The organism is Bradyrhizobium sp. IAR9, from assembly GCF_013408065.1.
GTDB lineage: Bacteria > Pseudomonadota > Alphaproteobacteria > Rhizobiales > Xanthobacteraceae > Bradyrhizobium.
The window spans coordinates 224776-279530 of record NZ_JACBZW010000009.1 but is presented as its reverse complement, the minus strand read 5'-3'; the positions used below and the strand labels follow the sequence as shown (position 1 = coordinate 279530).

The 54755-nt window shown below is 64.5% G+C and carries 55 protein-coding genes and 1 pseudogene (2 of these 56 only partly in view); 30 read left to right on the top strand and 26 right to left on the bottom strand.

Annotated elements, in window-relative coordinates; translation table 11 throughout:
- Both GGD67_RS24205 and GGD67_RS24200 read left to right on the top strand, forming a co-directional pair.
- Window positions 1–298, top strand: partial view of an ABC transporter substrate-binding protein gene (locus tag GGD67_RS24205; RefSeq protein ID WP_179736324.1) — the end only. The gene continues 494 nt to the left of window position 1, outside the view; only the last 298 of its 792 coding nucleotides appear in the window; its start codon lies beyond the left edge, outside the window; the stop codon is at window positions 296–298.
- A gap of 13 nt (window positions 299–311) precedes the next feature.
- Window positions 312–830 carry a GNAT family N-acetyltransferase gene (locus GGD67_RS24200; protein ID WP_018318562.1) on the top strand — a complete coding sequence of 173 codons (519 nt, stop codon included), beginning with the start codon at window positions 312–314 and terminating at the stop codon, window positions 828–830.
- A 39-nt stretch (window positions 831–869) separates the two neighbouring features.
- Here the strand turns inward: GGD67_RS24200 and GGD67_RS24195 are convergent, their stop codons facing one another.
- From GGD67_RS24195 to GGD67_RS24180, 4 genes are all read right to left on the bottom strand, one after another.
- Entirely contained in the window at window positions 870–1868 is a 999-nt protein-coding gene (locus GGD67_RS24195; RefSeq protein WP_179736323.1) for an NAD-dependent epimerase/dehydratase family protein, read from the bottom strand.
- 65 nt (window positions 1869–1933) lie between these two features.
- Window positions 1934–3007 (bottom strand): hypothetical protein, encoded by a 1074-nt coding sequence (locus GGD67_RS24190; RefSeq protein WP_179736322.1) that lies wholly within the window; start codon window positions 3005–3007, stop codon window positions 1934–1936.
- A 94-nt stretch (window positions 3008–3101) separates the two neighbouring features.
- A complete protein-coding gene (locus GGD67_RS24185) occupies window positions 3102–4592 on the bottom strand; it encodes an NAD(P)/FAD-dependent oxidoreductase (protein WP_179736321.1) in 1491 nt (496 codons plus the stop codon).
- Between the two features lie 108 nt (window positions 4593–4700).
- Window positions 4701–5180, bottom strand: coding sequence for a cupin domain-containing protein (locus tag GGD67_RS24180; protein WP_018318566.1), 480 nt, complete (start codon window positions 5178–5180; stop codon window positions 4701–4703).
- Window positions 5181–5367: 187 nt separating this feature from the next.
- On the opposite strand from GGD67_RS24180, the gene GGD67_RS24175 reads away from it, so the two are divergent.
- On the top strand, window positions 5368–6393 hold the full coding sequence (locus tag GGD67_RS24175) for an AraC family transcriptional regulator (RefSeq protein ID WP_179736319.1): 1026 nt from the start codon (window positions 5368–5370) through the stop codon (window positions 6391–6393).
- A 10-nt stretch (window positions 6394–6403) separates the two neighbouring features.
- Here GGD67_RS24175 and GGD67_RS24170 read toward each other — a convergent pair whose 3' ends face one another.
- On the bottom strand, window positions 6404–8269 hold the full coding sequence (locus tag GGD67_RS24170; protein WP_179736318.1) for an ATP-binding protein: 1866 nt from the start codon (window positions 8267–8269) through the stop codon (window positions 6404–6406).
- A 235-nt stretch (window positions 8270–8504) separates the two neighbouring features.
- On the opposite strand from GGD67_RS24170, the gene GGD67_RS24165 reads away from it, so the two are divergent.
- From GGD67_RS24165 to GGD67_RS24135, 7 genes are all read left to right on the top strand, one after another.
- Window positions 8505–9833 (top strand): FAD-binding oxidoreductase, encoded by a 1329-nt coding sequence (locus GGD67_RS24165; RefSeq protein ID WP_179736315.1) that lies wholly within the window; start codon window positions 8505–8507, stop codon window positions 9831–9833.
- Window positions 9834–9841: 8 nt separating this feature from the next.
- Entirely contained in the window at window positions 9842–10768 is a 927-nt protein-coding gene (locus GGD67_RS24160) for a glyoxylate/hydroxypyruvate reductase A (RefSeq protein ID WP_179736313.1), read from the top strand.
- 462 nt (window positions 10769–11230) lie between these two features.
- Window positions 11231–11749, top strand: coding sequence for a hypothetical protein (locus GGD67_RS24155; RefSeq protein ID WP_018318571.1), 519 nt, complete (start codon window positions 11231–11233; stop codon window positions 11747–11749).
- A 313-nt stretch (window positions 11750–12062) separates the two neighbouring features.
- Window positions 12063–15392 (top strand): adenylate/guanylate cyclase domain-containing protein, encoded by a 3330-nt coding sequence (locus GGD67_RS24150; protein WP_179736311.1) that lies wholly within the window; start codon window positions 12063–12065, stop codon window positions 15390–15392.
- Window positions 15393–15698: 306 nt separating this feature from the next.
- On the top strand, window positions 15699–16979 hold the full coding sequence (locus GGD67_RS24145) for an HlyD family efflux transporter periplasmic adaptor subunit (protein WP_179736309.1): 1281 nt from the start codon (window positions 15699–15701) through the stop codon (window positions 16977–16979).
- Window positions 16980–16991: 12 nt separating this feature from the next.
- Entirely contained in the window at window positions 16992–19163 is a 2172-nt protein-coding gene (locus GGD67_RS24140; RefSeq protein WP_179736307.1) for a glycosyltransferase, read from the top strand.
- Window positions 19164–19427: 264 nt separating this feature from the next.
- Entirely contained in the window at window positions 19428–21257 is a 1830-nt protein-coding gene (locus tag GGD67_RS24135) for a diguanylate cyclase domain-containing protein (protein ID WP_409411124.1), read from the top strand.
- A gap of 30 nt (window positions 21258–21287) precedes the next feature.
- Here the strand turns inward: GGD67_RS24135 and GGD67_RS24130 are convergent, their stop codons facing one another.
- Window positions 21288–22511 (bottom strand): polyhydroxyalkanoate depolymerase, encoded by a 1224-nt coding sequence (locus GGD67_RS24130; protein ID WP_179736303.1) that lies wholly within the window; start codon window positions 22509–22511, stop codon window positions 21288–21290.
- Between the two features lie 159 nt (window positions 22512–22670).
- Here GGD67_RS24130 and GGD67_RS24125 point away from each other — a divergent pair, with 159 nt between their 5' ends.
- Window positions 22671–23327, top strand: a complete 657-nt coding sequence (locus GGD67_RS24125; RefSeq protein WP_179736301.1) for a glutathione S-transferase family protein — start codon at window positions 22671–22673, stop codon at window positions 23325–23327.
- Window positions 23328–23606: 279 nt separating this feature from the next.
- On the opposite strand, the gene GGD67_RS24120 is transcribed toward GGD67_RS24125, so the two are convergent.
- Window positions 23607–23831, bottom strand: a complete 225-nt coding sequence (locus tag GGD67_RS24120) for a hypothetical protein (RefSeq protein WP_018318578.1) — start codon at window positions 23829–23831, stop codon at window positions 23607–23609.
- A gap of 184 nt (window positions 23832–24015) precedes the next feature.
- Here GGD67_RS24120 and GGD67_RS24115 point away from each other — a divergent pair, with 184 nt between their 5' ends.
- Window positions 24016–24369 carry a hypothetical protein gene (locus GGD67_RS24115; RefSeq protein WP_179736299.1) on the top strand — a complete coding sequence of 118 codons (354 nt, stop codon included), beginning with the start codon at window positions 24016–24018 and terminating at the stop codon, window positions 24367–24369.
- Between the two features lie 9 nt (window positions 24370–24378).
- Here the strand turns inward: GGD67_RS24115 and GGD67_RS24110 are convergent, their stop codons facing one another.
- Window positions 24379–25482, bottom strand: coding sequence for a mandelate racemase/muconate lactonizing enzyme family protein (locus tag GGD67_RS24110; RefSeq protein WP_179736298.1), 1104 nt, complete (start codon window positions 25480–25482; stop codon window positions 24379–24381).
- 172 nt (window positions 25483–25654) lie between these two features.
- Here GGD67_RS24110 and GGD67_RS24105 point away from each other — a divergent pair, with 172 nt between their 5' ends.
- The 4 genes from GGD67_RS24105 (at window position 25655) to GGD67_RS24090 (ending at window position 30218) form a co-directional block, all read left to right on the top strand.
- Window positions 25655–26488: an AraC family transcriptional regulator gene (locus GGD67_RS24105; protein ID WP_179736296.1), complete on the top strand. Its 834-nt coding sequence runs from the start codon at window positions 25655–25657 to the stop codon at window positions 26486–26488.
- Window positions 26489–26627: 139 nt separating this feature from the next.
- Window positions 26628–27554, top strand: coding sequence for an SMP-30/gluconolactonase/LRE family protein (locus GGD67_RS24100; RefSeq protein WP_179736294.1), 927 nt, complete (start codon window positions 26628–26630; stop codon window positions 27552–27554).
- 195 nt (window positions 27555–27749) lie between these two features.
- Complete coding sequence (locus GGD67_RS24095; RefSeq protein ID WP_179736292.1) at window positions 27750–28343, top strand: GNAT family N-acetyltransferase; 594 nt, start codon at window positions 27750–27752, stop codon at window positions 28341–28343.
- A 228-nt stretch (window positions 28344–28571) separates the two neighbouring features.
- Entirely contained in the window at window positions 28572–30218 is a 1647-nt protein-coding gene (locus tag GGD67_RS24090) for a GMC family oxidoreductase (protein ID WP_179736290.1), read from the top strand.
- Between the two features lie 842 nt (window positions 30219–31060).
- Here the strand turns inward: GGD67_RS24090 and GGD67_RS24085 are convergent.
- Together GGD67_RS24085 and GGD67_RS24080 are read right to left on the bottom strand one after the other, a co-directional pair.
- The gene (locus GGD67_RS24085) at window positions 31061–31903 is read right to left on the bottom strand and encodes a MoxR family ATPase (protein ID WP_018318586.1); all 843 of its coding nucleotides are present in this window, start codon (window positions 31901–31903) and stop codon (window positions 31061–31063) included.
- Between the two features lie 108 nt (window positions 31904–32011).
- On the bottom strand, window positions 32012–32257 hold the full coding sequence (locus GGD67_RS24080; protein ID WP_018318587.1) for a GlsB/YeaQ/YmgE family stress response membrane protein: 246 nt from the start codon (window positions 32255–32257) through the stop codon (window positions 32012–32014).
- 123 nt (window positions 32258–32380) lie between these two features.
- Between GGD67_RS24080 and GGD67_RS24075 the strand changes: the two genes are divergently transcribed.
- The 3 genes from GGD67_RS24075 (at window position 32381) to sseA (ending at window position 35153) form a co-directional block, all read left to right on the top strand.
- On the top strand, window positions 32381–33556 hold the full coding sequence (locus GGD67_RS24075) for a VWA domain-containing protein (protein ID WP_028145611.1): 1176 nt from the start codon (window positions 32381–32383) through the stop codon (window positions 33554–33556).
- Window positions 33557–33783: 227 nt separating this feature from the next.
- A complete protein-coding gene (locus GGD67_RS24070) occupies window positions 33784–34197 on the top strand; it encodes a rhodanese-like domain-containing protein (RefSeq protein ID WP_179736288.1) in 414 nt (137 codons plus the stop codon).
- 98 nt (window positions 34198–34295) lie between these two features.
- Window positions 34296–35153 carry a 3-mercaptopyruvate sulfurtransferase gene (gene sseA / locus GGD67_RS24065; protein WP_179736286.1) on the top strand — a complete coding sequence of 286 codons (858 nt, stop codon included), beginning with the start codon at window positions 34296–34298 and terminating at the stop codon, window positions 35151–35153.
- Window positions 35154–35293: 140 nt separating this feature from the next.
- Here the strand turns inward: sseA and GGD67_RS24060 are convergent, their stop codons facing one another.
- On the bottom strand, window positions 35294–36061 hold the full coding sequence (locus GGD67_RS24060) for a hypothetical protein (RefSeq protein WP_179736397.1): 768 nt from the start codon (window positions 36059–36061) through the stop codon (window positions 35294–35296).
- 370 nt (window positions 36062–36431) lie between these two features.
- Between GGD67_RS24060 and GGD67_RS24055 the strand changes: the two genes are divergently transcribed.
- Window positions 36432–37634, top strand: coding sequence for a L,D-transpeptidase (locus GGD67_RS24055; protein WP_179736395.1), 1203 nt, complete (start codon window positions 36432–36434; stop codon window positions 37632–37634).
- 57 nt (window positions 37635–37691) lie between these two features.
- On the opposite strand, the gene GGD67_RS24050 is transcribed toward GGD67_RS24055, so the two are convergent.
- Together GGD67_RS24050 and GGD67_RS24045 are read right to left on the bottom strand one after the other, a co-directional pair.
- The gene (locus GGD67_RS24050; RefSeq protein ID WP_179736284.1) at window positions 37692–38654 is read right to left on the bottom strand and encodes a D-2-hydroxyacid dehydrogenase family protein; all 963 of its coding nucleotides are present in this window, start codon (window positions 38652–38654) and stop codon (window positions 37692–37694) included.
- 143 nt (window positions 38655–38797) lie between these two features.
- Window positions 38798–39013 carry a hypothetical protein gene (locus tag GGD67_RS24045; protein WP_018318594.1) on the bottom strand — a complete coding sequence of 72 codons (216 nt, stop codon included), beginning with the start codon at window positions 39011–39013 and terminating at the stop codon, window positions 38798–38800.
- Window positions 39014–39247: 234 nt separating this feature from the next.
- Here GGD67_RS24045 and ettA point away from each other — a divergent pair, with 234 nt between their 5' ends.
- Window positions 39248–40897: an energy-dependent translational throttle protein EttA gene (gene ettA / locus GGD67_RS24040; RefSeq protein WP_179736282.1), complete on the top strand. Its 1650-nt coding sequence runs from the start codon at window positions 39248–39250 to the stop codon at window positions 40895–40897.
- Between the two features lie 7 nt (window positions 40898–40904).
- Window positions 40905–42131 carry a lytic murein transglycosylase gene (locus GGD67_RS24035; RefSeq protein WP_179736279.1) on the top strand — a complete coding sequence of 409 codons (1227 nt, stop codon included), beginning with the start codon at window positions 40905–40907 and terminating at the stop codon, window positions 42129–42131.
- Between the two features lie 79 nt (window positions 42132–42210).
- Here the strand turns inward: GGD67_RS24035 and GGD67_RS24030 are convergent, their stop codons facing one another.
- Together GGD67_RS24030 and GGD67_RS24025 are read right to left on the bottom strand one after the other, a co-directional pair.
- A complete protein-coding gene (locus tag GGD67_RS24030; protein ID WP_179736277.1) occupies window positions 42211–42498 on the bottom strand; it encodes a hypothetical protein in 288 nt (95 codons plus the stop codon).
- 238 nt (window positions 42499–42736) lie between these two features.
- On the bottom strand, window positions 42737–43060 hold the full coding sequence (locus GGD67_RS24025) for a hypothetical protein (RefSeq protein WP_018318599.1): 324 nt from the start codon (window positions 43058–43060) through the stop codon (window positions 42737–42739).
- A 134-nt stretch (window positions 43061–43194) separates the two neighbouring features.
- Here GGD67_RS24025 and GGD67_RS24020 point away from each other — a divergent pair, with 134 nt between their 5' ends.
- The 3 genes from GGD67_RS24020 to bfr all read left to right on the top strand — a co-directional run bounded on the left by GGD67_RS24020 (window position 43195) and on the right by bfr (window position 44559).
- The gene (locus GGD67_RS24020; RefSeq protein ID WP_092253565.1) at window positions 43195–43503 is read left to right on the top strand and encodes a hypothetical protein; all 309 of its coding nucleotides are present in this window, start codon (window positions 43195–43197) and stop codon (window positions 43501–43503) included.
- A gap of 161 nt (window positions 43504–43664) precedes the next feature.
- Window positions 43665–43937, top strand: a complete 273-nt coding sequence (locus GGD67_RS24015; RefSeq protein ID WP_018318601.1) for a bacterioferritin-associated ferredoxin — start codon at window positions 43665–43667, stop codon at window positions 43935–43937.
- 133 nt (window positions 43938–44070) lie between these two features.
- Window positions 44071–44559: a bacterioferritin gene (bfr, locus tag GGD67_RS24010; RefSeq protein ID WP_008556076.1), complete on the top strand. Its 489-nt coding sequence runs from the start codon at window positions 44071–44073 to the stop codon at window positions 44557–44559.
- A gap of 222 nt (window positions 44560–44781) precedes the next feature.
- On the opposite strand, the gene GGD67_RS24005 is transcribed toward bfr, so the two are convergent.
- From GGD67_RS24005 to GGD67_RS23995, 3 genes and pseudogenes are all read right to left on the bottom strand, one after another.
- Window positions 44782–45384: an MSMEG_1061 family FMN-dependent PPOX-type flavoprotein gene (locus GGD67_RS24005; RefSeq protein ID WP_179736275.1), complete on the bottom strand. Its 603-nt coding sequence runs from the start codon at window positions 45382–45384 to the stop codon at window positions 44782–44784.
- Between the two features lie 77 nt (window positions 45385–45461).
- Window positions 45462–45815 carry a hypothetical protein gene (locus GGD67_RS24000; protein WP_179736273.1) on the bottom strand — a complete coding sequence of 118 codons (354 nt, stop codon included), beginning with the start codon at window positions 45813–45815 and terminating at the stop codon, window positions 45462–45464.
- A gap of 148 nt (window positions 45816–45963) precedes the next feature.
- Window positions 45964–47039, bottom strand: a pseudogene (locus GGD67_RS23995) (alpha/beta fold hydrolase).
- A 128-nt stretch (window positions 47040–47167) separates the two neighbouring features.
- Here GGD67_RS23995 and GGD67_RS23990 point away from each other — a divergent pair.
- Together GGD67_RS23990 and GGD67_RS23985 are read left to right on the top strand one after the other, a co-directional pair.
- Window positions 47168–47434 (top strand): DUF2277 domain-containing protein, encoded by a 267-nt coding sequence (locus GGD67_RS23990; RefSeq protein WP_018318604.1) that lies wholly within the window; start codon window positions 47168–47170, stop codon window positions 47432–47434.
- 98 nt (window positions 47435–47532) lie between these two features.
- Window positions 47533–47751 (top strand): hypothetical protein, encoded by a 219-nt coding sequence (locus GGD67_RS23985; protein ID WP_179736271.1) that lies wholly within the window; start codon window positions 47533–47535, stop codon window positions 47749–47751.
- Window positions 47752–47909: 158 nt separating this feature from the next.
- On the opposite strand, the gene GGD67_RS23980 is transcribed toward GGD67_RS23985, so the two are convergent.
- Window positions 47910–48425 carry a collagen-like protein gene (locus GGD67_RS23980; RefSeq protein ID WP_179736269.1) on the bottom strand — a complete coding sequence of 172 codons (516 nt, stop codon included), beginning with the start codon at window positions 48423–48425 and terminating at the stop codon, window positions 47910–47912.
- A 157-nt stretch (window positions 48426–48582) separates the two neighbouring features.
- Here GGD67_RS23980 and GGD67_RS23975 point away from each other — a divergent pair, with 157 nt between their 5' ends.
- A complete protein-coding gene (locus GGD67_RS23975; protein WP_026202046.1) occupies window positions 48583–48825 on the top strand; it encodes a hypothetical protein in 243 nt (80 codons plus the stop codon).
- Here the strand turns inward: GGD67_RS23975 and GGD67_RS23970 are convergent.
- Together GGD67_RS23970 and GGD67_RS23965 are read right to left on the bottom strand one after the other, a co-directional pair.
- Entirely contained in the window at window positions 48822–49070 is a 249-nt protein-coding gene (locus tag GGD67_RS23970; protein ID WP_018318607.1) for a helix-turn-helix domain-containing protein, read from the bottom strand. The two genes, GGD67_RS23975 and GGD67_RS23970, sit on opposite strands and share 4 nt — an antisense overlap.
- Before the next feature lie 286 nt (window positions 49071–49356).
- Window positions 49357–50124 carry an SDR family NAD(P)-dependent oxidoreductase gene (locus tag GGD67_RS23965; RefSeq protein WP_179736267.1) on the bottom strand — a complete coding sequence of 256 codons (768 nt, stop codon included), beginning with the start codon at window positions 50122–50124 and terminating at the stop codon, window positions 49357–49359.
- A gap of 111 nt (window positions 50125–50235) precedes the next feature.
- On the opposite strand from GGD67_RS23965, the gene GGD67_RS23960 reads away from it, so the two are divergent.
- Window positions 50236–50733, top strand: coding sequence for a molecular chaperone DnaJ (locus GGD67_RS23960; protein ID WP_092253560.1), 498 nt, complete (start codon window positions 50236–50238; stop codon window positions 50731–50733).
- Between the two features lie 186 nt (window positions 50734–50919).
- On the opposite strand, the gene GGD67_RS23955 is transcribed toward GGD67_RS23960, so the two are convergent.
- The 3 genes from GGD67_RS23955 to GGD67_RS23945 all read right to left on the bottom strand — a co-directional run bounded on the left by GGD67_RS23955 (window position 50920) and on the right by GGD67_RS23945 (window position 52206).
- Window positions 50920–51171: a hypothetical protein gene (locus GGD67_RS23955; protein WP_018318610.1), complete on the bottom strand. Its 252-nt coding sequence runs from the start codon at window positions 51169–51171 to the stop codon at window positions 50920–50922.
- A gap of 239 nt (window positions 51172–51410) precedes the next feature.
- The gene (locus GGD67_RS23950; RefSeq protein WP_018318611.1) at window positions 51411–51671 is read right to left on the bottom strand and encodes a hypothetical protein; all 261 of its coding nucleotides are present in this window, start codon (window positions 51669–51671) and stop codon (window positions 51411–51413) included.
- 151 nt (window positions 51672–51822) lie between these two features.
- Window positions 51823–52206: a RidA family protein gene (locus GGD67_RS23945; protein WP_018318612.1), complete on the bottom strand. Its 384-nt coding sequence runs from the start codon at window positions 52204–52206 to the stop codon at window positions 51823–51825.
- A 479-nt stretch (window positions 52207–52685) separates the two neighbouring features.
- Here GGD67_RS23945 and GGD67_RS23940 point away from each other — a divergent pair, with 479 nt between their 5' ends.
- Window positions 52686–53120 (top strand): hypothetical protein, encoded by a 435-nt coding sequence (locus GGD67_RS23940; RefSeq protein ID WP_018318613.1) that lies wholly within the window; start codon window positions 52686–52688, stop codon window positions 53118–53120.
- 123 nt (window positions 53121–53243) lie between these two features.
- Here GGD67_RS23940 and GGD67_RS23935 read toward each other — a convergent pair whose 3' ends face one another.
- Window positions 53244–53939, bottom strand: a complete 696-nt coding sequence (locus GGD67_RS23935; protein WP_179736265.1) for a glutathione S-transferase family protein — start codon at window positions 53937–53939, stop codon at window positions 53244–53246.
- Between the two features lie 239 nt (window positions 53940–54178).
- Window positions 54179–54755 carry the 3' portion of a glutathione S-transferase family protein gene (locus tag GGD67_RS23930; protein ID WP_179736263.1) on the bottom strand. The gene runs 71 nt beyond the window's last position, so 577 of the gene's 648 nt are visible here — the last part of the coding sequence; the start codon falls outside the window, past its right edge; its stop codon occupies window positions 54179–54181.

Below are 54755 nucleotides of genomic sequence, written 5' to 3'. Positions count from 1 at the left end.
TGCGACCGTCACGGGCTATCAGACCTATGACGAGATCTTCGGCCTGCTCAGGAGCGGCGAGATCGACGCCTTCGCGCTGTCGCGCGACCAGCTCAACAAGATGGCCCAGAAGATTCCGGGGACCAAGGTGCTGGACGAGACGTTCAAGAAGACAGTGACCGCCGTCGCCGTGCCCCTCGGCCATGAGCAGGCGTTGGCCTTCGTCACCAAATTCATGACCGAGGCCACAACGAACGGCACGCTGCGGAAGGCCTATGATAATAATGGTTTGAAGGATTCGCCGATCCGGACGGAGTAATGCGCGCGGCTCCATGACAAGAGAGATACAGATTCGCGCCTTCTCACCGCCCGATGCAGTTCCTGTGCGGGAGCTGTTCATCCGGGTAAATCGTCTGTTGGCGCCAGCGCGCTTGGAGGAGGCGTTTGAAAGATACATTAGTCGCTCGCTCGCAGAGGAGATAGATCGGCTCTCCGATTATTATTCGAGCCGGAACGGCGGTTTTTGGGTCGCTGTCGATGGCGACGAAATCGTTGGTATGTTTGGACTAGAGGCCCTTGGCGAGCATGCGATGGAGTTACGGCGCATGTACGTCGCTCCCGCGGCGCGGCGCCGCGGCATTGCGCGAAAGATGCTGGCGTTTGCCGAGCAGGAGTGCCGCCATCGCGATCGTCTGCAGTTGCAGCTGAGTACGTCCGAGCTTCAGGAGGATGCGCTGGCGCTGTATCGTAACGCGGGATATGAGAACGTGCGCGAAGAGATCGCCGATGCCTCCAGCAACAAGACGCTGGGCGGCGGCATTCGCCGCTACCATTTCACCAAGCGACTTTGAGGCGGATTTCTTCGCCTTCCCGAAGACGCTGACAGACAGCTATAGGCCGGAGACTTGGGTCACTCTTTCCGCATGCCAGGCCGCTAGCACGTCCCGCTCTTCATCGGCGGTAAGCCCGACGACCGGGCCGCCGCTGATGTGGACCCAATGCAGCGTATCGCGCGCGGTGTCTCCCGGCGGTCGCGAGATCAATCCGGCCGCGCGCGCGGGCGAGGTGTCGCGAGTCAGGAAGCCGGCGAAGTCGGGCAGCGGCAGCCACAGCGGTAATGACCGCGGACCCGCCCAGCGCCGCACGTCGTGTGCCTCGAGAAACGCCCGATCGACCCAGGTGAATGTGCAGGATGCGTTCAGCGCCGATGCGCATTCGGCCAGGAATTCGCCGCGCGAGCGCACTGGTCCAATCCCGTCATAGATGCCGGTGAGGCGAACTTCCGCCGCATGCACGATCCATTGCGCGAGGTCCCGGACATCGATGAACTGGACGGCGTCGTCCGGCGATCCCGGCGCAAGCACCTCGCCGCCGCGCGCGAGCCGCGCCGGCCAATAAGCGAAGCGCCCGGTCGGGTCCTCCGGCCCTGCGATCAGGCCGGCACGGCAGATGAAGGCATCGCCGCCGACCGCCTGTTCGCAGGCGACCTTGGCCGCGCCGTAAATGGCATCGGTGCTGTGCTCCAGATCCTCGGCCGCAGGCTCGCGCAATGGCGCCGTGTCGGCGCGCTGTCCCGGTATCCGGTTGTCCGCATACACGCTGATCGTGGAGACGAAGGTCCAGTGCACGCCCGGCCGCTTCAGCGCCGCGACCGCGCGGCGGACCTGGCCGGGATGACGCGAGACGTCGACGACAGCGTCGAACGTCTCGCCGACGAGCGGCGCAAGACCGTCAGCTACGTCGCGATCGATCCGCACAAAGCGTGCGCCCGGGGCGATCGGCCCCGCGAGCCCGCGGGCTGCGCAAGTCACGTCGTGGCCTGTGGCGCAGGCGTGAGTGGCGATCGCGCGCCCGAGAAACTGGCTGCCGCCGAGAATGAGCATGCGCATGACATTGTCCGTGCCGTCGATGAGATCGCGAGGCTACAATTTCCGGTAGCATTTGCAACCGATCGTTAGCGCGGCTTGATCTCCGCGTATTTCGCCATCGCCTTCTCGAACTTGCGGTTGAACAGCCACATCGCGGCGAGGATCTCGCGGAAGCTGGCCGAGCTGCGCGCCCGGTCGGCCTGTCCGAAAGCAAAGATGCTGTTGTTGCGCAGATGCTTCATGATGGTCGGGCTCGACACCCTGTAGTTCAGGAGGTCGCCCGACTTCAGCGCCGATCTCGTCGGGGTGGGCACGATCTGGATCAATTCGAACAGCTTCATCTGGTCGATCGGGTCGGGTAGCGTCTTCACGATTCCAGGGATCTCACGGAATACATCCGCATGTGCGTTCATCAGCCCGTCGCGCACATTGGTCCAGTGATTGAAGCGGTGATCGGTGCCGCGCGCCCGCGCCTCCTCCTTGTCGTCGCGCGCACTCAATCCCGGATCGATCGCGGCGATCTCGCTCTTGATGGCCTCCCATTTCCTGCGGCCGTTGCGATCCTCGGAGGGGCCGGTCTGGAAGCTGCCCATATAGGTGTTCGAGCGTCCGTTGCGGACGTTCTGCTTGCCGTTGGTCTCGGCAAAGAACAGCCCGAGACTGATGCGCCCCGCAGCAGCTGCGTGTTCAGGCGCAAGCCCCTTGGCGCGCGCGATCACTGTCGCGAGATCGACGACGTCCTTGAACGGCGTCGGCGAGTTCTGGGCATTCGCCGGCGGCGCCTCCAGGACGTCGAACAGTTTTGAATATTCGTCGATCAGCGGCTCGATGTCGGCGTCGAAATAGGCCGGAGGAATCTCGAACTTGTTGGGCCTGCCGATCCGTGACGGCATGGCGTCGGTGAGATCCTTGTAAGAACTGATCACGGCGACGCGGGCGAGATAGAGCGCCTGTCCAGGGAGATTCGGCAGCGGCTCCTTGGCATCGATCTGGCGCCGACGCTCGGCGAGGATCGACTTGAAATCGCCGAGCGCCCGCTCATAGGTGGCGAGCGCCTCGGATTGCTTCGGCGTGAGCGCGCGCTGTTGTCCGACGGCCGGCGCCGCGACGAAGAAGGCAACAGCCGCAAAGACCGTGGCGGCAAGACGTCTGGATCCCATGGCCGTTTCCCATCGATTCGATGCCAGGGAGATCGTAAGCATTGGAGGCGAGGGCTGGCGAGATGCAAATCCCGCTCGGCCGCAATTCTTCTGCTCAGGCCGCGCGATAGTCCGGCGCCGTCGCCAGGAATTTCGCATAGGCATCCGCATCCGGCGGCTGGAAGCGCCCTTTGAGCCCGCCGGTCTTCTGGTTCTTGGTGCCGATGTCGGCCATCAGCTCGTCGAAATGGCGGTAGTGATAGGGCGCGACGCAGAGACCGCCATAGACGCCCGCGGCCGGCCGCTCGACACGCTTGAAGTGCAGCATCATCTCGATGTTGTCGTGCATCTGCCGCGCCGTCGGCTGGTTCGCGAGCTGGCCGTCGGCATAGCGTACCAGCCAGTTGGCGGCGAGGTCGGCGCAGAGCACGGTGCAGAACGACGAGTTGAAGCCGACGAACCCGAGCTCGGGCAGGTCAGGGTTGGCGATCAGGCGGTAGAGCCGGTACTGCCCGTCCGCGTCGACCAGCTTCTGCTTGTAAGCCTCCGGCAGGAACGGCACGCCGAGCTTGTAGCCGATCGCGAGCACGGCGACGTCGGCACCGACGCGCTCGCCGCCGCTCATCACGATGCTGCCGCCTTCGTAATGATCGAAGGTGCCGAACACCGCCTTGATGCGGCCGTCGGCGACCATCGGATAGAAGCCCGGCGTTGCGATCGGCACCGAGCAGTTGACGCCGTCCTCGATCCGCTCCTTCGGCACCATCTTGCAGCGGCCGAGCTTGAGCTGCGCCTTGAGCAGGCTCTCCAGCCCGCGCCAGTTCGCCCAGACCAGCGGCGCGGCGATGCGGTGCGCGAGCCGCGTCATCGCGCCGATGCCCCAGCCCGGAAACATCTCCTCCTGCGCGCGGATGTAGAGGATGCGCTTGAAGTTCACGAGCCCGCCGATGAAATAGGGAATGCGCCAGACCGGCTCGCGCATCACGATGGTGACCTCGCGCGCGCCCGATTTCACCGCGTTGACGGCGATGTCGGTCGCGGACTTCGAGCCGCCGAGTACGACCACGCGGCGTCCCTTCGCCAGCGTGGGATCGCCGTATTTCGACGAATGCAGGATCTGCCCGCCCTGGGCCAGAAAGGCGTCCTCGCCGGGGCAATGCAGCTCGCGCGGCTCGTTGAACTGCCCGGTGCAGACCGCGACGAAATCGAAATCCTCGTTCGTGGTCGCGCCGTCCTTGTTTTTCAATGCGAGGGTCCAGCCCGGCTTGCCGTCGGCGCGGCGCGCCATGCCGGCGACCTCGGTGCCAAGGCGCAGCATGCGGTCGAGACCGAAGCTCCTGGCATAGTCGGCGAGATACGCGTGAACCTGGGGCCCGGTCGGCCATTCCGGATAGGCCTCCGGCATGGCGCGGTCGGTGTAGCGGTAGAGCTCCTTCGGGCTCTGGGTCTGCACGTCAGGGTAGGAGCGCGCCGGCTCCCAGACGCCGCCGAGATCGGCGCTGCGCTCGACGATGGTGACGCGGTGGCCGCGGCTGGAGAATGCCTTGGCGGCAGCAAGGCCGGAGACGCCGGCACCGATCACGCAGACATACTTGGGGCTGACCATGGGATTGGCTCGCAATCAATGTGTTTTCCGCGGGCAAGCGGCCACGTTCGGCCGCAAGGCGCGGCCGGCGGAGCTGCAAGCAGATGAAAGTGGACGAGGGGCCCGTGCCTAGTCGTTGGCCTCGGGCGGCAGGAAGTCGACCTCATGCAGCGCCGAGATGCGCACGACTTCGGCAGGGTCGGTCAGATTGTGCAGCTGGTTGAACAGCGCCTCCAGCTTCTGCATCGGCGAGACCCAGAACAGCGCGCGGCACGGCTTGTCGGACTTGTTGAAATAGCCGTGCGGGATGCCGCGGGGCATGCGCACGAGATCGCCGGCATGGGCCTTGACCCATTTTCCGTCGAGCTTGAGGTCGAGCGTGCCCTCCTGCACCAGGATGAACTCGTCCTGGGTCGGATGGATGTGCACCGGTACGAACTGGCCGGGATCGCTGTTGGTCTCGAACGCAAAGGTGGAGTCGGTGACGGCCTTGGGGAAGTAGACCTGGCCCAGAATGTTCCAGCTCTTGCCGCCGTAGCCTGTGCCAGCGGCGGTAATGCCCTTTTCGAGTGCAGTCTTTTCAGGTGCAGACTTTTCAGGTGCAGTCATGGCGCTCTCCCATGGATTCCGGCGAGGAGGGAGCTTCAGTCAACAATGGGTCGCCTGTCTATCCGCTAAACGAATCCGCGAGCGCCTGTTGCCCTGCAGCATGACGATTTTGCCGAAGCCGCCCTTTCCGCGTCCGGGGAACTATTATAGGCTTAAAGCAATTCCGTGACGCGAAGCGTGGTCGACCATGTCCGCAGCCGTGCTGGAAATGAACGCAAGGGCGCCCGCGGCCGAACGGCTCGCGGATTTCGCCCGCGTCACCACCGACGATGTCGACGAAGCGGCCGAACAGATCGGGCGCATCTTCTGCCCGCACGATCTCAAGCCGGCACAGGCGCGCGCGGCCGGCTTCTCCGCCCGGCACAATTGCGCCGGCTTCGACGGCTTTTCCATCAATTACGTGGCCTATGGCGGATCGGTCGGCATCGATCCGGGCTGCCTCGAGCGCTTCTTCCTGGTGCAGGTCCCGCTCACCGGCACGGCCTATATTCGCGCCGGCACGACCGAGCTCGACGCCGCGCCGGAGCGGACGGCGTCGCTGCTGTCGCCGACGATCCCGACCCGGATGATGTGGCGCGACTGCGCGCAGGCGATCCTGCTGTTTGATCGCCGCATGGTCGAGCAGCGCGCCGCGGCGCTGTCGGGCAGGGCATCAGGCACGGTCGAGTTCGATCCCGTGATCGATTTGGAGGCGCCGGCCGGGCGCGCCTTGCGCGGTAGTCTCGCCGAACTGATGATGCTTGCCGAGCGTCTCGGTCCCTCCGGCCGGCTGTCGGCGGTCGCGATGGCCGATTGGCGCGAGCTGCTGCTCGATCACCTGCTCAACGGTCAGCGCCATGGCCTGTCGGATGCGATTCAAACGTTTTCGGGGCAGGCCGAGCGGCTGCCGCGCGCGCTCCGCGCGGCGCGGGACCATCTTGCGGACAATGCCGGCGAGCCGCTCGACCTTGCGCGGCTCGCCTGTGCCGCCGGCATCGGCATCCGCGCGCTCCAGCTCGGCTTCCGCCGTCACTTCGGCCTGTCGATCTCGCAGATGCTGCTCGACATGCGCCTCGCCGGTCTGCACGCCCGCCTGGCGCAGGCCGCGCCCGATGCCTCCATCACCGACATCGCCTTCGATCTCGGCTTCACCCATCTCAGCCGCATGGCCGGCGCCTACCGCGAAAAATTTGGCGAGACGCCATCGGCGACGCTGCGGCGACGATTGAGCTAGCGCGAGAGAGCTATTTCCGCGGCCGCGTCGTGCCGTTGTCTTCCGCCGCCTGTCTGCGCAGGAACGCCTCGACATCAGCCTGCACCGAATAGGGCGTCGGGATCGCGTCGCCGGCGGAATCGACGGCGGTGTCGAGGCAGCGGCGCAGCATGCGGGCGAGCTCGGCCTTGCGGTAAGGCTTTCTCAAGAGCGGCGCGCCCATCGTCGCACGTCCCTGCGCGTGCAGCGAATCGTAGGCGTAGCCCGACGTGAACAGCACCCGAAGAGAGGGGCGCGCCGCCACCATCTGCTCGGCGAGCTCGCGTCCATTCATGCCGCCGGCCATCACGATGTCGGTGAAGAGCAGGTCGAAGGACCTGCCTTCGGCCGCAATCGCGAGCGCCTCGTTCGCATTGGCGGCCGCGATGACCTTGTAGCCGAGACCTTGGAGCTGGACCGTGACGTATTGGCGGACGTCGCGGTCGTCTTCGACGCAGAGGACGGTTTCCCTGCCGCCCACGATCTTGCGGTCGTCATAGCCGGTCGGGCGTAGCGCGCTCGCCTCCGCCTTCGGCAAATAGAGCGTGAAGATCGTGCCGCGTCCTTCTTCGGAGGCGACCTTGATGCCGCCGCCGGACTGCTTGACGAAACCGAACACCATGCTGAGCCCGAGTCCCGTGCCCTTGCCGACGTCCTTGGTGGAGAAGAACGGATCGAAGATCCGCTCCAGGATGGCCTGCGGAATGCCGGTGCCGCTATCGGCGATCTCGATCTCGACATAGTCGCCGGCATAGCCGGCGCCGACCGCGACGGCCTCGCGCACGCCGAACACGACGTTGCGCGTCGTCAGCGTCAGCCTGCCGCCGTCCAGCATGGCGTCGCGCGCGTTGATCGCGAGGTTGAGCAGCGCCGAGCTCAGCTGGCCGCGGTCGGCATAGGCAAGCCAGACGTTGCGGTCGAGCCTGGTCACGATCTCGATCTTCTTGTCGAAGGTCGCCAGCAGCAGCTTTGCCAGCTCTTCCAGCAGCTCGTTGACGTCGATCTCGGCCGGCTGCAGCGCCTGCTTGCGGGCAAAGGACAGCAGGCTCGAGGTCAGCGCGGCGCCGCGATCGGCGGCCTCGCTGATCAGCTTGGTGATGGTCGCAAGCGGCGGGTTGTCCCTGACGGCGTCGGCCAGGATCTCGATCGTGCCTGTGATCACCGTGAGCATGTTGTTGAATTCATGTGCGATGCCGCCGGTGAGCTGCCCGACCGCCTCCATCTTCTGGGACTGCACCAGCTGCTCCTCGGCAGCGCGTTTCTGGGTGATGTCCCTGACGAAGGTGTTGATGATGGCGCGTCCACCCAGCCGCAACACCGTGCTGGACGCCTCGGCCAGGATCTGGTCGCCGTTCCTGTGGATCAGGGCGAGCTCGAAGCGCAGGCCGGACGGCGTGTCCGACAATTCCGGCACCAGCCGCGCCATGCGCTGCCTGAAGGCGGTCCGCAGCGGCTCGGCGACGATGAGATCGACGACGTCGGCGCCGAGCGCCTCCTCGCGCGTCCATCCGGTCAGGGCCTCCGCCTGAAAGCTCCACTCCAGCACGGCGCCGCTGTCGTCGATCTGAATGAAGGCATCGAGCGCGGTCTTGATGACGGCTTGCATCATCTGCGCGCTGTCGCTGCGTGCCCGCGCGTCTTCCGCCGATCGTCCGGCGGCGCGCTTGTCCTCCGATCCCTCGATCGCGCGATTGCAGAGGTGCACGAGCAGCGCGGCAACGGCGGCGCTTGCGATTAGGGCTACGATCTGGGCCATGCCGAACCCGGGTCCGGCCACGGCATAGGAGGCGAGGAGGGCCGCCGCGGTCACCACGACCTGTGCGGCCATCGCGAGTGTCAGAAGCCCCCTGAGTTTCATGGTCTCCCACCAAAGAAGACTACCGCACTGGCTGCCCGGTCCCGGGTGCCGCTTTGATGTGAGCTACAGACTCCGCGCGGCGGCGTCGAGGGGCAATTTGCGGTGGTGTCGGCCGGCGCCCTTCTTCGGCCTCAACCTGCGGGCGAATCGCATGGCAAGGAGGCGCGCATACAAGCAATGCGATTGACAGCTGTACTGAGGCGTGATCGTTCGAACTGAACTCCAGGAGTGCTCCATGTCCCCGCCGCTCAACCGTATCAACAGCGACGAACGCCTGCCGCAGCAGGTCGATGTCGTCGTCATCGGTGGCGGCGTCATCGGTGTCTCCGCGGCCTATCATCTGGCGAAGAAGGACCTCTCGGTCGCGCTGGTCGAGAAGGGCCACGTCGGCGGCGAGCAGTCGAGCCGCAATTGGGGCTGGTGCCGCCAGCAGGGCCGCGCGCGCGAGGAGATCCCGCTGGCTCGCGAGGCGCTGCGGCTGTGGGAGGACATGCAGAACGACGCCGGCGTCGATGCCGGCTTCCGCCGCACCGGCGTTCTGTTCCTGACCAAGAGCAAGGACGAGCTTGCGAGCTGGGAGCGCTGGGCCGCGCTCGCGCGCGAGATGCAGGTCCACTCCACCGTGCTGACGCCGGCCGAGGTTGCCGAGCGCATGCCGGGCAATACCGACACATGGGTCGGCGGGCTGCATACGCCGAGCGACGGGCGTGCCGAGCCGTCGATGGCCGTGCCCGCGCTGGCCACCGCCGCGCGAAAGCACGGCGTCACCATCCATCAGGGCTGCGCCGCGCGGGGACTGGAGACGACTGGTGGGCGGGTCAGCGCCGTCGTCACCGAGAAGGGCACCATCCGCACCCGGTCCGTGCTGTTGTCGGGCGGCGCATGGTCGTCGCTGTTCTGCCGCCGTCACGGCATCGAGCTGCCGATCGGTCTCGTCAATGCGACGGCCTGCCGGACCACGCCGGGGCCGGAGATCACCTCGGGCGCGCTGGGCACCGATCTCTACTGCGTTCGCCGCCGCCTCGACGGCGGCTTCACGCTGGCCCTGCGCAACCGGGGCACGGTCGAGCTGTCGCCCGATCTGTTCCGCTATGCGCGCACCTTCTGGCCAACCTATTTGCATCGCAAGAACGGACTGAAGCTGTCGTTGGGCAAGTCTTTCTTCGGCCAGATCGTGCGCGGCACCAGCTGGAGCTTTGACAAGCCGTCGCCGTTCGAGACCGAGCGCGTGCGCGACCCCGAGCCCGACATGTCGCTCGTGAATGCGGCGCTGGCCTCATTGATCAAGGCCAACCCGGAATTGAAGGACATCGAGATCGCGGAAGCCTGGGGCGGCACCATCGACTGCACGCCGGACACGATCCCCGTGATCTCGCCGGTCGACGCCTTGCCGGGCTTTTTCCTCGCGACCGGATTCTCCGGCCACGGCTTTGGCATCGGCCCTGCCGCCGGCAAGCTCGCCGCCGATATCGTGACCGGCGCCACGCCGCTGGTCGATCCCGCGGCCTACAGCCACAAGCGCATGATCGACGGCCGCCGGCTCGCGCCGGTCAGCCCGTTCTGAGGGCTCGCATGACGGTTCTCTACAAGGCCAACATGGTTCGCGGTGCCGAATGGGCGCGCTTCTTCGCGGAGCGTGCGCCCGACGTCCCATTCCGGCTCTGGCCTGACATCGGCGATCCCGCCAACGTCCGCTATCTCGTTGCGTGGGTGCCGCCTGACGATATCGCGACCACGTTTCCCAATCTCGAGCTGGTCTTCTCGGTCGGCGCAGGCGTCGATCAGTTCGATGCCACGAAAGTGCCCGCGAACATTCCGCTTGTCCGCATGCTGGAGCCCGGCATCGCCGAGACCATGGTGGAGTACGTCACCATGGCCGTGCTCGCCCTGCATCGCGATCTCCCGCAGTTCATCGATCAGCAGAAGCAGCAGGTCTGGCGCGAGATCCGGATCACGCCGGCGAAACGGCGGCGTGTCGGCGTGATGGGGCTTGGCCAGCTCGGCCAGGCCGTGCTCGAACGCCTCAAGCTGTTCGGCTTCCCGCTCTCGGGATGGAATCGCTCGGCGCGTGAGATCGAGGGCGTGACCTGCCACGTGGGTGCAGACGCGCTGCCAGATTTCCTCGCGCAGAGCGACATTCTCGTCTGCCTGCTGCCGTTGACCGACGAGACGCGCAGCATCCTCAACGCCGATCTATTCGCGCGCCTGCCTCGCGGTGCTTCCCTCGTCAATGTCGGACGTGGACCGCATCTCATTGAGGCCGATTTCCTCGCGGCCCTCGACAGCGGTGCGCTATCAGGCGCGGTGCTCGATGTCACCGAACCCGAGCCGTTGCCTGAGGGACATCCGTTCTGGAGCCATCCGCGCATCCTGCTGACGCCGCACAATGCCAGCATGACGACGCCGGACACGGCCGTCGATTTCGTGCTCGATGTCATCGATCGTCATCGTCGCGGCGAGGAATTGCCGGGGCGTGTCGATCGCAGTCGCGGTTACTGAGGGCGTGATGGTGATGGGAACACCGGTCTAGCCAAGAGCTCCTTTTACCTCTCCCGCTTGCGGGTGAGGTCGGCGCGCAGCGCCGGGTGAGGGTTCTCTCCTCTTGGGGGGAGGGGTGGCGCGACGATGAGGATTTGTCCTCCTGAAATTGTGACTGGATGGAGCGAGAGGGAACTGCGGCATGTGAACCGCCTCATATTCCATCACTCTCTTTTCGAGCTATCACTCCCGCAAGAAATTGTCGCACCTGGAGCCAACTGGCAGACACGGGTGAGATGCAAATGCCTGCGAAGCCGCGTGCTCGCAGCTTTGGATTGGCTCTCGTCCTGGTCACGAGCAAGCCAACCCCATCACTCAACACAGATCTTTCAGAAATTGGAATCAAGGGCATCGAGAAACGCGTCCTGGCAGCTTCTAGTCGGGGTCGGCCGGTAGGCTGCTACTTACTCAGAGGAGCCCCCAATGAAGATTAGCAGCGCAATTTCCAGCGCCTTTTCCCTAAGAAGGCAGGTCGGCAGTCTTCGGATCGCCCGTTCCAGCCTGATCAAGTCGGCCCACCTTCTTGAAAGAATTGGGCTGGCAGCCGTTGGGGCCTCTTGTGGCCTCTACGTGGGTGCGACCCTGTTGCGTCAGAAAGGCGGAATGTTTGAAAGCGGCTGGATCGTGCTGATAACAATGCTCTATGGAGCTCTCAGCTATTATGTCGGGATTGATTTGTCCGGCAATGTCGCACGAAGGGCGACATCGAACATCTCGGAAGAATGGAATGGTTCTGAGCCGGCTGAGCTCATGAGTGCGGCCGGAACGTTCAGCGCGGCGATTGCCGCAACGCTGTCCGTCAGCATCCTTGTCCTTGATCAAAACCTGCCTAACGGCCTGATAGGCTTTGTTGCCGGCTGTTGGGTGGTTGGTTCTTCGCTTCAAGTTGCGGCGGGTGCAATGACTCGCAGCTCCGATGCGCCCACGAACGAGCAACGATAAAAGTGCGCCTCACGGGAAACGTGCACTTGGCATCGTATGTACGCACAAGCCGCAGTGCTGGTTCGGCTTCAGGTCTGCAGTGAGCAGCGACGACTCATCGCAACCTCTGCCATCTAACGCTGCGCGCGGGTGATGTTTGGTAGCGCAGCCGTTCGCATCGAGCAGTGTCCCGGTCGAAAAACGTGTCGGTATCGAGTAACCTAAATTTTCGCGCGACAAACAAGACGTGCCATCATGGTGGCGTTGGGATATTGTCCCTGCGCGCCGTGGTCCAAAATTCTGCTAACCGCCAACCACACGATCGGTGGAGCCAATGCAGATTGCGGAGTGGCTCGAGAAGCTGGGGCTTGGGCAATACGCAGAGCGTTTTGTCCAAAATGGGATCGACATGGGCGTCCTTCCCGAGCTGATGGTCGAGGACTTCGACAAGCTCGGAGTCCTGCTCGGGCATCGCCGCAAAATGCTGCGTGCGATTGCCGACCTTGATCCAGCCGCGTTGATCGCATCGCCGACTCCGCCTCACGACGCCGAGCGTCGCCACCTCACTGTCATGTTTTGCGATCTGGTCGGCTCGACAGCGCTCTCGGCGCGTCTCGATCCCGAGGATCTGTGGGAAGTGATCCGGGCGTACCGCGCCGCCTGCGGGAGCGTTATTGCCGCTTATGACGGCAGGATAGCCAGGTTCGTTGGTGACGGAATACTCGTCTATTTCGGGTATCCGCGCGCCCACGAAGATGATGCGGAGCGGGCAGTGCGAGCGGGCCTCGATATTATCGCTGCGATTCGCCAGCTCAAGACAGGCGCCGGCGAACGGGTTGAACTGCGGATCGCAATTGCGACCGGGCTTGTGGTGGTCGGCGATCTCATCAGCGGAGATGCATCGGAGGAGCACGCAACCATCGGCGATGCACCAAACCTCGCTGCTCGGCTTCAAAGCCTGGCCGAGCCGGGGGCGGTCGTCGTTGCCTCGTCGACGCGCCGGCTGCTTGGCGATCTCTTCACCTTTCGCAATCTCGGTCGCCGCGAGGTCAAGGGGATAGGCGAACCCATCGCGGTCTGGGCGGTGGAAGGAGCGACCTCATCGGAGAGTCGCTTCGAGGCGGTCCGCGCCGCGCGCTCGATCGGCTTTGTCGGCCGCAAGGACGAGATCGAGTTCATTCTCTCGCGCCAGCGGGAGGCATGGCAGGGCCAGGGCCAGATCGTATTGATTTCCGGCGAAGCGGGCATCGGCAAGTCGCGCATCGTGGCAATGCTGTCCGAGAGCCCCTCGTTGGGGACGCACCGTCGCGTGCGATATCAGTGTTCGCCTTACCACACCAACAGCGCACTTCATCCCTTTGTCGCGCAGCTCGAGCGCGCCGCCGGAATCCGCTCCCACGACACGCCAGAACAAAAGCTCGACAAGCTCGAGGCGATGCTGGCAATAGGAACCCGGCAAGTCGCCCGGGCCACGCCACTCATTGCGGCCCTGCTCTCGATTCCGACCGGCGACCATTGCCCGCCACTCGGCTTGAGCCCGGCGCAGCAGAGGCGACAGACATTTGCCGCCCTTCTCGATCAGCTCGAGGGATTGGCGCGAGACCAGCCTCTGCTGATCATCTGCGAGGATATGCATTGGGCCGATGCGACGACACTTGAACTGTTCGATCTCGCGGTCGATCGGATCAGGGGCCTGCAGATACTCGTGCTCTTGACGTCCCGGCCGGAGTTCGAGCCCTCCTGGTCGGGCCTTGCCAATGTCAGTCTGTTGCGGCTCGACCGGCTCGATCGGCAGGACACGCGCGCGCTGGTCGAGCAGGTGGTCGTCGGTCGCCAGCTGCCACGCGAGATGATGAAGCAGATCATCGACAAGACCGATGGCATACCGCTATTCGTCGAAGAGTTGACCAAGATGGTGCTGGAGTCCGGGCTGCTCGTCGAAGATGCCGGGCGCTACCGCCTGAATAGTCCGCTCCCGCCGCTTGCTATCCCCGCGACGCTGCAGGATTCGCTGATGGCGCGGCTCGACCGGCTCGCTCCGGTCAAGGAGGTAGCGCAGATAGGCGCCGCCATTGGCCGTGACTTCTCGTACGCACTGCTGAAAACCGTGGCGGGACGCGACGATCTGACGCTGAACGCTGCGTTGGGACAACTTGAAGAGGCCGAACTGCTGTTGCGTCGTGGCACGCCGCCCGAAGCAAATTACAGTTTCAAGCACGCCCTTGTTCAGGAGGCGGCCTACGAGAGTCTGCTCAAGAGCAAACGGCAGCTGCTTCATACCCGCATTGGCGAAGTTCTGCGCGAGAAGTTTCCAGCAGTCGCCGAGACCGAACCGGAAGTTCTGGCGCACCACTTCACTGAGGCGGGGCTGAGCGAGACGGCCCTCGAATGGTGGCGCAAGGCGGGCCAGCAGGCGTTGAAACGCTCGGCCTATTCCGAGGCGATCGCGCATCTCGGCAAGGCCATTGCGACCGCCGATCAGTTGCCTGATGATTCCCGCCGGATCATGAGCAGGCTGCATCTTCAAATCGCATATGGCCGTGCCTTGCGGGGCAGCCTCGGCCACAGCGCTCCAGAGACGGTCGCGGCATGGACGCGTGCGCGCCAGTTCGCAGCCGACATCGATGATCCCGTTGAACTTGCGCCGGTGCAGTCGGGGCTCTTCAATGCCTGCCTGACCCACGGCGAACTCGCTCCGATGCGGGAGCTGGCGGACGCCATCAGGAGCGCCGCTGACCGACGACCGGACTCGCCGGTGGCCGCCGTCGTCGCCCATTGGACGGGCGGCGTCACCTGCTGGTTCGAGGGCGATTACTTGAATGCGAGAACGCATCTTGAGCGGGCGCTGGGGATTTATGGTGCCGAACCGGATCCCGCGACCTTCAGGGCGTCTGCGCTGGATCTGCCTTTCGTGATCATGAGATTTCTTGCCCTGGTGCTCTGGCCGCTCGGTAGCACCGCTCGTGCGCGCAAGCTCGCCGCGGAAGCGGTGGGTGCTCCGGGCGAAAAACGGGCGCTGTCCCAGGCCAATGCGCTGGTTCATCGCGCTGTGTTCGACGGGGTATGCGGGGGCATGTTGCAGCAAACAGAGACGATCCTGGCGCTCGGTCTCGCGCGCGACCACACGATGCCGCTGTACGTGGCCGCGGGCACCTACCTGAATGGCCTCGCCAAGTGGCGTGCCGGCGACCGGATGGCCGGACTGGCGGACATGCGTCACGGCTGGGCCTTCCTGCACGAGAACGACTGCTACCTCTGCGAACCGTTCTGGGGGATGCATGTCGCCCTGGCGAATGCAGAGGTGGGCGAAGTCGGGACCGGGCTGGAAATCCTGGACGAATCGATCGCCGGGACGGAACAATCCGGCCAGCATTGGCTCGATGCCGAACTGCATCGTGTCCGCGGTAAACTTGTATCGCGCCAGGATCCTTCGGACGAATCCAGTGCCGAAGAAGCCTTCAAGCGCGCGCTGGACATCGCGCGACACCAGCAGACCAGGACTTTCGAGCTGCGCGGCGCCCTTGAACTTGCACGCCTGTACAAGACAAATGGCCGAGCTGGTGCGGTCTCTGAAGTGCTCGCTCCTGTGCTCGCCGAATTCGATGCGGAGCGAAATCTTCCCGAAGTCCTGGAAGCGAAAGAGCTGCTTGGGAATGGGCGTTAGCCGCGCCATTCGATCGCCGCAAGCGCCGCGCCGACTTCAAGCCGGAATGGGGCGATATCCTGATCCTCCACTCGGCAGCCGTAGTTATCCGGTTTTGACACAGCTTAACCTGATGTGGTGAATCCTAGGTATGCTTCTCGTGGTTGCGAAGGCGAGTCTGCCGCGGTGGCGAATCCTGATTTCGGCTGGCGGCAATGTTGTCGGATTGCTCCTTGCCTCAAGGCGCAAACTTCATCCCAACGCCCGACGATTGGTTTGCCTTCGCTGCGGCAGGCGCAGCGACCAAAGCCCATTGGAGATCCAGTCGTGGTCCGTTTGCACGTCGAACGTTTCATTCGCAGCCGGGTTGTTCGTCGAGCTCTGGCGCTCGGGATCATCGCGCTGAGCGGATGGGCCCTGTTGCCGTATGTGACCTACCGAATCGCTCCCTCCGCCTTTGTCAATGCCGAGCTCATGCGGGTGACTGCACCGTTCGCGGGTCAGCTCTCGCCCGATCTTCCACGCAAGGGCGAATATTTCCAGCAGAGCCGGGTGGTGCCGATGGTCGGGGCGCGTTCGCCGGATCGCCGACACCTCATGGACCTCGATCAGCAGCTTGCCGTGTCCACCAAACGCGCCGAGCTCGCACGTCGGCAACTCGAGGAGATCGCCGGGCTCGATCGCAAGCTCGGCGAGCGCAGCGAGGACTATCGTTTGGGGATGGTCGCGCGCCTGAGCCACGAAATCGGCGAAACGGAAGTTGAAAAAGGCGGCTGTCTCGCCGAGGCACGGCAGCGGAACGATGTCGCGGGCCGGATGGAGAGGCTCGTGAAGCTCGGCATCAGTTCGCAGATCCGCTCCGGCGAGGCCCAGGCCTCGCAGGAGGCAACCGCAACGCGGTGCCGGATGGCCGATGAACGCCTGCAGCGCCTCAAGACCGAGTTGGGGGCGGCGGAGAAAGGTCTCTATCTTCGTGGCGATGCCAATGACGTGCCCTACTCCCAGCAGCAACGCGAGCGGCTTGTTCTCCGCCGCCAGGAGCTCGAGACGGACGAGTTGCAAAACAGCTCACGTTCTGCGCAACTGGCCGCGGAAATCGCCGAGGAGCGCGCTCGGCTTGATCGTCTCGATCACTACGATCTGTCGTTGCCTGCCGCCCATGTCGTCTGGTCGGTCGCGGCCAGCCCCGGCTCGATGGTCACGGAAGGGCAATCGGTCCTCGATTTTGCAGACTGCCAACGCCGATTCATTGTCGTTGAACTGCCCGAGCGCGATTTCGAGAAGATCAAGGCCGGAGATGCGGCTACCGTCCGCCTGATTGGGAGCGGCGAATGGAAGACCGGCCTGGTCCGGCAAGTCCGCGGATCGGCTGCTTACGCCGACGATCGACTGCTTGCGGCTCGGGTGCCGCGGCCTGATCCGGGCAACATTACCGTTGAGATATCGCTTCCCCCCAACGAAACGTGGGCCGACCGCAATGGCTCCTGCGATATCGGACGGCTGGCCGAAGTGCGCTTCGAGCGCAGAGCCGACGGCTTGCTACGATTGGTCAGCTCGAAGTTGAAATGGCTGACCGCGCGCCTGGAGCTCGACCAGTCGTCGCTGTGAGCGAGGTGTTCCATGCAGGCCATGACTCTGTCTCTCTCTCAGCTGTTTGCGCCGATGGTGGGGATCTTTGCGGCGATGTACCTGTTGGCGCCGACCTTTCCGGTCGCGCGCCTCTGGGCACGTGTCGCGGTCTTTGCCGCGGTTTGGCTTGTCGTGGCTCGCTACCTCGAATGGCGTATTTTCACCACGGTGCTGCCGGCAACCGGCACTTGGTATCAGGTCTACTGGATCTGGTTCTGTCTCTTCGTTGAGCTACTGACCTTCACGGATCAGTTTATTCTTTATCTGATTTTCCTTCGCAGGACCGATCGCCGCAGCGAGGCGGATCAGCACGAGCGTCGGCTTCGCAGCCTGCCGCATGATGAGCTGCCATCGGTCGACGTCCTTATTCCAACCTATGACGAGCCGTTCGAGGTGTTGGAAAAGACGATCACCGGCGCGTTGTGTCTGGACTATCCAAACTTCCAGGTCTGGGTTCTGGATGATGGTCGCCGGCCTTGGCTCAAGAAACTCTGCGAGGAAAAGGGTGCCGGGTATCTCACGCGCGCCGACAATCTGAATGCCAAGGCCGGCAATATCAATCATGCGCTGACGCAGACGAACGGCGAGTTCTTTGCGATCTTTGACGCGGACTTCGTGCCGCAGTGCAAATTCCTGATGCGCACGATCGGCTTCTTCGCGGATCCAAAGATCGGAATCGTTCAGATCCCGCACACCTTTTACAACGAGGATCCGATGCAGGCGAATCTCGGCCTGCACAGGGGATTGCCGGACGAGCAACGGTTCTTCTTCGATTCCATCATGCCCGCGCGCGACGGCTGGGATGGTGCCTTTTGTTGTGGTTCCAACTCCGTCACGCGTCGTGCAGCACTTCGCGTGGTTGGGGATGCCTTGCCAACCCAGTCCATTACCGAAGACATTCTGCTGACGCTGGTCCTGCTGCGCAAAGGGTACATCACCCGTTATCTCAACGAGCCATTGGCGATTGGATTGGCGCCGGAAAGCCTTGACGCGTTTTTCGTGCAACGGCAACGCTGGGCGCGTGGCGCGATCCAGACTCTGTATCTCGCCGCCGGCCCGCTCGGCCCCGGACTGGGCTTGATGCATCGGCTTCTGTTCTTTCCGACTCATTGGCTCTCATTGGGCTTGCGAGCGCTCATGGTCGTGGTGGTTCCGATCGTGTTCATGTGGACCGGTCTAGCGCCTGTCGCCGACGTCACCCCCGAGGCGGTCTTCTTTTACCTGTTCCCCGCGATCCTGGCGCTCAACGGCGGCATCTCCTGGTTTGCGCCGCACGTGCACTTTCCGCTCGCCGCTCAGGTGTCGGCGACGATCCAGAGCTTCAAGATTCTGCCGACGGTGCTCGGGACTCTCGTCAAGCCGATGGGACATGCGTTCAAGGTGACGCCCAAGGGAGCTGCCGCGCGGTGCGCAAGCTACGCCGCGGAGATATTCTGGCCGTCGGCGGCGCTGATGGCGTTGACGGTTGTCGGCCTGGTTCTGAACACCATCCCGGAATGGCGGATGATCGATCATCCGGCCGCTTTACCGATGGTCGCCTTCTGGTCGGTAGTGAACGTCGTCGTGCTCTTCTTCGTCTGCATGACCTCGCTGCAAGCCCGGATGGGCCGCGCCGAGGAGCGTTTCGACGTCGATGAATCGGTCTTGATCGAGACTGGGGCCGGCGAACGGCTTTCTGGGCGCGTGAGCAACATCTCCCTCTCTGGCGCTGGCGTTCTGCTCGGCTCCGGCATTGACTGTTCCGGCGCTGGAGAACCGCTGCGCGTGCACATCATGCAGGTGGGCTGGATCGACGCGATGATTGTACAGCAACGAGGCCGGCTGGTCGGGATGCAGTTCCATTTGCCGCAATCGCTTGAACGAGACCTGCTGATTCGCAAGCTCTTTACCGTCGCCCGTCTGAAAGAGAACGGTGTCGTCGCATGCTCCGTGAACAGGGCGATGCTCAAGAACATCTGGTCAATGGCCGTGCCGTTGCCTCAAATTGTTACAACTGGCGCGAAGCCCACACCGCTTTCGCCGCCGCCGATCCGGTTGCCGGCAGAGAGCCTGGTCATTCGGCCTCAACCGCGGATCGACGATCTGGCACATCTTGCCGGAGTCCGAGGCCTGCATCCCGCCAGTTTCACTGAGCCTCACTTGGCCGAGTGGCCGGCACGTTGAGCGAGGCCGTCAAGTCGGGCTGATTGCTGTGGTGTCCTTCTCGCCCGACCGGTCGATGGGTTATCGATCGACGGTCAAGCCGCTCATCGATGCCGTCAGTCTTCCGAAGCCCTGCCAGAAACTCAACCGGAACGAGCAACTATCCCTTAGCCCAAGGCGTTTACGGGGCTGGGGTGGAGGGAACATCTCTTGATCGATCACCGTAGTGATGTTCGCCAGGGGCGTCTGACGTTCTGGGTCTCGGCATTCGTGGCGGTCGCCTGTATGGCGATTGTCGCGCTCAGCGGCTGGCGGGAATGGTCCTCGCGACTGGCGGTGCTGAAGGGTTCCGAAACGGACGTGGCTAATCTGGCCCGGTCGCTGACGCAACACGCGGACGACACGTTCGAACTCGCGGACACCGTTCTGAATGTGCTCGTTGGTCAACTCGAACTGGAGGGAGCCGGGCCAGCGGCAATCGCCAAGATTCAGACCTTTTTGACCCGACGCAAAGCCGCGAACCGGATCCGCGCCGTATTTATCTACGACGAGACCGGCCGCTGGCTCGCAACCAGCGAGCCAGTGGATTTCGCCCGTCTCAACAACAGCGACCGAGATTATTTCCAGCATCATCGTGCCGTGGCGGACCGGGGGACCTTCATTGGGAATCCGGTGAAGAGTAGATCAGGCGGTCAATGGATCATCACCGCGTCACGGCGCTTCAATCATCCTGACGGCAGTTTTGCCGGAGTTGCCCTTACGACGATCGATGTCGACTATTTTCTAAAATTCTATCGCGGGTTCGACGTTGGCCGGAACGGTTCAATCGCTCTGGCGACCGCGGGAGGCATTGTCCTCGCGCGTACCCCGGACAACGGATACACGGGCCGCGATCTGTCGAGTGCTCCGCTTTTCAAGACTATTCGCGAGCGGCCGGCTGCGGGCGTCTACTACTTCACGTCGCCTCTCGACGGCGTTCGGCGTCTGAGCTTCTATCAACTCAGCAGCCGCTACCCCGTTCTCCTCGTTGCTACGGAGTCAGAAGATGACGTCTTGGCCCCCTGGCGCAGAGCCGCGCTGACGCGCATTGCCGCAGTCCTGGCGCTGACAGGTGGGCTCGGTGTTGCCGGGCTCTTTCTGGTGCGCCAGTTGCACCTGCGGCAGAAGATGGCCGCTGCCCTGGTTGCCAAGGAGGCGGATTTTCGCCTCCTTGCAGAGCAGTCGGGGGACATGGTCATGCGCGTCGCAGTCGATGGACGGATCCTCTATGCGTCGCCGTCCACCGCTCGAATCCTTGGCTGGGCTCCGAACGAATTGGTGAATACATCAGCCCTCGCCGGCATCAATCCCGCGGATTTGGCCCGGGTTGAGCAAACGCTCTCCGCATTGATGAACGGCGAAGCCGAGGAGGCGAGAATCACGTATCGCACCCGTCATCGTGAGAAGGAAGAGATCTGGGTCGAAACTGCACTGCGCGTCACGAGGAGTGCGCAGAGTGGGCACATCAACGGCGTGGTGGCGATCTCGCGCGACATGACCGAACGCAAGGATCTGGAGGATAGGCTGGCGGCTCTCGCCAGTTCGGACGGCCTGACGGCCTTGGCAAATCGCAGACACTTCGACGAGCGGCTGGAGGCGGAATGGGACCGGGCCAGGCGGGAAGGAACACCTCTGTCACTGCTGCTGATGGACGTCGATCATTTCAAGAGCTTCAACGACCGGTACGGGCATCAAGCGGGCGATTCATGTCTCCGCTCAATCGCGGGGGTCCTGGCGCAGCAGGCCAGACGGCCGGCAGACGTGGCGGCCCGGTACGGTGGTGAGGAATTCGCCTTGCTGCTACCCAATACCGACGCAGGAGGTTGCGAGCAGGTCGGTGAGCGAATCCGGCAGGCGATCGAGGACCTCGGCATCCTGCATGCGCTCAACCCGTCATCCAGGCAGGTCACCCTCAGTATTGGTGGCGCCACATATCATTCGTTCGGCGACAAGTCGGATTGCACGTCGCTGATAGCGGCTGCGGATAAGGCGCTTTACGCCGCCAAGGAGGGCGGACGCAACCGCCTGGTGATGTCAGGGCAAGTCGTCGCGTGGCCCGGCTCGATACGGGCTTGAAGAGCAATTCCAGCGCGCCGCGGCGTGGTGTCACGAATTCACGTGCACGAAATCCCGCAGCAGCGGATAGATCTCGTTATTCCAGCGCCGGCCTGAGAACACGCCGTAATGGCCAACGCCGGCCTGCATGTGGTGGACGCGCCGATAGGCGCGCACGCCGGTGCAGAGGTCCTGCGCGGCCAGCGTCTGGCCGATCGAGCAGATGTCGTCCTTCTCGCCCTCGACTGTCATCAGCCCCATGCGGCTGACGGCCTTGGTGTTCACCGGGCGGCCGCGATGCATCAGTCTGCCTTGCGGCAACAGGTGCTCCTGGAACACGTCGCGCACGGTCTCGATGTAGAACTCGGCCGGCAGGTCCATCACGGCGAAATATTCGTCGTAGAAAGTCTTGATGGTCGCGGCCTTGTCCTTCTCGCCCTTGGCGATGTGGTTGGCGAGATCCATGTGCTGCTTGATGTGGCGCTCGAGGTTCATCGAGACGAAGGCGGTGAGCTGCACGAAGCCGGGATAGACTTTCCGCAGCGCGCCGCGGCACTGCATCGGCACGTAGTTGATCAGGTTCCGCTCGAACCATTCGATCGGCTTGCTCTTGGCGAAGTCGTTGACCCTGGTCGGCTGGATGCGGGTGTCGATCGGCCCCGCCATCAGCGTCAGCGTCGCCGGGCGCGAGGGATGGTTGTCCTCGCACATAATCGCGGCGGCCGCGAGCGCCGACACCGACGGCTGGCAGATCGCCACCATGTGCGGGCGCGGGCCGAGCTGTCCGAGGAAATCGATCAGATGCTCGGTGTAGTCGTCGAGCCCGAAGCGGCCCTCGCTGCGCGGGATGTCGCGCGGATTGTGCCAGTCGGTGATGTAGACGTCGTGGTCCTGCAGCAGCGTCTGCACGGTGCCGCGCAAGAGCGTCGCGAAATGGCCGGACATCGGCGCCACCAGCAGCATGCGCGGCTGCTCCGTCACGCCGTCCTTTCTGAAGTGCAGCAGCGAGCCGAATGGTGTCGCGTAGGCGATCTCCTCGGTGACGGCGACTTCGCGATTGCCGACCATGACGCTGTCGATGCCGTAGGCCGGGCGATGATAGGTGAGGGTGGAGCGCGAGATCAGCTCCAGCGCCGCCGAGAGACGTCCGACGACCTGGTCCGACACGCCCTGCGGCACCAGATTGAGGAATTTGAGCGCGGACGAGGCCCCCGCCCGCCACGGCGCTGTCAGGTCCATCTGGTTCTGAAAGGCCTGATAATACATCGACATCATACTGAAGTGCCCACCTGTCCCCCCCTTCGTGATGCAATATCGAAGCCAGATGGGAGCCGGACCGCCGGGAAAATTGGCACGTCGCTTGCTGCTCTTTGGGCGGGAAGGACGGGGCACGCACGCGCGGCAGTGCGCGCCCAGGCGTGAGGGAATGGCCATATGGCGAAGGCGACTCTGACCATCAGCAGCAAGAACTACTCGTCCTGGTCGCTGCGCGGCTGGCTGCTGACGAAATTCTCCGGGCTCGATTTCGAGGAAATCGTCACCGCGCCGGACGATCCGTCGGCGCGCGCCGAAATCCTCTTGCTGTCGTCGTCGATCCTGGTGCCGTGCCTGCGGCACGACGGTGCCGTGGTGTGGGATACGCTGGCGATCGCCGAATACCTCAACGAGGCGATGCCGTCAGCCGGCCTGCTGCCTGATGACCGCGTGCAGCGCGCCCATTGCCGCTCGATCTCGGGCGAAATCCACTCCGGCTTCACCACGCTGCGCGCCTCGCTGCCGGTGAATCTGAAGGGACGTTTTCCCGGCTTCAAGATCTGGTCGCGCGCGCAGGCCGACATCGATCGGGTCTGGTCGATCTGGCGCGACTGCCTGGACAGGTCGGGCGGCCCGTTCCTATTCGGCGAGCGGCGAACCATGGCGGATGCGATGTACGCGCCCGTGGTGACGCGCTTCGTCACCTATGACGTCAAGCTCGAGCCGCAGCTGAAGGCCTACGCCGACACCATCATGGCGATGGATGAGATGAAGGAATGGATCGCGGCGGCGAGGGAAGAGCCGGCCGAGATCGAGGAGCTCGAGGTCGAATATTAGGCAGGCCTTGCCTGGCCCTGCCTGTTTCGGGGGCGGGGACCGGCCACAGCGACTTGAGCGCTATGTCCTTGTCGCGATTAACCTTTGGCGCCCGTGCGAGGCGTGGGCCGTCCACCGCGCTGCGCAGATATTGTACGCGCCGGCCAAGCCACATCGATATCTAGCCGTGAACAGCTGCGTACACGTCCGTTCGGCTGATTCGGACGTGATTCGTTCGGGCCGCGTTCCGAAGGTTAAGACGGAGCGCGGCCCCGTTGCATTTTGGAACAAATATGGGCGTCAGGCGGCCCCGCGCTGCCTCACGCGCGGCAGGCGCCAGCCGATGACGGTCGCTTCGACCGCGATGCCGGCCTCGTGGTTCTGCCAGCGTCCCTCGACATAGCGACAGGCGAACGGCAGTTGGTATGTTCCGCTGTGGTCCTCACACAGCACTTCGAGCGCCAGGCCCGGCGGTGGTTCTCCGGCGCCGTCGAATTCCGCCAGTCGTCTATCGCGCGTTGCCATTCCAAAAATCTCCCCTAAACAAAGCCGCGGAACGAGCGCCCACTTCTTCCGCGTGCGGATCATCGTTCCCAGTCCAAGGGAACGATGCAAGCTCAACGCGAGAATGCGGTGCGAGTGTGGTAGCCTTGAGTGGCTGTGCGCAAACAGCGCACATTGCCGTGATCGATCGGACGAGGAACCTTTCATGCTGCTTCGAAACGCCGGCGTTTGTTTCGCGATATTGCTGCTCGCAACGCTGGCGAATGCGCAGGTGCACGCGCAGGACGTGCCCGGTATCGAGATCTGCACGGTCGAGAAGACCATGGAGCGGCGCACCAGCTGCCTGCAGAGCAATGTCGACTTCCTGCAGAAAACGATCACCAAGCTTGCGCTCGACAATCAGCAGAAGCTGGATGCAGCCAACCGCCAGATCGATGTGCTGAAGACGAACCTCGCCGGCCTGCAGAAGACGCTCGGCGATCTCCAGGCCGCGCAGGTGAAGACGGCCGATGATCTGAAGAAGAAGCAGGACGCGCCGGCGGCGAAGGACGCGAAATAAGCGCGCCGATCACGCCACGCGATAGCGCTCGATCACGCCCCGATCGGGCTCATAGCCGAGCCCCACGCCCGAGGGCACCGCGACATGGCCGGTGGCATCGCTGTCCGCGCGGCCGCCCCAGAGGCAGGCCTCGCGCTTGAGATAGAACATTTCGACCAGCCCGTCCTCGCGTGTCGCCAGCAGATGCAACGTCGCGAGCAGGCCCGGACCGAAATACGGCGAGTGCGGAACGATCTTGACGCCGAACTGATCGGCGAGCGCCGCGACCTTCAGAAATTCCGTGATGCCGCCAACCTTGGTCACCGACGGCTGGGCGTGGCTCACCGCGCCGGCCTGCATCATCTGGCGGAATTGATATTCCGTGCAGGCGTTCTCGCCGGCGGCAATCCCGAGCCCGCCTTTGCTGCGCACCTCGGCGAGCGCGGCGAATTCCTCCGGCGGCCAGACCGGCTCCTCCAGAAACATCGGCCGTGCGTCGCGGCAGGTCGTTGCGAACGCGATCGCCTGCTCGGCCGTCAGCGGGCAGTTCATGTCGACCATCAGCGGAACGGTCGGCCCGATCGCCTCCCGGGCGGCGAACACCGCCGGCGCCGTGGTCTCGTGCAGCTTGATCGCGCCATAGCCGAGCGCGAGCGCCTTCCTGCATTCGGCCGCGATGTTGTCGGGCGAGCCGATCCGCAGCAGGCTCGCATAGGCGGGAATGGCCGTGCGCCTGGTCTCGCCGAGCAGGCGATGCAGGGGCACACCCTGCACCTTCGCCGCCAAATCCCACAGCGCGATGTCGAGCGCTGAGATCGCGAACATGGTGATGCCGTAGCGGCCGAACAGATGCAGATTGCGCTGGATCTGCTCCATGGCAGCGGGAATGCCGGCCGCATCGGGCACCTTCAGCCCGCGGGCCTGCGGTGCGATCATCTCCTCGACGGCGCTGCGCGTGGTGCGCGGGCTGACATAAGCGAACGCGTCGCCCCAGCCGGTCAGCCCGGCGTCGGTGACGACCTCGACCAGCACCATGTCGAGCGCGGTAATCGCGGACGCGCCCTGGCGAAAGCTCGCGACACCGGCGTCATAGGGGATGCGGATATGGTGTGCCCGCACATCGGTGATGTCCATGACGTGGGGTTCCTCTTTCTCGTGAGCGGTTCGAAACAGTCTAGCCGCGAACGCCGGGACGTTGCCAGTGGCTAATCCCGGACTATCCTCACGCGAGGACAGCAATGCCGATCAAGCGAAGCCGGCGCTGAGGGCGCATCATCGTCACGCTTCGAACGAGGGTTGAGCCGCTATGAACCCTGCCCAACGCGCGCTCTGGTATATCGAGAGCCATCTGGCCGAGCCGATGACGCTCGACGAGATCGCTGCGATCGCGGGCGTGTCGCGGTTCCACATCGTGCGCGCGTTTGCCGCAGCCACCGGCCTTCCGGTGATGCGCTACGTCCGCGCGCGGCGGCTGACCGAGGCGGCGCGTCTTCTCGCGAACGGCGCGCCGAACATCCTCAGTGTCGCGCTGGAGGCCGACTACGGCTCGCACGAAGCCTTCACCCGCGCGTTCCGCGACCAATTCGGCACCACGCCCGAAGCGGTCAGGGCGGCAATGTGCGTCAATGACCTCAAGCTTCAGGAGCCGATCCTCATGGACTCCACCATGCTCGACCATCTCGCCCCGCCGCGCTTCGAGACCGCGCGGGCGTTGCTCGTCGCCGGTCCCGGCGAGCGCATCTCCTGCGACAACGGCGCAGTCATCCCCGGCCTGTGGCACCGCTTTCATCAGGAGGTCGCCGATATTCCATCGAGGGTCGGACAGGTCGCCTACGGCGTCTGCTGCAACGGCGACGATTCCGGCAATTTCGACTACATCGCGGGCGTCGAGGTCGCCGAGTTCTCGGACCTGCCGCGACGCTTCGCCCGCATCCGTATTCCCGAGCAGCGCTATGCGGTGTTCACGCATACCGAGCACGTCGCCTCGATCCGCCGCACCGTCAACACGATCTGGAATCGATGGCTGCCCGCCTCGGGATTGACCGCCGCGGACGCGCCGAGCTTCGAGCGCTACGACGAGGCCTTCGATCCCGCAACCGGGAATGGCGGCTTCGAGATCTGGCTGCCGGTGAAGCAGTAAGGCTTCCGCAACGCTGGCATTCCATCCCGCTTGCTTGGCAAGCCGAGGCGACTTTGTCATAACCGCAGGCAAATCTTGCGTGTGGGGCCCGTGCCGGACATCCCGTGCAAGCCATAACAAGCAGCCGGGAGGGTCCCCAATGTCTGACGTCCGCGTTCTCGCCGCCGACCTCGAATTTCCCGAAGGGCCGGTCGTGATGCCGGACGGTTCGGTGGTGCTGGTGGAGATCCGTGGCCAGCGCCTGACGCGCGTTTATCCCGACGGCCGCAAGGAGATCGTCGCGAAGATTCCGGGCGGCCCGAACGGTGCCGCGCTCGGGCCCGACGGCAAGATCTACATCTGCAACAACGGCGGCTTCTCCTGGATCCCGACCCGCAACATGATCATGCCGGGCCCGCAGCCCGACGATTACCTCGGCGGCTCGATCCAGCGCGTCGATCTGCAATCCGGCAAGGTCGAGACCGTCGTCACCAGATGCGGCGAGCACGATCTGCGCGGGCCGAACGATCTGGTGTTCGACAAGCAGGGCGGCCTGTGGTTCTCCGATCTCGGCAAGCGCCGCGCGCGCGAGATGGACGTCGGCGGCATGTACTACCTCAAGCCCGGGATGACCGAGCTCGTCGAGATCGTGCACGGCATATTGCCGGCCAACGGCATCGGGCTGTCGCCGGATGAGAATACCGTCTACATCGCGGAGACGCCGACCGGCCGGCTGTGGGCCTACGAGCTCTCCGCGCCCGGCACGCTGAAGCCGCGCGACGTGATCTATCGCGGCGAGCGCGGCAAGCCGATCTGCGGCCTCGGCGGCTACCAGATGTTCGACTCGCTCGCGGTGGAAGCCGGCGGTAATGTCTGCGTCGCCACCCTCGTCTCCGGCTGCATCTCGGTGATCGCACCCGACGGCACGCTGGTGGAGCAGGTCCCGACCGGCGACCGCGTCACCACCAATATCGCCTTCGGCGGCCCCGAGCTGAAGACGGCCTACATCACGCTGTCAGGCAAGGGCGAGCTGGTCGCCATGGACTGGCCGCGCAGCGGATTGCCGTTGAATTTTTTAAACAAGTGAGCCAAGCCGTCATTGTGCGAGCGGCGAGGTAACTCTCAGACCCTCACCCTGAGGAGCGCGCCCTTCGCGCGCGTCTCGAAGGGCGAGGCCACCAGCCGGGCCTTCATCCTTCGAGACGCGCGTTCCGCGCTCCTCAGGATGAGGATCTGGCACCCGGAATGCCTCGCCGCACAGTGACGTAAGGAGAGACCTCAAATGCCCTGGCCCGATCCCATCACCCTGCGTGGACAGCACGCCCATCTCGAGCCGCTGTCGCATCAGCATCTCGACGGGCTGGTGACCGCCGTGAAGGACGGTGAGCTGTCGAAGCTTTGGTACACCGCGATCCCGCTGCCGGAGAACATGGCCAAGGAGATCGACCGGCGCCTCGGGCTGCAGGCCGCGGGCTCGATGCTGCCGTTCACCGTGTTCGACGCCGGCGGCAACGTCGTCGGCATGACCACCTACATGAACATCGATGCTGCCAACCGCCGCGTCGAGATCGGCTCGACCTGGTACGGCAAGAGCGCGCAGCGCGGCCCGCTCAACACGCAGTGCAAATTACTGCTGTTGCGCCATGCTTTCGAGATGCTGAACTGCATCGCGGTCGAATTCCGCACCCACTTCTTCAACCACCAGAGCCGCCGCGCCATCGAGCGCCTCGGCGCCAAGCAGGACGGCATCCTGCGCAGCCACCAGGTCGCGCCGAACGGCACGCTGCGCGACACCGTGGTCTACAGCATCACCGCCGCCGAATGGCCGACGGTGAAGACGCATCTGGAATTTCAACTCAACGACAAGCCGCGCTAGCGATGAGCACGAGACTGAGTTCGATGTATCCGCGATCGAGCTGCGCTCCCTCTCCCGCTTGCGGGGGAGGGTTGGGGAGGGGGTGTCTCCGCGGTGGGACTCCCCGCGTGGAGAGAGCCCCAACCCGGCGCTTCGCGCCGACCTCCCCCGCAAGCGGGAGAGGTGGAGCGTGCTTGTGGCCAGCACCATTCGATCAATACTGATTGCGCGCTAAGGACGCGATTCATCATGGACAGATTTGATTATGTGATCGTCGGCGCGGGCTCTGCCGGTTGCGTGCTCACCAGCCGGCTGAGCGAAGACCCCAACACCAGCGTGTGCGTGCTGGAAGCCGGCCCGTCTGACTGGCATCCCTACATCCATCTGCCGGCGGGCTTCATCAAGACCTTCCACATGAAGAGCATCAACTGGGCCTACCAGCAGGAGCCAGGGCCCTGGACCGGCGGGCGCAGCATCTATGCGCCGCGCGGCAAGACGCTCGGCGGCTCGTCCTCGATCAACGGCCACATCTACAACCGCGGCCAGCGGATGGATTTCGACACCTGGGCGCAGATGGGCAATCGCGGCTGGGGCTATGCCGACGTGCTGCCCTACTTCCGCCGGCTGGAGAAACGCGTGGGCGAGGGCGAGGACACCTATCGCGGCCGCGAAGGCAGTCTCACCGTCACCACCATGGAGTGGCGCGACCCGCTGTGCGAAGCCTTCATGGAAGGCGCGGTCTCGCTCGGCATTCCCCGCAATCCCGACTACAACGGCAAGACCCAGGAAGGCGTCTCCTACTGCCAGCGCACCATCAACAACGGCCTGCGCGTCTCCGGCGCGACCGCGTTCCTCAAACCGGCGATGAAGCGGCCCAACGTGCATGTGCACACCCATGCGCACGCGACCGAGATCATCTTCGAGGGCAAGCGCGCCGTCGGCGTGCGCTACACCAAGGGCGGCCGCGGCGGCACGCCGGTGGAGGTGCGCGCCAACAAGGAAGTCATCCTCTCCGGCGGCACCTATAATTCGCCGCAGCTCTTGCAACTCTCCGGGGTCGGCTCGCCCGATCTGCTGCAGCAGCACGGCATCGCGGTGCGTCACGCGCTGCCGGTCGGTGAGGGCCTGCAGGACCACTATGCCCCGCGCACGGTGGCGCGCGTCAAAGACATCAAGACCATCAACGAGCTTCGCCGCGGCTTCTCGCTGTGGATCGAGGCGCTGAAATGGGCGACCGCGCGCCGCGGCCTGCTCTCGCTGTCGCCGACCATGGTCTATTGCTTCTGGCATTCCGGCGAGAGCGCCGAGAGCTCTGACCTCCAGCTCACCTTTACGCCGGCGTCCTACAAGGAAGGCGTGCAGGGCCAGCTCGAGGACGAGCCCGGCATGACCGTGGCGTCCTGGCAGCAGCGCCCGGAGAGCCGCGGCTATGTCCGCATCCGCTCGTCCGATCCGTTCGCACCTCCGATCATCCAGACCAACTATCTCGATGCCGAGCTCGACCGCCGCGTCATCGTCGGCGGCATGAAGCTCGCGCGGCGTCTTTTGAAGTCCGCGCCGTTGTCGCCCTATTACGCCTACGAGGATTTCCCCGGCCCCAACGTCAACACCGACGACGAGTTCTTGCAAGCCGCCACCGAGCGCGGCACCACCACCTTCCACCCCGGCTGCACCTGCCGCATGGGCCCGGCGGGTTCGACCTGGGCCGTGGTCGACGACCAACTCCGCGTCCACGGCCTCGAAGGCCTCCGCGTCATCGACGCCTCGGTCATGCCGCGCATGATCTCGGCGAATTTGAACGCGTCGACGATGATGATCGCCGACCGCGCCTCGGACCTGATCCGCGGCAAGCAGCCGATGGAAGCCGCAAGGATTCCGGACGCCGCGGTGGCGTAGGGCTTCGTAGGGTGGGCAAAGCGAAGCGTGCCCACCTTCGGTTGAGACATTGTAGAGGTGGTGGGCACGGCGCAAGTGCGCCTTTGCCCACCCTACAAGCTTGCTGTGTCGCCGCCCGTCAATCCCTCTTCGCAAAAATATTCCACTTTACCGAAATTCGGAATTGCGGCATACATCGAGCCAGCCCGGCCCGACGAAGAGGGGCGGTTCGCGAGTCGTTCGAAACGCGGGCCGGGTTGCGGTGGACGCGGCAGCGTCGGCACGAGACGGTAGCGGGCAGGGCGGGTAGTCCCTGTGAGTCCGCGGCCGCGTGTAGACGAACGGCGCTGAGCGCGTACGGCAAAACCGTGTGGTCCTGTCCGTCGTTGCTACGGTCAAGCCCTTCGCGGAGATGCGCGCGAGCCCAACCGGGCAGACGGCATCGTCAATTCGCGGGGCGAGGGAGGCCAGAGGGAAAGTTCGGCTCCCGGGAGATCACGGCATAAGCCGTCCGACCATCGCGCAGGGAAGGCCGTGTGTTCGGCACCACCTGTATGCTGCTGTGCGGTTTTCTGCGTCTGCCTTTTGCGCAGCAGACCGCGGGTGCGAGGTCAGCACCCGGCCTTCCCTGCGCCCTCTTTCTTGGAGGGCGGAGCGATTGAAGCAAAGCTCGGGCGAGATGCGCCGCGAGGACGCGAAGGCGTGTCTGCGATTCAAAACGCGACCGAAATGGTGAAGCTGTTGCCACATGCGCGAACATCGTAGGGATGGGCAAAACGCAGCGTGCCCACCAGAAGCAAATGGTGGGCACGGCGCTTTGCGCCTTTGCCCACCCTACGGCACCGTGCGTTACACGAGGCGTCTCACACTTCCCTTCTGCTCAAGAACGCCAGCCGCTCGAACAGATGAACGTCCTGCTCGTTCTTGAGCAGCGCGCCGTGCAGCGGCGGGATCAGCTTTCGCGGGTCGCGCTCGCGCAGCTGCTCGACGCTCATGTCCTCGTTGAGCAGCAGCTTGAGCCAGTCGAGCAATTCCGAGGTCGACGGCTTCTTCTTCAGGCCGGGCACCTCGCGCACCTCGAAGAAGATGCGCAGCGCCTCTTCCACCAGGCGCTTCTTGATGCCGGGGAAGTGGACGTCGACGATCCGATGCATGGTGTCGGCATCGGGGAACTTGATGTAGTGGAAGAAGCAGCGGCGCAGGAAGGCGTCCGGTAGCTCCTTCTCGTTGTTGGAGGTGATCATCATGATCGGGCGCTGCTTGGCCTTGATCGTCTCGCCGGTCTCGTAGACATGGAATTCCATGCGGTCGAGCTCGAGCAGCAAATCGTTCGGGAATTCGATGTCGGCCTTGTCGATCTCGTCGATCAAGAGCACCGGGCGCTGCTCGGCGGTGAAGGCTTCCCACAGCTTGCCGCGCTTGATGTAGTTCTTGATGTCGGACACGCGCGCGTCGCCAAGCTGGCTGTCGCGCAGGCGCGACACCGCGTCGTATTCGTAGAGGCCTTGCTGCGCCTTGGTGGTGGACTTGATGTGCCAGGTCAAAAGCGGCGCGTTCAACGCCTTCGCCACTTCCTCCGCTAGCACGGTCTTGCCGGTGCCGGGCTCGCCCTTGATGAGCAGCGGGCGCTCCAGCACGATCGAGGCATTGACGGCGACCTTGAGATCGTCGGTCGCAACATAGTCCTTGGTGCCGGTAAATTTCATTGCGTGTCCTTGGGTAATCGTCGGCGCGATGCATTTGCCAATGTCATGGCCCCGGTCGCGACAAGGGAACGGCCGCTCGCGGCGGCCGTTCCCGGTTCGGTCAGGCTTTCAGACCCGTTTTATCAGCGAAAGGATGACGAGCACAATCACCGCGCCGATGGTGGCGTCCACGATGGCGCCGACCGTGCCTGTTGCCAGCTGAATGTGCAGCTGGGGCAACACCCAGCTTGCGACCAGCGCGCCGATGATGCCGACGACGATGTTGCCGATCAGTCCAAATCCCGCCCCGTGGACAATCTTGCCCGCAAGCCAGCCTGCGATCGCGCCGATGATGAGCGCTGCGACAATTCCCATTGCAAACGTCCCCAAAACAACCCCGTGAGAGCCCCAATTCTAGAGCAAAAAGCTTCCCGGTCCAGCACCCCGCGACGGTCTCCGCCCCTTGACGTCAGCCACCCGACGGGCAATCTGTCACCCATGTTCCTGCAATTCTTCACCTCTCTGCGCGACGCGCAGGTCCCCGTGACGCTGCGCGAATACCTCACGCTGATGGAGGCGCTCGACGCCGATCTGTCGGATTATTCGGTCGAGAATTTCTATTACCTGTCGCGCACCTCGCTGGTGAAGGACGAGCGCAACCTCGACAAGTTCGACCGCGTCTTCGGTACGGTGTTCAAGGGGTTGGAAAACCTGCTCGACGCCATGGAGAAGGCGGAGATCCCCGAGGAGTGGCTGAAGAAGCTCGCCGAGAAATACCTGACCGACGAAGAGAAGAAGCAGATCGAGGCCATGGGCTGGGACAAGCTCATGGAGACCCTGAAGAAGCGCCTCGAGGAGCAGAAGGGCCGCCACCAGGGCGGCTCGAAGTGGATCGGCACCGCCGGCACCTCGCCGTTCGGCGCCCATGGCTACAATCCCGAAGGCGTGCGCATCGGCCAGGAGAAGAACCGCAACAACCGCGCCGTAAAGGTGTGGGACAAGCGCGAGTTCAAGGACCTCGACGGTAATGTCGAGCTCGGCATCCGCAACATCAAGGTGGCGCTGCGCCGTCTGCGCAAATTCGCGCGCACCGGCGCGCCCGATGAGCTCGATCTCGACACCACCATCCGCGAGACCGCCAATCACGGCTATCTCGACGTTCACATGCGCCCCGAGCGGCGCAACGCGGTGAAGCTCCTGGTGTTCTTCGACATCGGCGGCTCCATGGACGCGCATATCGAGCAGGTCGAGGAGCTGTTCTCGGCGGCGAAGAGCGAGTTCAAGCACATGGAGTATTTCTACTTCCACAACTGCCTCTATGAAGGCGTGTGGAAGCAGAACAAGCGCCGCTTCACCGACCGCACGCCGACCTGGGACGTGCTGCACAAATACCCGCACGACTACAAGATCGTGTTCGTCGGCGACGCCTCGATGTCGCCTTACGAGATCATGGTGCCCGGCGGCTCGGTCGAGCACGTCAACGAGGAGCCCGGCTCGGTCTGGCTGGACCGCATCATCCGCACCTATCCGCATGCAGTGTGGCTGAACCCGGTCGCTCAGAAGCATTGGGATTATTCGGAATCGACCACCATCATCAAACGCATTTTTGCCAACCGGATGTATCCGATCACGATCGAGGGGCTTGAGGGCGCGATGAAGGAATTGACGCACTGATGCATGACGAGGCCGGGCTCTATCGGCAACGGCAGTGTGCTCCCTCTCCCGCTTGCGGGGGAGGGTTGGGGAGGGGGTATCGCCACGGGCGACGCTCCCCAAGAGGAGAGAGCCCCCACCCGCGTCGCTTCGCGCCGCGACCTCCCCCGCAAGCGGGAGAGGTTGCACCGAGTGTGCGGCCCGCAGACGCCGTAACAACGGCTACGAATGAATTGAGGGAGAACCACATGCCCCAAAACATCACCCGCGGCATCAAGGCGCTGATCGACGAGGCCAGTGCCGAGATCGAGACGCTCAACGCCAAGGACGCCATCGAGATCTCCAAGAACGGCGATGTCGTCATCGTCGACATCCGCGACCCCCGCGAGATCGAGCGCGACGGCCGCATCCCCGGCGCGTTCGCCTGCACCCGCGGCATGCTCGAATTCTGGATCGATCCGCAGAGCCCCTACGCAAAGCCGGTCTTCCAGGAGGACAAGAAGTTCGTCTTCCACTGCGCTGGCGGCCTGCGCTCCGCGCTCGCGGCCAAGACCGCGCAGGACATGGGCCTCAAGCCCGTCGCCCACATCGCCGGCGGCTACGCCGCCTGGCGCGATGCCGGCGGGCCGACCGAGCAGTGGGAGCCGAAGAAGAAGGGCTAAAACTTGTCACACGCGGGCTTGACCCGCGTGTCCATCATTTCAAGAAGGATGGATGGCCGGGTCGAGCCCGGCCATGACGATTGGAGAGTACAGAAAACATGACCAGCGCCACCGACCCCCTCGTCTCCACCGAATGGCTCGCCGCCCACATCAACGATGCCAACGTCAAGGTGCTCGACGCCAGCTTCAAGCTGCCGGGCGTGCTGCCGCTGCCGAAGGACGATTATCTCGCCGCGCACCTGCCGGGCGCTGCGTTCTTCGACGTCGATGCGGTGTCGGACCATTCCAACCCGCTGCCGCACATGTATCCGAGCGCCGAGCAGTTCGGCCGTGACATCGGCAATCTCGGCATCTCCAACGCCGACACCGTCGTGCTCTACGATGCCGGCGGCTGGGTCGCAGCTCCTCGCGCGTGGTGGATGTTCCTGGCCTTCGGCCATAACAACGTGCGCATCCTCAATGGCGGCTTGAAGAAGTGGCGCGCCGAGGGGCGAGCGGTCGAGAGCGGCGAGGTGAAGCCGAAGCCGGCGACGTTCGAGGCGACTTACGATCCGAAGCGCGTGCGCAGCATGCAGCAGCTGATCGCCAATGTCGAAAGCCGTGCCGAGCAGGTGATCGACGCGCGCGCCGCCGACCGCTTCGAGGGCCGTGCGCCCGAGCCCCGGGCGGGCATCCGCTCCGGCCACATCCCCGGCGCGCGCAATGTGCCCTACAATCAGCTGTTCGATGCCGCGACCGGCACGATGAAGCCGCTCGAGGATCTGCGCGCCGTCTTCACCAGCGCCGGCGTCAAGCTCGATGCGCCGATCGTGACGAGCTGCGGCTCGGGCGTGTCGGCCGGCGTGCTGACGCTCGCGCTCTATCGCCTGGGGATCACCGACACCGCGCTCTATGACGGCTCGTGGTCGGAATGGGGCCAGGAAAAAGGCCCGCCGATCGCGACCGGGCCGGCGTGAGCGCCACGATGACGGAGGGTTGGGGTGAGGGGCCTCTCTCCACACGATGAGACGATCGAGTGACCTGTACCCCTCACCCGGAATCCGCGCTACGCGCGCATTCCGACCTCTCCCCGCAAGCAGGGAGAGGTGAAGTAAGATCAGCGCGTGCGCCCGGTCGTCGCGAAGGTCTGCGGCTGGCCGAACGGGTCGAGCTGCTGCTGCAGCTGCTGAGGCGGCGGACGTCGCACCACGCGGTGTCGCTTCTTCGCCTTCGCCTTGCGCTTGGTCGCCTTGTCGTCAGGCTTGCTATCAGCCTTGCTCTCGGTCTTGGCCTTCGCCGGCGCATCCTTCACGGCCGTCGTCGCCGGCTCGTTCAGAGCCGCCAGCTTGGCCGAGGCGGCATCGAGTGCGGAGGAGGCCAGGGCCGCGCTGGGATCGACCGGCGCCGGCTCGCTGGTGGTCGCGGCAGGCTCGGCCGCGGGGATCGACGCCGTGGCGTCGGCAGCGGTGAGCGTATCGGCGGGCGCCGGCGCTGCGGTCTCCGTCGCCGTCTCGCCCTTGGCCGGTTCGGCGACCGGGACGTCAGCCGGAGGTGCCGCGACCTGGGACTGAGTCTCGGTCTCGGTCGTCAGGGCGGCGACCTGCTCGGGCTCGCTTTCGGGCAGTCCAATGGTCGGCACCCGGTCGCGTAGCGACGGCTCGGGCTCGGCGGTCAGCTCCGGCTCCGCGCGAAGGACCGCGAGCACCGGCTGGGCCGGCTCGGGAGCCTGCGCGAACACCTGCTCCTGCGGGCCGTTCCGCCAGGAGGGGTTGCTGACATACTGCTCATGGCTCGCCCGCAGCAGTGCGGCGGCGCCCAGGCCGAACACCAGGATGGAGACTGACAGCAGGATCGCGGCAAACAGGAAGCGAAAGCCGGGAAGCATCGAGCGGTTGCGAATTTCCGCCCCGGCGGCGAAGAGGCCAGGGCCCAAGAGCCATCTGAACGCGGTGACGGTACTGTTTGCCGCGTTCGCCACGCGGGGATCGGGAGTCTCAAATGGGCGGCGAATCAGGCTGATTCGAACATACCGCAACGATTCCGACCCGTTCCGCAAAAAACGGGGCCGAAGACTCCGGCAATTGACGTCATGAGTTGATTTCCGCCCCGTGATGCAACGGGGCAACGGTAGTCTTGCGGATCACAAATCGGCAGGTCCGGCGCAAATAAGCCTGATATGTCTTGAATGTGCCGCTATCTTCGGCCATCTGGCCGTTAACGGTCCGATCGGGCTTGGGGACTATACAAGAGCGATGATGATCAAACACTTTCTGACGATATGCGCTGCCGCGACAGTCGCTGCGGCGGGAACCTCGCTCGCGCAGGCTCAGAGCTATCCGGTTCAGCAGGCCCCGAGCTACGGCGCCCCGGCCGAATATCGGCCCGGCGACCGCACGCCAAATTTCGACGCGCTGGACGATGACGACGACGCGATGCCGCAGGCATCGCTGCCGCCGCCCGGCCCGGCCGACGATCCGCGCTATGGCCGTCCGGTCGGCGCTCCCCCGGTCTACTCGGCCGCGCCGCCGCAGGGTCCGGTGATGTCGCCGGATGATCCGCGTTATGGCCGCCCGGCTGGCGCTCCGCCGGTCTATTCGGCCGCCCCGCAGGGCCCCGTGATGTCGCCCGACGATCCCCGCTACGGCCGCCCCGCCGGTCCGCCGCCGGTGATCTACGCAAATCGCCCGGGTCAAGGTCAGGCCCCCGCCAATGACGGCATGCGTCCGCCGGAAGCCGTTGGTGGTCCCGCCGCGACCGGTACGGTCCAGGCCGGCCAGCCGCCCGTCGGCACCGATGGAAGACCGATGACGATGGCCGCGCTGCCGCCCGAGGAGCAGCCCGATGCTGCGCCGGTGCAGCTGCCGCAGAACCTGCGCCGCCAGGAGGTCGCGTTCCAGACCAAGGAGCCCGCGGGCACCCTCGTGGTCGATACCCCCAACACCTATCTCTATTACGTGCTCGGCAATGGCCGCGCGATCCGCTACGGCGTCCGCGTCGGCCGCGACGGCTTCACCTGGACCGGCGTGCAGAAGATCACCCGCAAGGCCGAGTGGCCGGATTGGCATCCGCCGACCGAGATGATCGAGCGCCAGCCTTATCTGCCGCGCTTCATGGCCGGCGGCCCCGGCAATCCGCTCGGCGCCCGCGCGATGTATCTCGGCTCGACCGTCTACCGCATCCACGGCACCAACCAGCCCTCGACCATCGGCAAGTTCGTCTCGTCCGGCTGTATCGGCATGCTGAACGAGGACGTCTCCGACCTGTTCGATCGCGTCAAGGTCGGCACCCGCGTGGTGGTGATGCCCGGTGGCCCGCCGCCGGGAACGGCGACGGCGTCCGCTGCGCCGGCGCCCGGACCTGCCGCCGGTCCGGCTCCGATGGCCGCCCAGGCTGGTCCGGTCCCCGGCACGCAGCCGACGGTCGTGCCGCCGCTGCCTGCACCGGTCACCGTGCGCTAAGCGCTTTGCGAGAATTCAGATTGAGAAGGGCGTGCCATCGGCACGCCCTTCATCGTTTCAGGCCAGCTTGCGCGGCAACTCGCTGCCTTTGGTGAAGGCATCGATCGCCTCGACCATCTGGCCGTAATGGATGCGCAGGCCGTCCTCGGTGGCGTAGCCGAGATGCGGCGTCAGCACGAGGTTGTCGAGCTTGCGGAAGGGATGGTCGACCGGCAGCGGCTCGACCGAAAACACGTCGATGCCGGCGCCCGCGATCTTGCGCTGCTGCAAGGCCTCGAGCAGCGCCTGCTCGTCCACGATCGGCCCGCGCGCGGTGTTGACGAGGAAGGCCGTCGGCTTCATCCGCGCGAGATCTGCAGCGCCGACCAAACCACGCGAGCGCTCGCTGAGCACCACGTGGATGGTGACGACGTCGGCCTTGGCGAACAGCTCCTCCTTGGTAGCGTAGCCGACGCCGGCGGCCGCGCATTTCTCCGGCGTGAGGTTCGGGCTCCAGGCGATCACGTTCATGCCGAACGCCTTGGCGATCCCGGCCATCCTGCTGCCGAGCTTGCCGAGCCCGACAATGCCGAGCGTCATTCCCTCGATCTCGACGCCGGCGAAGGTCTGCCAGGGCTCGCCGGCATGCATGCGCGCGTTCTCGCGGCCGATGCCGCGGGTCAGCTCCAGGATTAGCCCCATGGTGAGGGGCGCTGTGGGGTCGCGCGAATATTGCGTGCCGCCGACGGTGACGCCGCGCGCCTTCGCGGCTTCCATGTCGATCGCGGCGTTGCGCATGCCTGACGTGAGCAGCAGCTTCAGCTTCGGCAAGCTCTCGAACAGGCTCTTCGGGAAGGCCGTCCGCTCGCGCATCGCGCAGATGATCTCGAAATCGGCGAGTGCGCTGGCTGCTGCCTGCTCGGAGGCGAAGGGATGGCTGAACACGGTGACGTCGAGGCGGTCGGACAGTTTCTGCCAGTCGGCGACGTCGAGCGCGAGGTTGAAATAGTCGTCGAGAATTGCACAGCGCAGCCGGCTCATCAGCGTTCATCCAGGGCCAGAGTTGATGGCGAGAGGTGAGGGCGCTGGGCGAGCGCCGTCGTCGGAACCAGGCCATGGTTGCGCGCAATCAGGACGGCGCGCAAGCCGCTTGCGTCTTCAAAAGTCCGATAGGAAGGAGGCGCTCAGAGATCCCGGGGCTTGAGCCGGAACGGCGCATCCATGCCGTGCTTGGCGCGCCAGGCGGGACCGGGTCCACGCATGTAATGCAGTTCGGGCCGGTAGGGATTGAAGGCGGTGGCGAAGAAGCGCTTCCAGAACCCCGCGACCTCCGAGACGAGCCCGGAGACGTGGCCGGCTTCTGCCGGAACAGGAAGTGAGTTGGTCTCGATCAGAGCCATGATGCGGCCTCGCTGTGCTCCCGTTCGTTCTGAGCGGGTGGCGCTGTTTCCGCGCGAAACCGAGCTTTCGGCCTGATTTATTAAAAGATGGTTTCAATTGTCCGGATCGGTGGCCGGATGGTGTCCGTCCCGTATTCATCCGTGGTGAACGGACGGAAAACATTGCCCTTTGGGGGCGGGATCGTTACATCGGCGGCGAAGCAAATTTCCTCAAATCGAAGGTTTTCGGGACCTATGGCGCGCCAGTTCATCTATTTCATGCAGGGCCTGACCAAGAGCTACCCGACCCGGAAGGTGCTCGATAACATCCATCTGTCGTTCTACCCGGACGCCAAGATCGGCGTGCTCGGCGTCAACGGCTCGGGCAAGTCGACGCTGCTCAAGATCATGGCTGGCCTCGACAAGGAGTATAACGGCGAGGCCTGGGTCGCGCAGGGCGCCCGTGTCGGCTATCTCGAGCAGGAGCCGCATCTCGATCCGGCACTGAGCGTGCGCGAGAACGTCATGCTGGGCGTCGCCAAGCAGAAGGCCATCCTCGATCGCTACAACGAGCTGGCGATGAACTACTCCGAGGAAACCGCCGACGAGATGACCAAGCTGCAGGATGAGATCGAGGCCCAGGGCCTCTGGGATCTCGACAGCAAGGTCGACCAGGCCATGGACGCGCTGCGCTGCCCGCCTGACGATGCCGACGTCACCAAGCTCTCGGGCGGCGAGCGCCGCCGCGTGGCGCTGTGCCGGTTGCTGCTCGACCAGCCCGATCTGCTGCTGCTGGACGAGCCGACCAACCATCTCGACGCGGAGTCGGTGTCGTGGCTGGAAGGGCATTTGCGCAACTATCCCGGCGCGATCCTGATCGTCACCCACGATCGCTACTTCCTCGACAACGTCACGAGCTGGATTCTCGAGCTCGATCGCGGCAAGGGAATTCCCTACGAGGGCAATTACTCGTCCTGGCTGGTGCAGAAGCAGAAGCGGCTGGAGCAGGAAGGACGCGAAGACGCCGCGCACCAGAAGACGATTGCCCGCGAGCAGGAATGGGTCGCGTCCTCGCCGAAGGCGCGCCAGGCCAAGTCCAAGGCGCGCTATCAGCGCTACGAGGAGCTACTCAAGCAGGCGAGCGAGAAGCAGACCCAGACCGCGCAGATCATCATTCCTGTCGCCGAGCGGCTCGGTGCCAATGTGGTCGATTTCGAAGGCCTCAGCAAAGGCTATGGCGATCGCCTGTTGATCGACGATCTCACCTTCAAGCTGCCGCCGGGCGGCATTGTCGGCGTGATCGGTGCCAACGGCGCCGGCAAGACCACGCTGTTCAAGATGATCACCAAGCAGGAGACCCCGGACAAGGGCACGATCACGGTCGGCGAGACCGTGCATCTCGGCTATGTCGACCAGTCGCGCGACGCGCTCGACGGTAGCAAGAACGTGTGGGAGGAGATCTCCGGCGGCAACGAGCTGATCTTGCTCGGCAAGAAGGAAGTGAACTCGCGCGGCTATTGCTCGTCCTTCAACTTCAAGGGCGCGGACCAGCAGAAGAAGGTCGGCGCGCTCTCCGGCGGCGAACGCAACCGTGTGCATCTCGCCAAGATGCTGAAGTCCGGCGCCAACGTACTGCTGCTCGACGAGCCGACCAACGACCTCGACGTCGACACGCTGCGCGCGCTCGAAGAGGCGCTGGAGGATTTTGCCGGCTGCGCTGTGATCATCAGCCATGATCGCTGGTTCCTCGACCGTATCGCGACCCACATCCTGGCCTTCGAAGGCGACAGCCACGTCGAATGGTTCGAAGGCAACTTCCAGGATTACGAGAAGGACAAGATGCGCCGGCTCGGCCAGGACAGCATCATTCCGCACCGCGTGAAGTACAAGAAGCTGACGCGGTGATCCTGGCATGATGCGGCGGGCGCTCATCGCTGCGGTGATCGTGGTCACCTGCGGCTGGACGTCCGCGCGCGCCGCCGATGCCGCCTTCACCCAGTTCATCGCCTCGCTGTGGCCGGAGGCGCAGGCAGAAGGCGTCTCGCGCAAGACGTTCGACGAGCAGACGCGCGGGCTCGAGCCCGACTACAAGCTGCCCGATCTGATCCTGCCCGGAAGGCCCGCGCTAGGTGCGCCGTCGCAGGCCGAGTTCGTGCAGGTACCGGCCGATTACGTCAAGGAAGCCTCGATCGCGCGGCTTGCGGGCGAGGGGCAGCGGCTGCTGCAGAAATATCGCGCCTCGCTGAGCGAGATCGAGAAGAAGTCCGGCGTGCCGGCAACCGTGATGCTCGCGATCTGGGGCCGCGAGACCGATTACGGCCGCTACACGCTGCCTTACGATCTCGTCCGTGTGCTGGCGACGCAGGCCTATGTCGGGCGCCGCAAGGAGCAATACCGCACCGAGTTCATCCTCGCGCTGAAGATCCTCGGCGAAGGCGTGGTGACGCGCAAGGACATGCGCTCGTCCTGGGCGGGCGCCACCGGGCTGACGCAGTTCCTGCCGTCCGAATATTACAAGCACGGCGTCGATTTCGACGGCGACGGCCGCATCGACATCTGGCATTCGGTGCCGGACGCGCTGGCCTCGGCCGCGCAGCAACTCGTCAACAAGGGCTGGCAGGGCGGTGTGCGCTGGGCATACGAGGTGCAAGCACCCGCGAAGGTCGATTGTACCACCGGCGTGCCCGAGGTGACGAAGCCGCTCGGCCAGTGGTTGCGCGAAGGTTTTGTGCCGGTGCGCGGGCAGAAGCTGAGTGCCGCAGAGCAGGCGCAGCCGGCCTCGCTGCTGCAGCCGGAAGGCATCTATGGCCCATCGTTCCTGACGACGAAGAACTACTTCGTCATCAAGGAATACAATTTCTCCGATCTCTACGTGCTGTTCGTCGGCCACCTTGCCGACCGCATGACGAGCCCGGTGCCGTTCGCAACGCCATGGGCGGCCTCGAAGCAATTGCGCACCAGGGATGTCGAGACCATGCAGCGTGGGCTCACGCGCGTCGGGCTCTACAAGGACAAGATCGACGGCAAGGCCGGCATGCAGACGCGCGCCGCGCTCGGTGCCTATCAGAAGTCGGCGGGTCTCAAGGTCGATTGCTGGCCGAGCGAAGAGGTGCTGCGCTCGATCCAGGCGGCGCGATAGCGCGCGACCAAAGAAAAAGCCCGGCCGAGGTCTCGGCCGGGCTTCGATCGCGGCGCTCACGAGCGCCGGTGCGATCAGATCAGTAGCAGACGCGAACCGGGCGAACGACCCAGCCGTAACCGTCCCAATAACGCTGACGCTGCCAGTAGCAGGGCGGGGGCGGCAGGCCGGGCTCGGCGACGTAAACGGGGCCGCCATAGGCCGGACGGCTCGACGCGATGGCGCCGCCGACGATCGCGCCACCAATCAGGCCGGCCGCAATGCCGGCGCCGATGCTGCCGTCATGCGCCTTGGCGGACGGAGCGGCAGTCACCAGCGAACCGGCGATCGTCGCAACCGTGAGGGCGGCAACAAGAGTCTTCTTCATGCTCAGGGCTCTCCTGGGAGATGGGTTCCTCTTGTTAGAGGCGCCCGGGTTTCAAAGGTTCACGCACACGCTGATGGAATTGGCCGTGCAGCTAGGAAGCGCGCAATTGGTCAACCCACGGTAAACGCACACGGAGCTGTGACGAGAAAAAGCGGTCTTTTTCAGGCCCGGAGATGAACGGCGCATCCGTAGTGAACCGGCCAGCCGAAGCAGTCGCGATGACCGGTTCGAGGTCGTCTCAGCCGCAGACTCTGACGCGGCGGGCGCGCCAGGCATAGCCGTCCCAGAAGCGCTGCTTCTGCCAGACGCAGCCGCCGCCGTAATAGTCGTCAGAGACATAGCCCGGACCCGGCGCATAGTAACGGGGCGGGTAATAGCCGGGTTCGTAATAGCCGGGGCCAGGTCCGTAGTAATACGGAGAGGCCAGCGCGCCCCCGACAATGGCGCCGCCGATGATGCCGGCCGCCACGCCTGCCGCGACGCCGCGCTGGGCATGGGCCGGGGATCCGGCCGCAACGGCCAGGGAGGCGACGGCGGCGACCGTCAGGAGCAGCTTCTTCATTGGCTTGACCTTTCGTACGAACACGCGGGAACCCTTTGGGGCCAGAGTTCCATACTTCGCTTGAATGATCAATGAACGGCACCTTGGGGGCGGGCGACCAATTGATATGGACCGTAGGCCCGGCCAGGGAGGCGATGATGGGCAACGCGATGATCAATGCATTGATTGCGGCCGGGGTCGTGTCCGCGATCGGTTACGGCTGGATCACCCATCTTCAGAACCGCGGCCAGCGGCGCTCCCGCGCCGGGGCGGGCGGCGACGGCAGCAGCAGCGGCGACACCTATTCGGGCAGCAATAACGGCTTCTCGCTGGGAAGCTGGTTTTCCAGCGACAGTTCGGGCAGCCCGGCCGACGGCGGCAGCTGTTCCAGCAGCGATAGCGGCAGCAGTGGCGGCGATTGCGGTGGCGGCGGTGACGGTGGGGGAGGCGGTGGCGGCGATTAGATCCGCTCCAATCTTGATCCAGCGCAACCCTGAAATTTAGGGCCGTTCTAGGCTGCTTTTGGGCCAGTTTGGAATAGCTTCAAATACCGCTTTTTCCTTTTGCATCCGGCGGGCCCGTTAAATATCGATGATGACGCATCACCGAAGGGCCTGCCGCTTCCATGATCGTTTGTTCCTGTAACGTGCTGAGCGATGACGACATCCGCGCCGCCGTCGCCGAGTCCGACGACGCCGTGCGCCATGCCAAGCAGGTCTATGGATGCCTCGGCTGTAGCGCCGAATGCGGCCGCTGCGCCCGGACGATCAAGACCATCATCGACGAAGCTCTCGGCCCTTGCGCCCAGTCCTGCTGTGCCGGCTGCCCGCACAACCACACCGTGGCTGCCAATGACGAGGCGGCCGAGCCCGCCCAGTTTGCCCTCGCGGCCTGCTGAAAGCCTTCGCCAGCTCAGCTGAGCTTTTCCCGGGCTGCGCCGCCGTAGCCAGTTGCCCTCATTCGTAAACTGACTTAGAAGCATTCTAAATTCGGTTTTGGGCCGATTTGGACTGCAAGAGCTGGAGTGAACCATGCAGGGCGACGCAAAAGTCATCGACTATCTCAACAAGGCACTGCGTCACGAACTGACTGCGATCAACCAGTACTGGCTGCACTACCGCTTCCTCGACAATTGGGGCCTCCTCGACATGGCCAAGGTCTGGCGCAAGGAGTCCATCGAGGAGATGGAGCACGCCGACAAGCTCACCGCGCGCATCCTGTTCTTTGACGGCTTTCCGAACATGCAGGTGCTCGATCCCCTGCGCATCGGCCAGAACGTCAAGGAGATCATCGAGTGCGACCTCGCTGCCGAGATGAGCGCGCGTGCGCTCTACCAGGAAGCGGCGACCTACTGCCACGGCGCCAAGGACTACGTCACGCGTGACCTGTTCGAGAAGCTGATGAGCGACGAGGAGCATCACATCGACTTCCTCGAAACCCAGCTCGACCTGATCGGCCGCATCGGCCTTGAGCTCTACACCCAGAAGCACGTCGGCGGGCTCGAGGGCGAGGGGCATTAAGCTCGGGCGTCGCTGCGTACTCGGTGTCGTCCCGGCGAAGGCCGGGACCCATACCGCGTGATCTATCTGGATGCGCCGGTATGAGCACCGGGGCACGAGCTCTTCACTGTTAGTCTTCGCAAAACCACTCCCTGTGGTTATCGCGACGAGCGCAAGCGCTCGCGCGGAGGTCCCGGATCTGCGCTGCGCTTGTCCGGGACGACACCGTGATTGTCGTCCCAACTACAACTGCGTCTTGTAAATCTCTTCCACAGTTTCCTGGCTGGCCGGTTCACCGAGGCCAGTCTGGTCGTGAATGACCGTGACGATGCTGGGCATCACCGAGCGCTGCACTTTCTCTGGCGACCACAGCTTCGAGCGCATCAGCGCCTTGCCGCAATGGAAATAGACTTCGCTCACAGCGACGTTCAGCACCGCCCGCGGCGGCTTGCCGAATTCGACCATCGCGGCGAGCAGATCCGGATCGGCCGACAGCGTGCCGCGTCCGCCGACGCGTAGCGTTTCGTCAATCCCGGGCACGAAGAACAACAGGTGCACGAAGCCCGAGCCTTCGACGACGTTGCGAAAACTGTCGATCCGGTTGTTGCCGGAGCGGTCAGGCATCAGCAATTGGTTGGGACCGGCGACGTGGACAAAGCCGGTGCCGCCGCCGCGTGGCGAGGCATCGACGCTGCCGTCCGCGCCCGACGTCGCGAGTACGCAGAACGGCGACATCTCGATGAACTTCTTCGCATGCGCATCGATCGCGGGCCGCGCTTTCGCGATCACGCGTGGGCTCGGCTTGGCATAGATGGTGGCGAGGTCTTCGGCGCAAAGATCGGTCAACGGCATGCCTCCGCTTCAGCTTGGCGGCAAGCTAGCCGATCGGGCCGCCTCCAGCCAATGGAATCGATAAAGACGCATTACACGGCGTCCGCCGGCACGAAGCAGCTTATGATGATGGCGCCGCGGTGGCGAACGTACCACACCACGGCCTGGCCGACCGGATTGCCCCGGTCGCGGATGATGGCGCGCTCGGGCACCTCCATCCACTGCCCTTCGATCGGCACCCAATAAGCGCCGCTGCGCACATCGTAGTCGGTGCGATGGCCGTCCGAGACGTCGCAGCAGGGCACACCGTTCGGCGCGATCACGCTCTTGAACCAGGCGCGGATATCGGGCGGGATGTGGTCGTATTGCCCGTTGTCGAATGCGAGTGCGGCGCTGGTCAGCGCCGTCATCACGACCAGCCAAACGCACAGTGCGAGCCTGTGCATGCGATCCCTCCTCGTCGCGTCCCGCTATTCGCGCGCGAGTCTTGCTCGCGTCGATTCCATCGGTGACGCGATTAAGCCCGAGCTGTCAGCGCATTGCATGCCCAAATAATATGCGGCTCCGAAGTGCCGCACATGATGCGCTGCAAAATCAGCGGCGCGCCGATTCGATCGTTTGCTGCGGTGTGCTCTCCAGCAATTGCCGCACCTGCTCGCTGTAGAATTTCGCATTGCCGGTGGTGCCGTGGCCGCGCGTCTCGGCGCTCGCCGGGATCAAATAGAGACGGCCGTTCTTGATCCGCTTCATGGCCGCGTCCGTGATGCCGGTCTCGGGCGGATTGCGCTCGTCGTCGGCGGAATTGATCAGCAGCAGCGATGCTTCGATGGCCTCCAGCTTCTCGCCGGCATTATAGTCGTGCGAGGACTCCCACTGGTAGACGAAGTCGTTGGCATCCGCCGTGATCGGAGCCGCCAGCCGGTCGTCGACGATCTTGTCCGCCTTGGCCGCGGTCCGCGCCTGCGATTGATAGGCCAGCGTGCCGCCGATGCTGGCTACGCCGTAGGCGGTGATGGCATATTTCATCATGCGCGGCTGGCTGGTGTAATTGCCGCCATTGTAGTCCGGGTCGTTGCGGATGGTGTCGAGCATGATCCGCCGCAGCATCCAGTTGCGCGACGCCATCTCGGTCGGCTGCGAGGCCATCGGATCAGTGCGTCCATCGCGTTCGGATATTTCGCGCCCCACAGCCAGCTGTGCATGCCGCCCATCGAATTGCCGATGACGAGCCGCAAATGCTTGACGCCGAGGCCCTCCGTCACCAGGCGATGCTGCGCCTCGACCACGTCGTCGTAATCGTATTTCGGGAAGCTCGTCTTCATCCCGTCGGAGGGCTTCGACGATTTGCCATGACCGATGCCGTCGGGAAGGATGATGTAATATTTGGAGGCGTCGAGCGGTTGCCCCGCGCCGAACAGCTCGCCGGCGAAGGCGGGTGACAGCATGCTTGCGCCCGAGCCGCCCGTGCCGTGCAGCACCAGCACCGGTTGGCCCGAGGGCTCGCCGATTGTGGTGTAGTGCAGCTTCAGCTCCGGCATGGTCTCGCCGGTGTGGAACTTGAAATCCCTGGCGATCCAGTCGCCCTGCTTCGGTGCCGGATAATCCGCGGCCAGGCCCGGTATTGAAAAGGACAGCAGGGCAGCCGACAGCGCGGCGCAGGAAGCCTTTATGCTTTTCTCCCCATTGCGGCTCATGGTCGGCGGCCGCGTGCGGCGGGACTTAGCAGAAATGCACAGAAGGATGTAGGATTTCGGCTCCGCCGATCGTCTTCAAGGAAACATCCGGAAGAGGCCCCTGCATGTGCCGCAACATCAAGACGCTGTTCAACTTCGAGCCACCGGCGACGGAGGATGAGATCCATGCCAGCGCGCTTCAGTTCGTGCGAAAACTGTCCGGCTTCAACAAGCCGTCGCAGGCCAACGAGGCGGCGTTCGACCGCGCAGTGGCGGAGGTCTCGCAGGCCGCGCGAAATCTCCTGACCTCGCTGCACACCCATGCGCCGGCGCGGGACCGTGAGGTCGAGGCGGAAAGGGCCAGGGAGCGCTCGCGGCTGCGCTTCGGTTAGTGGGCTCGGGTAATTCGTTCCGTGATCTGGCTCACGGTACGGGGGCGTCTCCTCCTGCAATGATGTGTGCCGGGGTTTTGACAGCCGGAGCACGACCCATGAGCCGCCCCCTTCTTCCTCTGAAAGCAGGTGCCATCGTCCTCACGCTGTTATGGACCGCGTGGATGATGTGGTGGAGCGGCTCGTTCTCGATCGCCAACGTGATCATCCTGGCCCTGTGCGGCGCGGCGGTGGGCTATCTCTGGTATCGCGCCATGCGCTGGCAGTTCGAGCGCATGGGCATGCTCCCGCGCAAGGATGATTCATCGGCTTCCTAAACCGAGGCTCGTGTCCCGGACGCGGCGAAGTGCGTCAGCGCTGCGACGCAGAGCCGGACCCAGAAAATCGCGAGAAAAGCTCTTGGTTAGATGGGCGCCGGCTCAGCAGCGCATCACTGCGTGCTGCGCTGCGTCGGGGCACGGGCGCGCCACTAATCCTAGTGACCGTGCTTTTTCTTTTTCTTCTTTTTCTTGTGCGCGTCGCCTTCGCTGTCGTCGCTCGCGTCGTCGACGATGGCCTCATCGGGCTCCTGCACGGCGGCCTCCAGCGCCTCGCGTTCGGCGGCGTCGCGCTCGCGCTGGCGGCGGCGCTCGTCCCAGGCGTCGAACAGTTGCTCGAGCCACGGCAGCAGCTGTTCGATCGAGGGCAATTGACCGGCAGGCCCAGCCTCGCCGCGCGGGCCTTGCGGTCCCGCCGGCCCTTGTGGTCCGGCAGGCCCCTGCGCGCCGGCGGCCCCACGCGGGCCGGCCTCACCCTGCTTGCCTTGCGGACCGGGCTTGCCCTGAGGTCCCGGCTTTCCGAGCGGCCCCGGCTTGCCCTGCGGTCCCGGCTTGCCGCGCGCGCCGTCGGGACCGCGCCGGCCGGGATGACCCTGCGGTCCCGGCCGTCCCGGTTCACCCTGCCGTCCGCGCGGCCCTTGAGATCCCTGCCGTCGTCCCTGATCGTCTGCCACGCCACTGCTCCCCATGATCGGAAGCAAGCTACTTAGCGGCGTTTGACGACAGCAGCAATTCCGCCGGGACAGCTCAGAACGCTTGATCAACATCAATCGGCGGCACGCGCCGCTGTGTCATCGATCGTGCGGCCAGAACTGTTGCGAGGAGCGACCGATGCGCGCAGCGTGGAAAATCCTCTGCCTGTTCGCTGTCGTCCTTGCGGCGGCGCTTGGCCTCGCTCACCAGCTGGTACCCGACGTCGTGCCGGTCGCATTCGCCGAGGAGCCGCAGCCGTCATGGGCTGTCATGACGGCCTTCTTCCTCCGCGCGATCGAGATGATCGCAGCCTCGGTCGTGATGATCGCGCTCGCGGTCATCATCGGCGGACTGATCCAGCGGTGCGTCCTCGGACGCTAATCCTGATAGGCGGGCACCTCGATGCCGGACGCGGCATAGAGCTTGATCTTGTTGCGCAGCGTACGCACCGACAGGCCGAGCACGCGCGATGCGCGTGTGCGGTTGCCGTCGCAGCGCGCAAGCGTCTGAAGCACGAGCTCGCGCTCGACCTCGTCGACGGTGGCGCCGATCAGAAGCGGAACGATCTGGTTAGGAGCAAGGAATTGCGCGCCCGACTCGGACGCGGCGACATGAACAGTGGTCATCAACACACCTCCCGATCAACGCCCGCTGCCATCTTTGGAAGCGGATCGAGAACCAACGACCCCCAAGCCGTAGATCCACGGTGGGCGGGTTTGGTTAATGAAAGGTTAATCGCGGACGATCGCACCAATTGACCTCAGGAATGCCGCTAAGCCGCCGCGATTTGCGCCAGATGCATCGTGATGCGGGACTATCTCTTCCACACACGCGGTGTCATCGTCCGGTCCAGTGGCGCAATTGCCTACAAGGCGGACGATGATCTCGTGCTTCGGGATAGTGAGTCGCGCCTCACACCGTCCGATAGCCGCCGTCCACCATCACGATCGTTCCCGTGACATAGGCCGACAGATCCGAGGCGAGGAAGATCGCGGGCCCGACGATATCCTCGGGCTTGCCGGTGCGCGCCAGCGGGGTGTGGTCGACGAAGGCCTGCACCAGCGCCGGATTGGTCGCGCGCACATTGGCGTTGATGTTGGTCTCGATGAAGCCAGGCCCGATCGCGTTGACGCGCACGCCCTCCTTGCCGAGCTCGACCGCGAGCGCCTTGGTGAAGCCGAGCACGCCGTGCTTCGAGGTCGTGTAAGCCGCCGAGCTCGGCGTGCGCAGATGCACGAAGGACTGGATCGAGCCGATATTGACGATGCGGCCTTTGCTCGCGCGCAAGGGTGCAAGGAAGGCCTGCGTCATGTTGAAGACGCCGTTGAGATTGAGCGAGATGATGTCGTTCCAGTCCTTCGCCACCGTCTCGGTCTCCGCGGTGAAGGCGTTGCGGCGGGTGATGCCGGCATTGTTGACGAGGATCGAGACCTGCCCGACCTCGCCCGCGACCTGCTTGGCGAGCGCAAAACAGTCCTCGCGCCTGACAACGTCGAGCGCAAAACTCTCGGCCTTGCCGCCCGCTTTGCGGATCTCCTGGGCGGCCTCCGCGACCGTGTCGGCATTGACGTCGAGCAGCACCACTTGCGCGCCCTCGCGGGCGTAGCCGGCCGCGATGGCGTGGCCGATGCCGGAACCGGCGCCCGTGACGACGGCGATGTGGTTTGCGAGCAATGCCATGACATTTTCCTCCTGATTTCGTTTCGAAGTTTCACGAAACGCTAACTCGAAATTAAGGGGTCGGAAACGGCAGCCTTGGCATACTGATCTTCATTGCTAAACGTTGCGCGCATGATGGAACGGCTCGACTCCCGGCTCGACTCCTGGAAACCCGCCCTCGAACGCCTGCGGTCGGCGCAATCGGCCGATTGGGCCGAGGCGGGCCGGCTCGTGGCCGAGATCGCGCGGATGAGCGTCGATGCCACGCTGCGACAGGCCGCCGAGCAGGCGCTTCCGGTGCTGCGCCAGGCGGTCGACAATGACGATCACGGCGTCACGCTGGCGGCCCAGCGCCGCATCGGCGTCGTTCTCGAAGTCGTTCATGATCTGACCGCGCCGCGCTTCGGCCGCCGCAACGCCATGCCGAAACAGCTGTCCAGCGAGGATCGCGCCCGCAAGATGCTTGGTCTGCCGCTCGCGGTGCAGCTCACCTGCGAGGACATCAACCAGGCCTATCGCCGCGCCGCCAAGGGCATGCATCCCGACCACGGCGGCAGCGCGCAAGCCTTCATCGATCTCGCCGCCGCGCGCGACGTCCTGATCCATCCCGGCGCGCATAAGGATGCGTGAGCGGGCTTGACGATATCTCGTAGGGTGGGCAAAGGCGCGAAGCGCCGTGCCCACCCATTTGCCCGTTGTTGAAAGGCGGGGGCACGGCGCGAAGTGCGCGCCTTTGCCCACCCTACGACATCTCGGAAAAACAAGCGGGCAAGGACGCATGGTCCTCGCCCGCTCTTCGTCCGCCGATCGAAAATCTTACCAGGTGCACTGACCGTTCTTCAGCGCGGCATCCTTCACCGCGAGGGCGTCGATGAAGGTCGGCACGGATGCGCTGGCGCGATGATAGCCGGCCGGCCACGGTGTGGTCGGGATGCTCTCGTCCCAGATCTGGCACAGGCCCGTGTCCTGCCAGCGGATCAGGTGATAGCTGGCTTCCGCAGGACTCGCCGCGACGAAGGCGGTGACGGCAAGACCGGCGGCAGCGCACAGCACGGAAATACGACGCATGATCAGCTCCTCAAATGAATGATGTGATGTGCCTCCCGGCAATGACGGGGAGGGCTGGTGCGGGACGTCTTGGGGAATGCGCCCCGAACAAGATGTGAGTAGTTCCGCAGGCCGGTCAGGTTCAAAGCGCGCGGGCGGGACATGGCTGAATTCGGCCGGAAAACGCGCGGGTCCCGCAAAAAGAAGAAGGCGGGCCGCTCGCGCGACCCGCCCTCGAAATCCGGTCCGTTGCAAGAAGCTCAGAGCGTGCAGCGGCGCTCGGCGCGCATCTTGATCTGGACGTCGGAAGCGGCCTGGAAGGTCGGGAGCGGCTTGCTGACGACCTTGTAGGTCGACACCCCAATTTGAAGCGGCTTGTATTGCAGGTCCTCGTTCCAGACCTGGCAGATGCCGGTGTTGTCCCAGCGGATCACGTAATAGCCGACCTTGGCGGATGCGGGCACGGCGAACACGGAACTTGCGATGCCGGCAACGGCACAGAGGGCGAGAACTCGACGCATGAAATATCTCCTTGTGGGGAAGTGGGACGCAAAAATTCGTGCGGTAAAAGCAGGTCCTTTGCAAGCCGGGGAGCTGCCGTTCACGGACATGTCAGCTGTTCCCCAAGCATTTGGTTCGGCCGCGTGCCCGGCAAGCCACACGCTCCGTGGCTCACTTCGCCAGCGAGGCCACCGCCTCGATCTCGATCAGCATCTTCGGATCGGGCAGGGCCTGCACCACGCAGGTGGTGCGGGCCGGATAGGGCGGCGGGCCGAAGGCGCCGGCATAGAGCGCGTTCATGGCGGCGACGTCGGAGGCGCGGGTCAAGAGCACGTTGACCTTGACGAGGTCGCGGACACCGGCGCCGGCCTCGTCCAGCACGCGCTTGATGTTGACGACGACATTGGCGAACTGCGCCTCGAAACCGTCGGGCAGCGCACCATTGGCATCGAAGCCCGGAATGCCCGAGACGAACAGGAGATCACCGACGCGCGTCGCAAAGGACAGCGGCGGCGCCTTAACATGCGGCGGGGGCGCGAAATGCTGGATCGGCATGGCATCACCTCGAATTAGGAGCGGGCGCGTAGCCCGCATGAGCGTAGCGACATGCGGGAGACTTGCAATCGGGTTGCGGAGACGGGCAAGAACAAAAACGCGAAAACAACCCCATGCACAGTAGAGATCATGCGGAGATCATTGAGTTTTTTATAATTCGGTAAAGGCTAAACACTCAAGTTGCTCCGTCGGGCAAAACAAGGGCAGAATGGGATGATGGCGATGGGCGACCTTGTGCCCGAGCCTCCGCCGTCATGCCCCGGCTTTGACCGGGGCATCCAGTACGCCGCGGCCTCTCGGCTCAATCACCGCCGCCTCTGGAATACTGGATCGCCCGGTTGAACCGGGCGATGACTGTTGAGTGCGACGCTGCACCTTGTGTCTCAGGGCAGTCCCATCATGTTGCCGCCGCGATCGATCGGATAGATTCGATGCGTCTGATTCGAATCCCCCTTGAAAAATAGCCCCCGGAGACGTCCATGAAGATTGCATCCACCTTCCGCGCCGCGCTGGTCGCCATTGCCGCCCTGGCCGGGCTCTCGACCTCGGCGATGGCCGACAGCGGTTTCGTGACGCTGACGATCTACAAGGCCGGCTGGATCATCGGCGGCTCAGGCGGGAGCGGCGTGCTCAACTTCCGCGGCCGCACCTATGGGCTCTCCACCGGCGGCCTCGACTACGGCCTCGTCTTCGGCGGTTCAAAGACGGTGCTGCGCGGCCGCGTCTCCAACATCAACCGTCCCTCCGATGTCGCCGGGGTCTACGGCGCCGCCGGCGCGGGCCTCGCCGTTGGCGCCGGCGCCCGTGCCATCGTGCTCACCAACCAGAAGGGCGCCGTGCTGGAGCTGACGGGCACGCAGGTCGGGTTGATGGCGAATGCGGATCTCAGCGGCCTTGCGATCACGATGCGGTAGGCCAGGGTGTCGTAGGGTGGGTTAGCCGCTTGGCGTAACCCAGCACTTCTGTCACCGCGGAAAGCGAAGAGGTGGGTTACGCGCATCGGCCCGCGCTTCGCGCAGCCGCTGCGCTAACCCACCCTACGATTTTCCGACCGCCGCATGAATCCGCTCGCAATGCGCGACGAGATTCTTCTGCGCATCCACGAACGCCTTCAGCGGCGTCGGGATCGGAAAATAATAGATGTTCGCGACAAAGCCGTAGATGCCGGCATCGACGCTCGTTGGCGCCGCGCCGTGCACGAAGCCCGCGGCGGGCACGATCTCGGCCAGCACCTGCAAATCGGCGAGCCCGCGCGCGTAAGCCTGCTCCGGCGTGTAGCGGCCGATGCCCTGGTAATGATAGCGCTGCGCATTATACGCCTTGGCCTTCTCGAATCCTTCCGCACTCACTTGCGGATGCTGCGCGATAAAACCGTCGCGGAAGGCCGGATAATAGCGCTCGTCCTTCCAGCGCGAATACGACATCACCCAATAGAGATCGTCGAGCATGCGCGTGACGAGGAGATTGGTGCGACTCTGCGCCGGTGAAAGTCCGGCATCGATGGTGAGACGATATTTCCCGATCGCATGCGCGATGATGGTCTCGCTGTCGCCGATAGTCTCGCCGTCGTCGACGACGTAAGGCAGCTGCCCGCGCGGTGCGGCCGAGGCATCGAAGATATGCTCGTGCACGAACGACACGCCTGCGAGCTTGAGGAAGGCGTAGACCTTGAGCCCGTAGCCGTTGTTGTCGGCGACGCCGAACAGTTGCGGGTAGGAGTAGAGGGTCAGCATGGGCGGGCTCCTCCGGGATGGCGGCCTAGAATGCAGGCGTGGGGAGCCCGAGGCAATGGGGAGAGGGCCGAGCAGTTGCGGCAGGCGTAGCCCTCGTAGGGTGGGTTAGCCGTTCACGAACTCGGTCGCTCAACACGAACGGTTCAAGGCGTAACCCACCGTGTCAGCATCCACGGCGACAGAAGCGGTGGGTTACGCCACGCGGCCTGCGCTTCGCTTAGCCGCGCGTCTAACCCACCCTACGAACGCGACGCCGCGGTGAACACCGCAAGCTGCGCATCGAACGCGCGCCTGAACGCCGGCCGCGCCTCGCCGCGGGCGACATAGGCGGCGATATCAGGGTACTCCTCCAGCAGGCCCGACGTGTTCAGCCGGCGCAGCACCGTCACCATCATGAGATCGCCGGCGCTGAAGGCGCCGTCGAGCCAGTCGGCTTCACTGATGTGGCGGGACAGTTCGCCGAGCCTGGTGCGGACGCGATCCTGCAAGCCGGGCAGCCGCTCCGCGTACCAGCTCCTGTCGCGCTCGAACAGCATGGCCATGCCGAGCTCGACGATCGGCGGCTCCAGCGTGTTCAGCGCGGCAAACATCCACGCGATCGCGCGGCTCCTGGCGTTGGCGTCATCAGGCAGCAATCCGGCATGACACTCGGCGATGCGCAGCACGATCGCACCGGTTTCGAACAGGGCGAGATCGCCATCCTCGAAGGTTGGAATCTGCCCGAACGGATGCAGCGCCAGATGCGCCGGCTGCTTCATCGCCGCGAACGAGACGAGGCGGACATCGTAGGGCTGGCCGACCTCCTCCAGCGCCCAG

What these genes read in the sequence shown, in the direction of transcription:
- GGD67_RS24200 (WP_018318562.1), top strand. Translation starts at nt 312, where the DNA reads ATGACAAGAGAGATACAGATTCGCGCCTTCTCACCGCCCGATGCAGTT.
- GGD67_RS24195 (WP_179736323.1), bottom strand. Translation starts at nt 1,868, where the DNA reads ATGCGCATGCTCATTCTCGGCGGCAGCCAGTTTCTCGGGCGCGCGATC.
- GGD67_RS24190 (WP_179736322.1), bottom strand. Translation starts at nt 3,007, where the DNA reads ATGGGATCCAGACGTCTTGCCGCCACGGTCTTTGCGGCTGTTGCCTTC.
- GGD67_RS24185 (WP_179736321.1), bottom strand. Translation starts at nt 4,592, where the DNA reads ATGGTCAGCCCCAAGTATGTCTGCGTGATCGGTGCCGGCGTCTCCGGC.
- GGD67_RS24180 (WP_018318566.1), bottom strand. Translation starts at nt 5,180, where the DNA reads ATGACTGCACCTGAAAAGTCTGCACCTGAAAAGACTGCACTCGAAAAG.
- GGD67_RS24175 (WP_179736319.1), top strand. Translation starts at nt 5,368, where the DNA reads ATGTCCGCAGCCGTGCTGGAAATGAACGCAAGGGCGCCCGCGGCCGAA.
- GGD67_RS24170 (WP_179736318.1), bottom strand. Translation starts at nt 8,269, where the DNA reads ATGAAACTCAGGGGGCTTCTGACACTCGCGATGGCCGCACAGGTCGTG.
- GGD67_RS24165 (WP_179736315.1), top strand. Translation starts at nt 8,505, where the DNA reads ATGTCCCCGCCGCTCAACCGTATCAACAGCGACGAACGCCTGCCGCAG.
- GGD67_RS24160 (WP_179736313.1), top strand. Translation starts at nt 9,842, where the DNA reads ATGACGGTTCTCTACAAGGCCAACATGGTTCGCGGTGCCGAATGGGCG.
- GGD67_RS24155 (WP_018318571.1), top strand. Translation starts at nt 11,231, where the DNA reads ATGAAGATTAGCAGCGCAATTTCCAGCGCCTTTTCCCTAAGAAGGCAG.
- GGD67_RS24150 (WP_179736311.1), top strand. Translation starts at nt 12,063, where the DNA reads ATGCAGATTGCGGAGTGGCTCGAGAAGCTGGGGCTTGGGCAATACGCA.
- GGD67_RS24140 (WP_179736307.1), top strand. Translation starts at nt 16,992, where the DNA reads ATGCAGGCCATGACTCTGTCTCTCTCTCAGCTGTTTGCGCCGATGGTG.
- GGD67_RS24135 (WP_409411124.1), top strand. Translation starts at nt 19,428, where the DNA reads ATGGCGATTGTCGCGCTCAGCGGCTGGCGGGAATGGTCCTCGCGACTG.
- GGD67_RS24130 (WP_179736303.1), bottom strand. Translation starts at nt 22,511, where the DNA reads ATGATGTCGATGTATTATCAGGCCTTTCAGAACCAGATGGACCTGACA.
- GGD67_RS24125 (WP_179736301.1), top strand. Translation starts at nt 22,671, where the DNA reads ATGGCGAAGGCGACTCTGACCATCAGCAGCAAGAACTACTCGTCCTGG.
- GGD67_RS24120 (WP_018318578.1), bottom strand. Translation starts at nt 23,831, where the DNA reads ATGGCAACGCGCGATAGACGACTGGCGGAATTCGACGGCGCCGGAGAA.
- GGD67_RS24115 (WP_179736299.1), top strand. Translation starts at nt 24,016, where the DNA reads ATGCTGCTTCGAAACGCCGGCGTTTGTTTCGCGATATTGCTGCTCGCA.
- GGD67_RS24110 (WP_179736298.1), bottom strand. Translation starts at nt 25,482, where the DNA reads ATGGACATCACCGATGTGCGGGCACACCATATCCGCATCCCCTATGAC.
- GGD67_RS24105 (WP_179736296.1), top strand. Translation starts at nt 25,655, where the DNA reads ATGAACCCTGCCCAACGCGCGCTCTGGTATATCGAGAGCCATCTGGCC.
- GGD67_RS24100 (WP_179736294.1), top strand. Translation starts at nt 26,628, where the DNA reads ATGTCTGACGTCCGCGTTCTCGCCGCCGACCTCGAATTTCCCGAAGGG.
- GGD67_RS24095 (WP_179736292.1), top strand. Translation starts at nt 27,750, where the DNA reads ATGCCCTGGCCCGATCCCATCACCCTGCGTGGACAGCACGCCCATCTC.
- GGD67_RS24090 (WP_179736290.1), top strand. Translation starts at nt 28,572, where the DNA reads ATGGACAGATTTGATTATGTGATCGTCGGCGCGGGCTCTGCCGGTTGC.
- GGD67_RS24085 (WP_018318586.1), bottom strand. Translation starts at nt 31,903, where the DNA reads ATGAAATTTACCGGCACCAAGGACTATGTTGCGACCGACGATCTCAAG.
- GGD67_RS24080 (WP_018318587.1), bottom strand. Translation starts at nt 32,257, where the DNA reads ATGGGAATTGTCGCAGCGCTCATCATCGGCGCGATCGCAGGCTGGCTT.
- GGD67_RS24075 (WP_028145611.1), top strand. Translation starts at nt 32,381, where the DNA reads ATGTTCCTGCAATTCTTCACCTCTCTGCGCGACGCGCAGGTCCCCGTG.
- GGD67_RS24070 (WP_179736288.1), top strand. Translation starts at nt 33,784, where the DNA reads ATGCCCCAAAACATCACCCGCGGCATCAAGGCGCTGATCGACGAGGCC.
- sseA (WP_179736286.1), top strand. Translation starts at nt 34,296, where the DNA reads ATGACCAGCGCCACCGACCCCCTCGTCTCCACCGAATGGCTCGCCGCC.
- GGD67_RS24060 (WP_179736397.1), bottom strand. Translation starts at nt 36,061, where the DNA reads ATGCTTCCCGGCTTTCGCTTCCTGTTTGCCGCGATCCTGCTGTCAGTC.
- GGD67_RS24055 (WP_179736395.1), top strand. Translation starts at nt 36,432, where the DNA reads ATGATCAAACACTTTCTGACGATATGCGCTGCCGCGACAGTCGCTGCG.
- GGD67_RS24050 (WP_179736284.1), bottom strand. Translation starts at nt 38,654, where the DNA reads ATGAGCCGGCTGCGCTGTGCAATTCTCGACGACTATTTCAACCTCGCG.
- GGD67_RS24045 (WP_018318594.1), bottom strand. Translation starts at nt 39,013, where the DNA reads ATGGCTCTGATCGAGACCAACTCACTTCCTGTTCCGGCAGAAGCCGGC.
- ettA (WP_179736282.1), top strand. Translation starts at nt 39,248, where the DNA reads ATGGCGCGCCAGTTCATCTATTTCATGCAGGGCCTGACCAAGAGCTAC.
- GGD67_RS24035 (WP_179736279.1), top strand. Translation starts at nt 40,905, where the DNA reads ATGATGCGGCGGGCGCTCATCGCTGCGGTGATCGTGGTCACCTGCGGC.
- GGD67_RS24030 (WP_179736277.1), bottom strand. Translation starts at nt 42,498, where the DNA reads ATGAAGAAGACTCTTGTTGCCGCCCTCACGGTTGCGACGATCGCCGGT.
- GGD67_RS24025 (WP_018318599.1), bottom strand. Translation starts at nt 43,060, where the DNA reads ATGAAGAAGCTGCTCCTGACGGTCGCCGCCGTCGCCTCCCTGGCCGTT.
- GGD67_RS24020 (WP_092253565.1), top strand. Translation starts at nt 43,195, where the DNA reads ATGATGGGCAACGCGATGATCAATGCATTGATTGCGGCCGGGGTCGTG.
- GGD67_RS24015 (WP_018318601.1), top strand. Translation starts at nt 43,665, where the DNA reads ATGATCGTTTGTTCCTGTAACGTGCTGAGCGATGACGACATCCGCGCC.
- bfr (WP_008556076.1), top strand. Translation starts at nt 44,071, where the DNA reads ATGCAGGGCGACGCAAAAGTCATCGACTATCTCAACAAGGCACTGCGT.
- GGD67_RS24000 (WP_179736273.1), bottom strand. Translation starts at nt 45,815, where the DNA reads ATGCACAGGCTCGCACTGTGCGTTTGGCTGGTCGTGATGACGGCGCTG.
- GGD67_RS23990 (WP_018318604.1), top strand. Translation starts at nt 47,168, where the DNA reads ATGTGCCGCAACATCAAGACGCTGTTCAACTTCGAGCCACCGGCGACG.
- GGD67_RS23985 (WP_179736271.1), top strand. Translation starts at nt 47,533, where the DNA reads ATGAGCCGCCCCCTTCTTCCTCTGAAAGCAGGTGCCATCGTCCTCACG.
- GGD67_RS23975 (WP_026202046.1), top strand. Translation starts at nt 48,583, where the DNA reads ATGCGCGCAGCGTGGAAAATCCTCTGCCTGTTCGCTGTCGTCCTTGCG.
- GGD67_RS23970 (WP_018318607.1), bottom strand. Translation starts at nt 49,070, where the DNA reads ATGACCACTGTTCATGTCGCCGCGTCCGAGTCGGGCGCGCAATTCCTT.
- GGD67_RS23965 (WP_179736267.1), bottom strand. Translation starts at nt 50,124, where the DNA reads ATGGCATTGCTCGCAAACCACATCGCCGTCGTCACGGGCGCCGGTTCC.
- GGD67_RS23960 (WP_092253560.1), top strand. Translation starts at nt 50,236, where the DNA reads ATGATGGAACGGCTCGACTCCCGGCTCGACTCCTGGAAACCCGCCCTC.
- GGD67_RS23955 (WP_018318610.1), bottom strand. Translation starts at nt 51,171, where the DNA reads ATGCGTCGTATTTCCGTGCTGTGCGCTGCCGCCGGTCTTGCCGTCACC.
- GGD67_RS23950 (WP_018318611.1), bottom strand. Translation starts at nt 51,671, where the DNA reads ATGCGTCGAGTTCTCGCCCTCTGTGCCGTTGCCGGCATCGCAAGTTCC.
- GGD67_RS23945 (WP_018318612.1), bottom strand. Translation starts at nt 52,206, where the DNA reads ATGCCGATCCAGCATTTCGCGCCCCCGCCGCATGTTAAGGCGCCGCCG.
- GGD67_RS23940 (WP_018318613.1), top strand. Translation starts at nt 52,686, where the DNA reads ATGAAGATTGCATCCACCTTCCGCGCCGCGCTGGTCGCCATTGCCGCC.
- GGD67_RS23935 (WP_179736265.1), bottom strand. Translation starts at nt 53,939, where the DNA reads ATGCTGACCCTCTACTCCTACCCGCAACTGTTCGGCGTCGCCGACAAC.